The sequence below is a fragment of the Bacillus salipaludis genome (assembly GCF_030938565.1).
GTDB classification, from domain to species: Bacteria; Bacillota; Bacilli; order Bacillales; family Cytobacillaceae; genus Neobacillus; species Neobacillus salipaludis_A.
This window is the reverse complement of record NZ_JAVGVR010000001.1, coordinates 2071543-2129049: the sequence shown is the minus strand read 5'-3', so window position 1 is coordinate 2129049 and position 57507 is coordinate 2071543. Positions and strand designations below refer to the sequence as shown.

Sequence of the window (57507 nt, the reverse complement as noted above, 5' to 3'; positions counted from 1 at the left end):
CCGGTAAAATTTTCTATTATTTTAGCTTTATGCTGTGAAAGTTAAACCTATATTAAATATTATTGGAAATTTTGGCTGGGATTATTTCTTTTTTATTGATATCAATTGTCCTACCCCTTATTTTTCAATTAAAAAATGTGTATAATAAAGATGCTTTTGAACTACAGAAAGGAGTACTTATTTTGAACCCGGACCAGAAACGCCCTCTTACCAAACTTAATTTTACCATCGAAAACCTCTCTCAGGCTGTATTTATTGTAAATCGCCATGCAAAAACAGCTATTAATCCCAAATTTTTATACAAATTAAAACATGAAGCATTAAAAAAATTAATTGTTGAAGGTAAAGCTAAAAAAGTAGGACTTCATTTTTCAGAACATCCAAAAAACAGCCAGCAGCAATCTGATGTTTTAGTTGAGTGCGGAAGGTACACATTCCATATTCCTCCGACAAAATCAGATTTTGCCGAGCTCCCCCATTTAGGGAAGCTAGATGAAAGAGTAAGAAATCCAAAAGCAAATCTTTCACTTAATATTGCAAAAGCATTATTACAATCCTATACAGGAATAAAGGAAATCCAGCATTCTCCCTCCAATCCGGGTAACCGCCGCTCCTATCAAAAACCTGTCTTTAAGAAACTGGGAGAAAGATATACGAATTAAGGCCGGAGAAGTCCGGCTTTTCATATGCTTAAGCACCCCTAGATGGTAGAATATTGATACATATCCATCTATATTCAAACTGGACTAAAGACATATAGGTACAAATGGGAAGGATGAACGAGCTATGGAGCATTTAATCAATCAAAGAGTTAAAGATATTGAAATTTCCGGAATTAGAAAATTTTTTAATATGGTTTCTCATATTGAAGATTTAATTTCCCTTACGATTGGACAACCAGATTTCCCTACCCCGGAACATGTAAAACAAGCTGGAATACAGGCCATTGAAGAAAACTATACATCTTACACCCATAACGCGGGTATGCTTGAATTAAGAAAAGCAGCCTGCACCTTTATGGAAAAGAAATATGGCCTTCATTATCAGCCAGATACGGAAGTAATTGTCACAATGGGGGCCAGTGAAGCAATTGACATAGCGTTCCGAACGATATTAACAGAAGGAACGGAGGTAATTTTGCCAGGTCCCATTTATCCTGGATATGAACCGATTATTCGAATGATGGGGGCAACACCTATACATGTGGATGTGACAGAAAATAATTTCCGCTTTACGTTAGAGATGATTAAACCTCACATTACTGAAAAAACACGATGCATTGTTTTGCCTTATCCATCCAACCCTACAGGGGTGAGCCTCTCTGAAGACGAATTACGGGAAATTGCTGACTTCTGTAAGAATCAGGATTTCTTTATCCTTGCAGATGAGATATACAGCGAACTAACCTATGAACAGCCCCATAGGTCCATTGCCTCATACCTAAAAGAAAAAACAATTGTGATAAATGGTTTATCCAAATCACATTCGATGACAGGTTGGAGAATTGGCCTCTTATTTGCACCAGAGACACTGACCAAACATATTCTAAAGGTTCATCAATATAATGTGTCCTGTGCGAATTCTATTGCCCAAAAAGCAGCGATTGAGGCCCTTACAGCGGGTATGAATGATGCCCTTCCTATGAAAATGGAATATGAGAAAAGAAGAGAGTATGTATTTGATCGGTTAAATGCTATGGGACTTAGCGTTGTGAAACCGGATGGAGCCTTTTATTTTTTCGTACGAATACCGAAGACCGTAGGGTTAAACAGTTTTGATTTTGCCCTTAATCTTGTGAAGGAAGAAAAAGTAGCTGTCGTACCGGGGAGTGCTTTTTCAGAATATGGAGAAGGCTATTTCCGTTTGTCTTTCGCCTGTTCAATGGAAACATTAGAAAAAGGTTTAAATGGGGTAGAAAACTATTTAAAAAAGCTGAATTAAAAAGGACACCCTCACTGCAATAGAGTGAGGGTGTTCCTTTTATTGGCCTTTATATTTCCCGTTATTCTTTGGTGCTTTTTCTTTCTTTGCTTTATCTTTATGGATTTTATTTGTTGCAGCTGAACCCATTTCATGAGCAAATTCTTCATTCAGCTGTGATGAATCAAATCCTTTTTTATTTTTTTGCTGGGGATCATTTTTTTTTGTCCGTTTAGCCATTTTTGCAATTCCTCCTATAAATAATTCTCTTTTAGTTTCTATTTAGAGAAGGAATTTATTCGATACCTTTAGTTCTTCCAGTATTTATACAATGCTTGAGTTCCGCTGTTTTCTTCACCTTTTGCAGCTAATTTTTCATAAAGGGATTTAGCCAATGACAGACCCGGGGCGTCCATTCCCATTTGTTCTGCTTCATCAAGGGCAATTTTCATATCCTTAATGAAATGCTTTATGTAAAAACCTGGCTCAAAATTTCCATTCAGCATTCTTGGGGCAAGATTACTTAGAGACCAACTCCCAGCAGCCCCAGTTGAAATGCTTTTTAGTACAGTGTCAGGGTTCAATCCTGCTTTTTCTGCATAGATGATCGCTTCACATACCCCAATCATATTGGAAGCAATCGCAATTTGATTACATGCTTTTGTATGCTGCCCTGCCCCTGCCTCTCCTTGGTATACAATGTTCGTTCCAAGGTGTTCGAGTATAGGACGAACCGCATCAAAAGCTTCCCGCTCACCGCCAGCCATAATCGATAGCTTTGCTTCTTTCGCTCCGACATCCCCGCCTGAAACAGGAGCATCAATGGCCTGGATTCCCTTCTTCTTAGCAGCCTCATATATTTCTTTGGCAAGCGAAGGAGCAGAAGTCGTCATATCGATTAGATAACTTCCTGCTTTAGCGTGGGCAATTAGTCCATCCTCACCAAAATAAACTTCCTCCACGTCCTTCGGATAACCGACAATCGTAAAAATAACTTGGGCTTTCTCAGCCGCATCTTGGGGATTTCCAGCCCATGTCGCACCTTTTTCCAAAAGGTCTGTAGCTTTTTCCTTTGTTCTCGAATAAACAACTACAGGGAATCCCGCATTTAATAAATGGCTTGCCATACTTTTTCCCATCACGCCTATTCCAATAAATCCGATTACCGTATTTTCTGGAGTTAACAAATTTATCTTCCTCTCCTCATTTTACCTCTATTTTAGCACTAAATTTCTTTGAAAGTATTGAAAAAGACCAGGTCATTTTTCTTGACCCGGTCCCCGCGCTAAAATCTCCAAATTTATGCACATATTTATTGTATCCACCCTGACGAAAAGTTAATCTTCACTTTAGAGCTCCGAAGAAAAATTAGTTAGGTAAGCACGCCCAAAAACCTCTTGATTGTTGAATACTTCTATTGATACAGCATTCTTATTTTCAATCATATTTTCTAATTCATGGATATGTAAGTCTTTTTTTAAGGGAATAGGGTCCATAAAAATATATTTTTCACTTCGCCCCACATCTAAAAATTCTCCATTAATGACCTGTTCTTCACCATATACAATTTCTCTTTGACCAATAGCTGCTGCTAGTTTATCATCATGGATGGCCACTTTAACCTTATATAATTGGCGGTCATTTAATATTTGGTCATTTATGCGAAAACGAAACTGAAGCTCATTATTTTTTGTTAATAAGGCATCCGCAAATCGGTTGACAATTAGTTCATCAGAAAATTGCAGCCCGCATCCAGTTAAAAAAGATGTACTGAGGATTCCAATTGATAATAATAACAGCATCCGCAATTTTTTCAGCATCCTAACACTCCCTTTATTACTACCATAACCATCAATTATTGGAAGTAAACGTTAGAAATGGCTAATAAAAGGAGCGGGAAGTTAAATCGCTTTAATCATGCCCCCATCAACAAGGAACGAACTTCCTGTCATATAGGTATTTGCATCCGATAAAAGGAACGCAGCGACATTGGCAAATTCTTCAGGTTTCCCATATCTTTTTAGAGGAATTGCCGCTTTTGATTTCTCTTCAATAACTTCTCGGTCAACACCTTGCTTATCTGCATTGACTTGGTCTAAATGTTTTACTCGATCTGTTGCAATCCTTCCAGGGGCAATTGTATTAATTAAAATATTGTATGGTGCTAATTCAGAAGCGAGTGTTTTTGAAAGCCCGACAATTCCAGTTCGAAATGTGTTTGATAAAATTAATCCAGGAATCGGTTCTTTTATAGAAGAAGAAGCGATATTAAGGATTTTTCCTCCTTGTTTTTTTATGTAAGGCAAGCTTTCGCGGATTAGCCTTACATAGGATAATAGATTTAATTCAAATGCATTCTGCCATTCATTATCGGATAGATCTTCAAAAGCAGCTGCAGGCGGACCGCCGGCATTATTTACAAGCAGATGGATTTCACCAAAGATTTCAATTGTCACTTGAACAAGCTGCTTAATTTCCTGAGGATTTGTTACATCGGTTCTATGGTAGCTGACTTTTCCAAGATCAATTGCTTCAAGCAAAGCTGCTTTTTGTTTCAGTTTCTCCTCATCCCGGCCTGAAATCATGACATTTGCGCCTTCCCTTACGAGTCTTTCCGCAATCGCAAAACCGAGCCCCTGGCTGGAGGCAGCGATAATCGCTGTTTTACCCTTTAGATTTAATTCCATCCTTATTTCCTCCCTTTGTTTTTCTTCTTTAATCTTACAAGAAAAAAAGGAAACAGAGTTAATCTGTCTCCCAAAATTTATTACTGCTTTAAAACGTATGCGCAAGATCCTTCGCACGAGCAATGGCATTTTCTTTGATTTCCTGTGCTTTATCAGGCATTGCATTATGCCCCTCAACGAAGAGTCCTTCTAAGGCTGGAACACCGAAGAAACTCATCATAATACTAATATACCGGTGGCCCATTTCCATTTGGGCTGCAGGTCCTTCTGAATAGAACCCACCGCGTGCTTGGATATGCAGTGCTTTTTTATCAGTCAAAAGTCCAATCGGACCTTTTTCCGTGTATTTAAATGTTTTTCCTGCAACTGCGACAGAATCAAGGTATGCCTTCATTACTGGAGGAAATGAAAAGTTCCATAACGGTGTAACGAAAACATATTTATCTGCCGCAATAAATTGTTCGTTTAATTCATTCAGCCGGCTAACCTTGGCCTTTTCTTCTGCAGATAGCTGATCAAACTCTTGTCCAGAGCGAAGCTTTCCCCATCCGCTAAAAACGTCTGCATCTATATGGGGGATATTCTCTTTATATAAATCTAAATGAACCACTTCATCTCCCGGATTTACTTCTTTATACGTATCGATAAACGCTTTCCCTACGGCCATACTGTAGGATTGTGTTTCATTATGTGGGTGTGCAGTTATATATAATACTTTTGCCATTCTTCCATCACCTTTCTGTTCGTGTATGTTGACATTTTAGTTTAAATCAAAAATATAGAAATTAACCAAACTTTTTCACAAACTTTTAATTAATATATTTTCAATTCGAGGTAATTTTAAATAAAAAAAATGGTTCGGTCAACATTTCTGCTTTAAAGTAACCCATATAAAAAGGATTTGTCATTTAGACAAATCCTCAAAAACAGCCTCTTATTCATTTGTATCAACTGAGTATGGGTTACGACCAATACTTACTCTCATTTCATCGGTCATTTGGAATGGTTCATTAACCACTGACTCAGTTAGTGAAGAGTCTAGTTGTAAACTACCATCATAATGTAACGGTTTCTGTTCCATAATTCCTTTCACCCCCTGCATGCTCCTGCACATTGTACGATTGACCTATCAACTTTTAGGATTAATAAGTCTTTCTTACTATATTATAATTCCATACTAGTCTAAAAATCCCTTCTTTTTTCACAAAAAAAACCGACTGATTTCTCAGCCGGTTTTAAGGTATATTATTTTGTTGCTGCTGTTACAGCCTCGATTACTTGGTCAGTTGTTTGCATATTTAATACCTTTTGCGCAAGACTTTCCATATCGGATTTTTTGAGGTTCCGAATTAATGAACGGGCTTTTAAAATGGATGTTGCACTCATTGAAAATTCATCAAGACCAAGTCCTAGAAGAACTGGAATTGCTGTTTCATCTCCTGCCATTTCACCACACATGCCTGTCCATTTTCCTTCTGCATGTGAAGCATCAATAACCATTTTGACCAATCTTAAAATAGATGGGCTATATGGCTGATAAAGATAGGATACACGCTGATTCATACGGTCAGCTGCCATTGTATATTGAATGAGGTCATTTGTCCCAATACTGAAGAAATCAACTTCTTTGGCAAATTGGTCAGCTAAAACCGCAGTTGAAGGAATTTCAACCATGATTCCAAGCTCAATCTTTTCACTAACGGTTTGCCCTTCGCTTTGAAGCTTCGCTTTTTCTTCTTCCAGGATTGCCTTTGCTTGGCGAAACTCATCAAGGGTTGCAATCATTGGGAACATAATTTTTAAATTACCATAACTGCTTGCCCGCAGCAGTGCACGCAATTGGGTTCGGAAAATTTCCTGCTCTTCCAGGCATAAACGAATCGCACGGAAACCTAAGAATGGGTTCAATTCTTTTGGTAATTCCAAATATGGTAATTCTTTATCGCCACCAATGTCTAAAGTCCTAACGACCACTGGCTTGCCATTCATTCCTTCTAAGACGGCTTTATAGGATTCGAACTGTTCTTCCTCGGTGGGAAGCTGATCTCTGCCCATGTAAAGGAATTCGGTTCGATATAGACCAATTCCTTCACCACCATTATCCATAACTCCTTTTAAATCATTCGGAGTTCCGATATTGGCGGCTAATTCAACATGGTGACCATCTGCAGAAACAGTTTTTTCATTAACTAATTTTGCCCATTCAGCTTTTTGTGCCTCAAATTCGTTATGGATTTTACGGTATTGTTCCACTAGCTCAGGTGTCGGATTAATATGTACTTCACCTTTAAGTCCATCCACAATGACCATATCACCATTATTAATTTCAACTGTAGCTGCTTTGGTTCCAACTACTGCAGGAATTTCCAATGATCTTGCCATAATCGCTGAGTGGGAGGTACGGCCGCCAATATTTGTGGTAAAGCCCTTTACAAATTTACGATTTAATTGAGCGGTATCGGAGGGAGTTAAATCCTCGGCCACGATAATAACTTCTTCGGCAATCATGCTTGGGTTTACCAATTGAACACCAAGTAAATGGCAAAGAACACGTTTCGTCACATCACGAATATCTGCAGCCCGCTCCTTCATATACTCGTTATCCATTTGTTCGAACATTGTTATAAACATATCTGCCGTTTCTTTTAAGGCAAACTCAGCATTGATTTTTTCAGATTGAATTTTATCTTCAATCGGTCCTGTCAATTCAGGGTCACTTAGAACAAGAAGATGTGCTTCAAAAATGGCTGCCTTATCTTCCCCAAGTTCTACCTTTGCCCGGTCGCGAATGACTTCAAGCTCAGACGTAGATTTTTCCATTGCCATTCGAAATCTTTTTACCTCTGAATTCGTGTCATCAATGGTTTTCTTTTCAAAGGATAAATCAGGTTCTACAAGACGGTAAGCTTTTGCAATTGCGATACCGTTTGATGCAGCAATACCATGTAAAAAACTCATTATTCAGCCAAACCTTCTTTTTTCAGTGTTTCTTCAATGCTTGATAAAGCTTCTTCAGAATCGTTTCCTTCAGCAGAAATCACGATGTCTGCTCCTTGACCAATTCCTAAAGACATTACACCCATAATCGATTTTAAATTAACCTTTTTCCCTTTATATTCTAAATTGATTTCAGAATTGAATTTACTAGCTGCTTGTACTAACAAGGTTGCCGGTCTTGCGTGAATACCTGTTTCAGCTGTTACTTTAAATTGTTTTTCTGCCATGTAAATCAAACTCCTTTAATGTCAATTAATATAATAAATTTAAATTTATTACCTGCCTAATAAATCTAAACAATTTGTTCATTTTAGTCAACTAAACCGTTAATTGATTAATAAATAAAGCAATACAATCAATATTATTTTTTCCCTAAAATGACACAATTATGTTTTAAATAAAAGGCATAGATTGTGAAAAATAATACAAAGGATAGAATATCATTTTCTTACTCACTTGAACAGTAGTAAAGCTCACAAAAATAAAGAAAGGCCGCAAAAAATTTACGGCCTATCATCTATTAATTTCCGCCTACTGCCTTAGGAAATTCATTATTCTGTTCATCAATTGGTATTACTGCATGTATTAGGGCTTCTTCCAATTCATTGGTATATTTTTGCTTTTCTTGCTCGTTCCATCCAAATTGATCAGCCATATAAGCTAAAACCTGGTTCTTCCATTTTTGTACAAGTTGAATATTGAACAATATCGCACCTGTTCGGCGATTAAAGAAATCAATTGGAGTTGCTGCCATCTCATAGTGAATCGAATAAATTAACATAGCAAATAATGTGAGTGGCAATTCATATCGAGCTGCATCATTTTTATTCGTATTAAGAAGTTCAAAAACGTCTTCAATATTTGAGCCATAGATTTTTGCTAATTGTTCTGCCTCTTCATTCGTTAAACCCACTTCGAGACCAACTTTTACCTTTCTACTAACATAGTCTGAAAAATGGATAGAACCACCAACATCGCCGCCGGAAATTGGCATATCCTTCGTCATACAAGCCGGGTAGTTCGTCCCCTCTTCATCATTAAATTTCGCTGCAAGTAAATCCACAATCGTTTCCGCCATTTTCCGATATCCCGTTAATTTTCCTCCAGCAATTGTAATAAGACCTGTTTTGGATTCCCAAATTTCATCCTTACGAGAAATTTCCGATGCCTTTTTTCCTTCTTCATATATAAGTGGTCTAACTCCTGCCCAGTTGGACTCAATATCCTTCTCGGTTATTTTCACATCAGGAAACATATAATTAATCGCCTTAATGATATAGCTGCGGTCAGCTGATGTCATATAAGGATGAGCTTTATCCTGATCATAAAAGGTATCCGTTGTACCCACATAAGCCTTTCCATCTCGAGGGATTGCAAATACCATTCGACCATCTGGCGTATCGAAATAAATGGCTTGCTTTAAAGGGAAACGAGACTGATCAATTACGAGATGGACACCTTTTGTCAACTGAAGAACTTTTCCCTTCTTCGAATGGTCCATTTCCCGTATTTGATCTACCCATGGACCCGCTGCATTGACAATTTTTTTGGCACGGACCTGATATTTTTCACCTGTAAACGGGTCTTGGACCATTACACCGACAACGATTCCATTTTCATAGATAAGATTTGTAACTTTTGAATAATTGCAAGCAGTTGCACCCTTTTCAATCGCCGCTTTCATTACCTCAATCGTTAGTCTTGCATCATCAGTACGATATTCTACGTAATACCCCCCGCCTTTTAGACCCTCTTTTTTAACGAGCGGCTCTTTTGCAAGGGTTTGCTGTGCAGATAACATCATTCTTCGTTCTGATTTTTTTACTCCTGCTAAGAAATCATAAACACGTAAACCAATAGAAGTAGAGAATGGTCCAAATGTTCCGCCTTTATGCATTGGCAGGAGCATCCACTCTGGAGTAGTGACATGCGGGCCGTTTTCATAGACAATCGCACGTTCTTTCCCTACTTCTGCGACCATTTTCACTTCAAATTGTTTTAAATATCTTAATCCTCCATGCACTAATTTTGTAGACCGGCTTGATGTACCTGCCGCAAAATCTTGCATTTCGACCAGTGCGGTAATCATTCCTCTTGAAGACGCATCAAGGGCGATACCGGCTCCGGTAATTCCACCACCAATAACTAAAACATCAAACTTCTTTTCCTTTAATTTCGATACAATTTCTTTACGATTTAAATTCGAAAATTTCATTATTTTTTCCTCCCGATTAAGAAGCCTTATTAGTATATGCTTAGATATTTTTAAGGGGAAATAAAAAGAGACCACAAAAGTCATTACCAAATGGTAATGTTTTTGTGGTCTCTCCAAATTCTCCTGCCAATATATTAACTTGTGTATTATTATACCATATATTTACGAAACAGAATAGTTTATTTAAATGCCATTGCCGCATTTACGGCTTTTTTCCAGCCAGCGTACAGAAGTTTACGGTCCTCTTCGTTCATTTTCGGATCAAACTTCCGGCTGATTGCCCATTGCTTCGAGATTTCTTCCTGACTCTTCCAGAACCCAACTGCAAGTCCCGCTAAATAAGCGGCTCCAAGGGCTGTTGTTTCATTTACCACAGGTCTTTCAACAGGAACATTTAAAAGGTCACTTTGGAAATCCATTAGGAGATTATTTTTAACCGCACCACCGTCAACACGCAGTGTTTTCAATTGAATGCCTGAATCGGCTTCCATCGCCGATAACACATCCTTTGTTTGATAAGCAAGCGACTCAAGTGTGGCACGAATAAATTGTTCCTTTGTTGTTCCACGTGTTAATCCAAAGACAGCACCTCGGACATCACTATCCCAATAAGGTGTTCCAAGCCCGACAAATGCTGGTACAATATAAACCCCATCTGTAGATTCAACCTTTGCTGCATATGTTTCGCTATCTTTAGCATCCTTAATCATTCTTAAACCATCGCGAAGCCATTGAATTGCTGAACCCGCTACAAAAATACTTCCTTCTAGAGCGTACTCTACTTTTCCATTTAATCCCCATGCGATCGTTGTCAATAATCCATGTTCAGACTTTACTGCTTTTTCTCCAGTATTCATGAGCATAAAGCAGCCCGTACCATACGTATTTTTTGCCATACCCTTTTCAAAACATGCCTGGCCAAATAATGCCGCCTGCTGGTCGCCAGCAACTCCGGCAATTGGCACTTCCTTGCCAAAGAAATGATAATCTACTGTATTAGCATAGATTTCTGAGGATGGCCGAACATCAGGAAGCATCGATTTAGGAATACCTAAAATTCCAAGTAATTCCTCATCCCATTTTAAGTCATGGATATTAAACATTAGAGTACGGGATGCATTGGAGTAATCGGTTACATGCGCCTTTCCCCCTGAAAGCTTCCAAATCAACCATGTATCAATTGTACCAAATAGAAGCTTACCTTGGAGAGCCCTTACACGTGCCCCAGGAACATGATCAAGAATCCACTTTACTTTAGTCCCTGAGAAGTAGGCATCAATTAACAAACCTGTTTTTTCACGAAATAGCTGACCGTAACCTTTCTCTTTTAATTCCTCACAAATTTCACTCGTTTGTCTGGATTGCCAAACAATTGCATGATAAACGGGTTCTCCGGTTTCTTTATCCCAAACTACAGCCGTTTCGCGCTGATTGGTAATTCCAATTCCAGCAACTTGTTCTGGCTTAACTCCTGTTTCAGATAAAACTTCAGCAATGACAGACAAGATAGAACCCCATATTTCGTTGGCATTATGTTCAACCCAACCCGGCTTTGGAAAATATTGCGTAAATTCCCTTTGAGCACTATGAACAATTTCCCCGTTTTGATTAAACAAAATTGCTCGTGAACTGGTTGTTCCCTGATCTAATGATAGAATATACTTTTCCATGGTTACGCCCTCCAATTTTGATTTTATATCAAGCTGCTTTTCTTCTTAAATTCTTGTTCATATTCTGTTTTTTTCCTGCAAAAAATGCAAGGAATAGTACGATTAGATTAAGTCCTATAACTCCCCATAGGGCTCCGGTAGCTTTCCCTAAAAATATAGCTTTATAGATTACGGCTCCAAGGCTGCCGCCTAACAGCGGCCCTACAACCGGAATCCATGAATAGCCCCAGTTAGAGCTCCCTTTACCCGGAATCGGCAGTAGGAAGTGGGCAATCCGCGGCCCAAGGTCACGAGCAGGATTAATTGCATATCCAGTGGTTCCACCCAATGACATTCCAATCACGACAATCAATAGTCCAACCGCCAGTGGATTTAATCCTTCTGTAAACTTGTTAGCTCCAATAAATAATAAACCAAGTACAAGAACAAATGTACCAAAAATTTCACTAATTAGATTTGAAAATGTATGCGAGATTGCCGGGCTTGTCGCAAAAACGCCTAGCTTTGTTCCTGGGTCATCTGTTACTTTCCAGTGAGGCAGATAATGTAAATAAACTAGGGCTGCACCGAGAATAGCTCCAATCATTTGGGCAAGAATATACCCAGGCACATCGGACCACGGGAAGTCTCCATTTAGTGCAAGCGCAATGGTAACGGCCGGATTCAGATGTGCTCCACTCACCGATCCTACTGCAAAAACTCCCATTGTTACTGCCAGTCCCCACGCTATGGTAATTACAATCCATCCGGCATTATTAGAATAGGATTTTTTTAACGAAGATCCCGCTCCAATTCCAGCACCGAGGACAATCAAAATCATGGTTCCTACTAATTCTCCAATAAATGGTGTCAATTTTCATCTCTCCTTTTTCATTATATGTTGTTCATTCTGACAGAAAACAAAAAAGGAGATTCACACATAAAAAACCACAAACCATGGTCTTTCGCGTGAATCTCCTTATCTCCGTCACAATTCTATTAACTTGATTAAAGTATATAAACCAATGAAAGCGTTGTCAATCCTTTTTTTATTCCAAACTATTGAAACTTTATTTTTGGACTGCAAATGTATCCCAAAGCTCCCGTTTTGAAGTCGTAATGGCTGTAGCACCTGCATTCAGTGCATTTTGCACCTCTTCTGGTGTCCGAATAAGTCCGCCTGCAAAAATGAGGATCCCAATGCGTTCCTTTACTTCAGTAATCATCCAAGGCATAGCCCCAGGTAAAACCTCAATAAAGTCAGGACGTGTCTTTTCAATCAATGAATAGCTCTTTTCCAATGCATGAGTGTCAAGAAGGAAAATTCTCTGAACCGCAATAACTCCCTTCTGCTTAGCCTTCAGTATCACACTAGATTTCGTTGAAATTAAACCAAAAGGCTTATATTCCTGGCATATATATTCCGTCGCATATTCATCATTTTTTATCCCATGTATGAGGTCAACATGGTAAATCATTTTTTTTCCATGTTGTTTTGCAAGTGCACTTATATTTTTTAACTGAGCGATATGCATGTCTAAAAAAACCCCGATTTCAAAGGAGCTCTTTAAAAAACGCTCAAACTCTTTCATATTCGTTGATGCTGGTAATATGCTTTGGTTAATCATCATTGCCCTCCTTCCATTTTTAATCTTTTCCTAATAGTATATGAACCCAATTTAACTTCTTGGCTCTTGCAAATATTGATAAAGTACATCTCCACCCCTCTGAGCAATCCCTCGGAAATGTTTAAAATCCTCTCTTTTAACAAGAATTTGCCGGAATTCCAAAAAATCATCCTGCTTTACATAATACTCAGAAAGCGTTCCGGCCTTTAACTGTTCCAGTATTTCGTTTACAGCATCTCCATTCACAATATGCACCACCTTTCCAAAAGTAGTTTATCGTAAATCTTTATTAAAGAGTATTTTTTGTCGAAATTTCCGAGGAAATACCCTTCAATTCTAAGAATTTTTTTAAACAATAAATCTACTATTATAGTTAATTAATTTTTTTATCAAAATTAACGTAATTGTCAAATAAAATCCTTTACGAAATTGGAAAAGTAGTGCAAACTGTTAATTAAATGGGATAGATGAGATTGTATGGCAAAGGGGAGAGACTGAATGAAAATAGCAGAAATAGGAAATATCATTGAATTCCGTGGTGGGTTACAGGGAATAGTGGAAAAGGTAAATGAAAATTCTGTAATAGTCGATCTAACATACATGGACAATTACCGTGATTTAGAATTGGACCAGCGTACGGTTGTAAATCATAAAAACTATAAGATTGTAAAAGAAAGCGCTTATTAAATTGTTTTGAGCCATTAAAAAGGCAGCCATCGGCTGCCTTTTTCCTCTGTATAATTACTTAAACAAGACCCATTTAACTTAATTTTATGGCTGTTTTCCTATTTCGTTTGAAATCTGTTTAAGGGATTTCACTTTGCCATGCGGATTTTGATCTTGTTTTCGAACAGTCCATTCCCTTTCATGCTGCCTCTGTGATTTGCTCATACCATTCACTCCTTTCACCTACTATCTTTTTCAAAAACCCTTTTCCTTATCATAGGAAAAAGAATGAAAATTGAGCAAATCATTTCCATTCAAAGAATTGAGTCCTTATTTACTTGATTCTATTGGGTAACTGCTTCATCCATAACAAGATGAAGAATATCAGGCTTATGTATCCGAACAACGGATAGAGGTATGACAGTAATTTCCCATAATTTATAAGACTAATTACATAGGAAATGGCAAAAATCCCTGAAATAGAGGTGATGGTCGAGACCGATACATATTGCTTAAGCTGCCGATCTAAACCAAATACGTTTCCGATTACCGAAGTAAAAATTTCCCCATAAATGACCATCACAAAAATCCAATAAAAAAATGGAGCAATTTGTTTCATAATTATGGCCATAGGAATTTCATAATTCTCAAGATTTGGAAGCATGATTAAAGTAAAATGACTTGAGAGTAGTATAAGGGTCAAAGCAGCTCCTCCTAGTATTCCTCCCCACTTAATTGTCCAATCATCCTTTACTTCTGTGGCAATCGGTACTAAAACTGCCTGTGCCAAGGCTAAATTTAGCGCAGTATAGGAAAAGGGAGCCACCACGCTTTTCCAGCCATCATCAACATGTGGAATAAATAAAAATTGATCCATGAAATGAGGCAATTTTACAGAAAAGCCCATTAACAATAAACTAAAACAAATCATTAAGGGTACCACAAAAGAATTTACTGCAAAAAGCCCTTTTGTACCAGTCATCATGACAATAAAAGAAAGAAATATGGTTAATAGGACTCCGAAGTTTTTCGAAAGGCCCAATTGCTCTTCAAATACTGCCCCTGCCCCAGCGAGCATCACGGCACTTACACCAAGAAGCATCACAAGCATAATGATATTAATGGCTTTACCTGCCCACTTCCCAAATAAATATTCATTAAACTCCTGATAGGATTTTGCATTTATATGAGCCGCTATTCTCATTAATTTGGAACCTAAAACAACAAGGAGGTAGCCGCTCATTAAAATACTTATTAAGCCAAAGAAGCCAAAGCGTGAAAAAAATTCAACGATCTCTCTTCCTGTGGCAAAACCAGCTCCTACGACCGTCCCAACGTAGACTGCTGCAATTTGAAAAGCTGCTGACCAATTTTTCTTCACATCATCTCCCCCTCTATTTAACTATATGAAGAGATGGACAAACAAAGACGAGCTAACTTTAATATTTAAGAAATAATTACCATAAACAAACCCCTTGAAAGTCAAAAAAGGTCAGAGTATACTACGGATATAAGGTCAAAGTTAGTCAAAGTCAAACACCTTATAATGTATTTATAGGAGGTTTTTAATATGCTATGTCAAATGTGTAAAGAAAACCATGCAACTGTACAATTTAACATCGTCATAAATGGACAGCGAAAAGAAATGAAACTTTGTCATGAATGCTATTCAAAAGGAAAAAATACAATCGGGGCAGGAATCGGGCCAACGATGAATGCTTTTTCAGGATTTCCATTTGAAGATCTTTTTTTCTCAAAGAATTCAATTGAAAATAGACAAATGAATGGTCAGCAAAACATGCAAAATGAAAAACGTCCTTCTAATGGCGGCGGTTTTATCGACCAATTTGGACGTAATTTAACACAAATGGCAAAAGCAGGCCTTATTGACCCAGTCATCGGCCGTGATGAAGAAATTAAGCGTGTAATTGAAATTTTAAATAGACGTAATAAAAATAATCCTGTCTTAATTGGTGAACCTGGTGTCGGTAAAACAGCGATCGCTGAGGGCCTTGCTCTAAATATTGCCGAAGGACAAGTACCGGATAAATTAAAAAATAAAGAAGTTTATTTGCTTGACGTTGCTTCATTAGTTGCAAACACAGGAATTCGTGGCCAATTTGAAGAGAGAATTAAGCAATTGATTTCAGAGTTACAAGAACGTAAGAATATTATCTTATTTATTGACGAAATCCATTTACTTGTTGGAGCTGGTTCAGCTGAAGGTTCTATGGATGCGGGAAATATCTTAAAACCTTCACTTGCACGTGGTGAATTACAGGTTGTTGGCGCAACCACTTTAAAAGAATACCGTCAAATTGAAAAAGACTCTGCTCTTGAGCGCCGCTTCCAGCCAGTTCATGTTCAAGAACCATCACCAGAAGCAACCACCCAGATTTTAAAAGGTATTCAAAAGAAATATGAAGACTATCATGAAGTTACCTATTCAGATGAGGCAATTCATGCATGCGTGCAATTATCACACCGATATATCCAAGACCGTTTCTTACCTGACAAGGCAATTGACTTGCTTGATGAAGCGGGTTCTAAATTGAATCTTAATTCGGATTATAAGAGTGCAGAGCAACTTGAAAACCGCTTAAAGGAAATTCAAACTGAAAAAGAGGCTGCATTAAAAAAAGAAAATTATGAGGCAGCAGCAACGCTTCGAGACGAGGAAACCAAGCTGGAAAAAGCGTTAAGCCAAGCTTATAATAGCGAAAGACCAACTGTTGAAGCTGCACATATCCAAGAAATCATTGAGAAAAAAACAGGTATCCCTGTAGGCAAACTTCAAGAAGATGAGCAGCTTAAAATGAAGCATCTGGAAGAAAATCTAGAATCTAAAGTAATTGGACAGAAAAAAGCGGTGGAAAAGGTTGCGAAAGCAATTAGAAGAAGCCGTGCTGGCTTAAAATCAAAACAGCGCCCAATTGGTTCCTTCCTTTTTGTAGGACCTACCGGGGTCGGTAAAACTGAATTAACAAAAACACTTGCTGAAGAATTATTTGGTTCAAAGGATTCAATGATTCGTCTGGATATGAGTGAATATATGGAAAAACACAGTGTTTCAAAATTAATCGGTTCACCTCCAGGATATGTGGGTCATGATGAGGCAGGTCAATTAACTGAAAAAGTACGTCGAAACCCTTACAGCATTATTTTATTGGATGAGATTGAAAAAGCACATCCTGATGTACAGCATATGTTTCTGCAAATTCTTGAAGATGGTCGTCTCACTGACAGCCAGGGAAGAACGGTAAGTTTCAAAGATACCGTCATTATCATGACAAGTAACGCCGGTATTGGCTATAAGCCCATTCATGTTGGTTTTGGAACAAGTGAGGCGATTGAAGAAGCATCCATCTTGGATTCTTTAGGAAGCTTCTTTAAACCGGAATTTTTAAACCGTTTTGACAGTATTATTGAGTTTAACACACTTGAGAAGGAAGATATTCTCAAAATTGTTGATTTAATGCTTACTGAATTAAAAGAAACATTAACCGAACAAAATATTGAATTATCAATAACACCTGAAGTAAAAGAAAAACTTGCTGAACTAGGGTTTCACCCTGCCTTCGGTGCCCGCCCATTACGTCGGGTTATTCAAGAACAGCTTGAAGATAAAATGGCTGACTTTATTCTAGATCAACCCGATGCAAAAAAGGTTGAAGCCATCATTCATGAAGGTAAAATCAAAGTATCGGCGGAAACAGCAACAGTTCTATAATTTAGGCTCTTGTTAAACTTGGTTGTTGATTTCCGCTCCAGGAATAAGCGGTTCGGGGAGCCTCCTCGTCGCTTCGCTCCAATCAACGATGTTCAAAATCAACATTGTCCTTTAACACAGCCATAATTTAAAAAGAAAAGCGAAGCCTATAAATAAATCAGGCTTCGCTTTTCTTTTTACAAATTTTTATCATCAACAGAATTCAACCATTTTTCGATTTCACCAATCACCGATTCGACGCAGCCATCTTGAAATGGTGAGATTAAATTTGCGGCTTCCACAAGCTTGGTAAAGGACATGCTTCCGCCAAGCTTACAAAGGTTCACATAATCTCTCCAAGCCTCTTCTTGATTCTCTCTAGAGCCTTTCCAGAACTGGAAGGCACAAATTTGTGCAAGTGTATAATCAATATAATAAAAAGGTGAGTTATATATATGCCCTTGACGCTGCCAAAAGCCGCCATTTTCTAAATACTGATTTCCATCATAATCCTTATGCGGCAGGTATTTCTTTTCAATCTCTCGCCATTGGTGCTTCCGTTCTTTTGGAGATGCTTCTGGATTTTCATATACCCAATGCTGGAATTCATCAACAGATACACCATAAGGTAAGAATAAGAGAGCATCACTTAAATGGGCAAATTGATATTTCTCGGTATCTTCTTTAAAGAACAAGTCCATCCACGGCCATGTGAAAAATTCCATACTCATTGAATGAATTTCAGCTGCTTCATAGGTTGGCCAGTAATATTCAGGAATTTCAAAATGACGGCTCGAATAAACTTGGAAGGCATGACCGGCTTCATGTGTCAAAACATCAATATCACCGGAGGTGCCGTTAAAGTTTGAAAAAATAAACGGTGCTTTAAAATTTTCAATAAAAGTACAATAACCACCGCCTGCTTTCCCTTTTTTCGCTACAAGGTCCATCAAATTATTTTCCCGCATGAATTTGAAAAAGGCACCAGTTTCGACTGAAAGATCCTCATACATCTTTTGACCATTGTCTATAATCCATTCCGGGCTCCCTTTTGGTATGGCATTTCCTGTCCTAAAGACAAATCCCTCATCATAATATTTTAAATGGTCAAGGCCAATTCGCTCTGCCTGCCTTGTTTTTAGTTTTGTTGAAATCGGGACAATGAAATCCTTTACTTGGGCACGGAATTTTGCAACCATTTCGGCATTATAATCTGTTCTCATCATCCGATAATAACCAAGCTCAACGAAATTTTTATAACCTAGTTTTTGGGCAATTTCTGTTCTCACTTTAACAAGATCATCATAAATGCGGTCCAGTTCAGCCTCATTCTCGGCAAAGAAATTAAATTTTGCCACGCTAGCCCGTTTTCTCATCTCACGATCGGTTGCCTGTGTAAACGGCTCTAATTGAGTAAGTGTTCTCTCCTCACCTTCAAAGTCAATCTTGGCTGAAGCAAGAAGTTTTGTATATTCGGTGGAAAGGCGATTTTCTTTTTGCAATAAAGGAACAATTTCCGGTTTAAAGGTTTTCAGTTGTCCCTCAGCAAGTGCAAAAAGCTGTTTCCCCCATTTTCTCTCTAATTCAATGCGAAACTTAGAGTCGACAAGTGCTTGGTAATATTGATTCACCAATCCCTCAATTTCAGGCTGGATTTCATCCATGTAATCCTGTTCTTCCTTATAAAATTCATCGTTTGTATCAACCGAGTGACGAATATAACAAAGGTTGAACATCGTTCCAAGATCATTTCTTAGTTTATTGATATCATCCATGGCTGCTGATTGCTCATCAATTGATGATGCACTTTTAAAACGGTCAATCGCTAATTGAAAGTTTTTTTTCATTTCATCTAAGTTTGGCCGTTGATATGTATAGCTTTCAAAGCTCATTTTAACAACCCCTTTATCTTTATATTAACCTTCTTGTTGTTTTCGACACTACTCATTAATATTCCTGTTAAAAAAAAATACGACCAATTGGCCGCATTAAAATTTCCCTGCAGGTAAGCCGAGTTTTTTCAATAATTCAATGGCTTCCGACTTTTCATCCACAGTTAGACTTGACATTAATTTGTGAATACTTTCAGCGTGTTCAGGGAAAATCCCTTCAATAAAGTTTTTTCCATCATCGGTAATTTGGGCATAGGTAACCCTTCTATCTTTTGGACAAGCAATTCGTTTTAATAATCCTTTTTGTTCTAGTTTATCAACTACATAGGTGATACTTCCGCTGGCAAGAAGAATTTTACCGCCAATTTGCTGCATTGGCTGATCACCTTTGTGATATAAAAGCTCAAGGACTGCAAATTCCGTCGGATTAAGACCACTTGCTTGAATTCCTTTATTTACATGCTCATTAATTGCCTTATACGCTCTTGAAAGAACAATAAACAGCTTTAAAGATTGAGAAATAGCTTCATTTTCCATATAAATTTCATCCTCTTTATTTTTTAAAAACTGTAAATTCCAATTTTAAAATTATCTTGATTTCAAAATTATTATAAAAAACTTTTTAAAATATGTCAATTTAACCGGTGAAGCGAACCACATGATACGTGCCCATTCAAAAATAAGCTGCCTATTTTTTTTATTGCAGGAATATTTTCTCAAAAACTAAATCTGATGATATAATGATTTGGTCAACTTATCGATGTTTGAGGTACTAACATGAAAAATTTCAAGAGCAACTTTTATTTATATCTAATTATAGTAGTTCTTCCTGTTATTATTATAGGCTCATATTATTTTTCTAACATTCTAAAAGAACACAATCAAGAAAGAAAAGAACAGGCACGCTGGGTCGCATCCATTTACCAAAAAAGCTGGGATCAGTTTATTGGCGAGACAACCACAAGTTTAGAAATTCTATCTCTTTCTGTTAAAGGGAATTTGTCTTCTCCCGAAAAAGTGGAGCCCTTACTGAAAGAAATTCACGATAAGGATCTACGGTATGGAGGCTTGTATCTTCTTGATAAAAATGGGAAAGTGCTCACAGGTTCAGAATTACGAAACTACACAGTGGAGTTTTCCCGGCAAAAATATATTCAAGATGTGATTAAGACAAAGGATACGATTATCTCCGATCATCAAGAAATAACCCAAAATAATCAGCGAATATTAGGATTAGCCACACCTGTTTTAGACGAAAACCATCACGTAATGGCTATACTTGTTGCCCACTTACGGATTGATTATATGCAAAACCTCATGAAGGTTCTTACACCAAAATCCAAACTGGTTGTAGTAAACGGTAATAACAAACCAATCGTAAAACTAAATGTCAAGGATTCAACGATAAATGATGGAAATAATTGGATTCACTTGCCAATGGACCGTTTGCCTTGGAATATCAAGGTGAAAATTGCAAATCGAAATATAAAAGAGATTGCTGGAGAATTTAGTGAAGCACTTTTTATCATCCTAGTTATCACACATGTGCTATTTTTACTTATTGAATACATTCTATTAAAAAAGCACACGGTTAAAGAACGGAAACAAAATGAAGTACAAAAATTAGAACTAGTAGGGACTTTAGCTGCAAGTACTGCCCACGAAATCCGTAATCCGCTAACGGGTGTGAAGGGACTTATGCAGCTTTTGAGTGAAAAATATACTGCGCCAGAAGACCAATATTATTTTGAAGTGATTGATTCAGAGTTAAACCGTATTAATGAGATTGTCAGCGAGTTTCTAATTCTAGGGAAACCGACTGCACAGTTAACTAATAATGTTAATATTGTTGAAACATTGCAAGAGCTGAAACCGTTGATTATTTCGGAGGGAAATTTATGCAATGTAGATTGTAGTTGGGGCATTCCTTCGAACCCGATAATGGTTCAATGTGTTAAAGACCAAATTAAACAGGTTGTGTTAAATATTGCAAAAAATTCGTTTGAATCTATGGAAGGTTCGGGAAAATTAGAAATAATTCTCCAAAAAGATTCACAGTTTTGCAAACTGGAAATCATTGATAATGGTAAAGGAATGAGTAAGGAGGAATTGGATAAAATCTTTCGGCCCTTTTATACATCAAAAGAAACGGGAACTGGACTTGGTTTGGTTGTCTGTAAGAGGATTATTCAATCCTTTGGCGGAAAAATAAAGATTTTGAGTGCTGCAGGAAAAGGTACAAAAGTAGAATTAACCTTACCGCTTGCAAAAAACACATAATGAAAACAATAGAATACGTATTCTTGCACAAAATGTCCTTCATCGCCTAATGAAGGACATTTCTTTCGTTTATTAGATGCGTTTTAGGATTCATCCACCTTTTGAAGACCATTTCTACCGCTCCTTGGATGCGTTTTGGGCTTCATCCACCTTATCAAGACCATTTCCGCCGCTCCTTGGATGCGTTTTGGGCTTCATCCACCTTTTGAAGACCATTTCCACCGCTCCTTAGATGTGTTTTGGGCTTCATCCACCTTTTGAAGACCATTTCCGCCGCTCCTTAGATATGTTTTGGGCTTCATCCACCTTATCTAGACCATTTCCGCCGCTCCTTGGATGCGTTTTGGGCTTCACCCACCTTTTGAAGACCATTTCCACCGCTCCTTAGATGTGTTTTGGGCTTCATCCACCTTTTGAAGACCATTTCCACCGCTCCTTAGATGTGTTTTGGGCTTCATCCACCTTATCTAGACCTATTCCACCGCTCCTTGGATGCGTTTTGGGCTTCATCCACCTTATCTAGACCATTTCCACTGCTCCTTGGATGTGTTTTGGGCTTCATCCACCTTATCTAGACCTATTCCACCGCTCCTTGGATGCGTTTTGGGCTTCATCCACCTTATCTAGACCATTTCCACTGCTCCTTGGATGCGATTTGGGCTTCATCCACTTTATCTAGACCTTTTCCACCGCTCCTTGGATGCGTTTTGGGCTTCATCCACCTTATCTAGACCTTTTCCACCGCTCCTTGGATGCGTTTTGGGCTTCATCTACCTTTTGAAGACCATTTCCACCGCTTCTTGGATGCGTTTTGGGCTTCATCCACCTTTTGAAGACCATTTCCACCGCTCCTTAGATGTGTTTTGGGCTTCATCCACCTTTTGAAGACCATTTCCACCGCTCCTTGGATGCGTTTTGGGCTTCATCCATCTTCTGAAGCAATAATAAATTATTTCGAAACTAGAAATTTTTCATTCTACTTTTAATGAAAATTTTGTAAGATTAGAATAGAAAAAATTTGTTCAAATTGAAAAAGGAGACTACAATGAACCAACAAGCAATTCTTAACGCTAAAGCCCCAAAAGCGAATGAGTCAACGATGTTTAAAATTCTTTTTATTATCGGGCTTTGCCATTTATTAAATGACGCAATTCAATCCGTAGTGCCCGCGATGTTTCCAATTTTGGAAAAATCAATGGGATTATCTTTTACCCAACTAGGAATCATTGCCTTTTCTTTAAACATGGTTTCATCCGTCATGCAGCCTGTTGTCGGTATTTTTACGGATAAAAAACCAATGCCTTTCGCGTTACCCATTGGACTTACTCTAACATTATTCGGAGTACTTGGCTTGGGGATGGCTCCAAACTTCGGTCTTATTGTGTTATCCGTTATTTTTATCGGCCTCGGTTCGGCTGTATTTCATCCGGAAGGCTCAAGGGTTGCTCATATGGCAGCTGGTAGCCGCCGAGGGCTTGCTCAATCGATTTACCAGGTTGGTGGCAATACCGGTCAGGCATTAGCCCCGCTGATTACCGCTCTTATCTTAGTACCGCTCGGCCAAATAGGTGCTTCCTGGTTTACAATCGTTGCAGCACTTGCCGTCATTTTACTTATTTATATTGCAAGTTGGTATAATCAAAGATTAAAAGTTTCTACAGCGCGGTTGAAGAAACAAACAGCAATCGCTGGTGCAAAAACAGGAATATCCAAGGATATTAAAAAGGCACTCGTGCTAATTTTACTTTTAATCTTTGCAAGATCCTGGTACATTTCGGGTATGACCAACTTTTATGCTTTTTTTGCCATAAAGCAATATGCTATGACAATTAAAGAATCCCAGCTTTATTTATTTGCATTTTTAGTAGCAGGTGCATTTGGAACTTTTTTTGGAGGGCCGCTCGCCGACAAGTTTGGTAAGAAGACAGTCATTGCTTTATCCATGCTCACAACAGTGCCTTTCTCGATTCTGATTCCGTTTGTGCCATCAGGCGTGGCCTTTATCTTCCTTTTATGTACTGGTTTCGTCTTGATGACGAGCTTTTCAGTCACGGTTGTTTATGCACAGGAGCTTGTTCCAGGAAAAATTGGACTCATGTCGGGTTTAACGGTGGGACTTGCGTTTGGAATGGGTGCCATTGGCTCGGTAGGACTTGGGTACATTGCAGACCTAATAGGTATACAAATGATGGTAACTGGAATTGGTGTATTACCGTTACTTGGACTAACAGCACTACTTTTACCATCTGACAAAAAGCTGCGTGAGTGGCATCAAGGATAATTTTAAAAAGGATGGGGGAACCCATCCTTTATTTAATCTCTTGAATTTTTCTATACAGCTCTTCTTTTTCTTCATCTGTTAGTATTCTTTCTGCCATTGGGAACAACACATTTTCTTCTTTAGCGAAATGCTCGGTTAAGATGAAATAGGCATTTTTGATTAAATCGGCTAAGTTTTTCTTTTCAGTAGAGGAAAGCAGGTCATTTTCAGCTTTTTCAAGGAATGCAGCTATTTTCGATTTTGCCTGATCATGTTCATATTCCATCACAGCGATGGGGCCGGAAGTAGTTCCAATATATGCGCCCATCATCGGAAAAAGGACTCCTTCTTCCCGTTCAGAATGAGGATCAAGCTCGGCCTTGAATTCCTTCACCTTTGTAATTAATACGGTAAAATTTTGTTCAATATCTTTTTCATCTTCAATTTGCTTTGTTAATTTAAATAATTCATCTAATTGGTCTAATAATGGTGGATGCTCTCCCTTTAACTGTTTTAATCCTTTGCTTAATTCAGCTTGAGGCATACCGCCAAAACCACTCATACAGCCACTCATTAAAGTCACCTCTTCAAATTTAACTTCTTATAGTATAAAAGGAACATGGAAGAATTGTTGTGATATAGGTCACATTAATCCTTGTATTGAATAGGCATATCCTTTATTTTGACAATTGGGTGAAGGCGCATACAATTTTCAAAAAATTTTAACATTTTTACTCAAAAAAACATAAAAACCATCATATAATAAAGGTAGTCAAACAAAAGGGAGGCTGATTATCCTGCAAACTCCAAATTATCGTGATTTTTACCAAAAGGCATTAATCCCAATTGGATTAAATGACATGATGGTCTTAAAGGAGTCTGGAATTCAACAAATCGATTTGAAAGCGACGCATTGGTTAGTCGGGATCCAAGGTGAAACCATTCAGCAGCCAACAGGATATTATCACTGGAAGGTAAGTATTTATCCATCAAATTATGAGGGTTCCTTTAATTGGAATCATCCTTTTTATTCTTCCGATCTTATGCAGTCCATGGACTGTGCAATCGATTTGGCCAAAACATTTATTGTTTCTTGTGAAAACGACGAGCTTTCCCCATCCACCATTAAAGAGAAAATCAGCTAAACCTCATAAAGTTAATCCTTCTGCTTTCCCCTCTTTTTTGCACTCCATTGTGAAAAAATATACATATAGTGGTAAATTTGATTTCTTTTCTGCTTTCCAAAAGGATAATAAAAGATTTTTTTTGAAAAAATGCAACCAGATTCAATAAAAAAGGCTGTTTTCGCAAGGATTGTTGTTTTTCGAACAGATTTAATCTGTAAACTTTTCACCCTAAGGCATCCATTCGGACACATTGCCCTTTGCTTGGTTTCAAAAAAGTTGTCCAAATGACCCCCTGATTCAGACACGATTACCTTGAATCCATCATAGCCTGTCCGAAAAGGCCCCTATATGGATCAGATTTTATCAAGAGCAACAAAGTTTAAGAAAAGAGCCATAAAAAAAGGTGCTATTGCTCTCGCAAACAGCACCTTTTAATTTAAGCTAACCTAAACACAATCCCGTGTCCGCCTTTTGGATATTCCCATTTAATGTTTTCGTGTGGGCAGCCAATCCGGCTGCTTCCACATTCATGGCAGCCTTCAAAGCCTACCTGCATCCGTGTTCCTTCCAATTTATAAACCTCTGCCGGGCAAAATACTGTGCAAAGTTTTTCCGGACATTGGTCATGCAAACATCATGATCAAGCATGGTTAAGTGTGATTTCGTGTCGCACTTAAATCTTAGAAGATATTGTTTTTCCTCAAGAGTTGTCGTTGACATTATTTCACCGCCTTCCAAACACGAAGGGGGAATTTCTTTCAAAGGTCATGAAATATTAACGGTTTTGCGATAGAAGCAGCCTTTGGGAAGCTCAATATTTAATTTCAACAGATAATGAGCTATTTGAACAACTGATTCAAAATTATAAGAAACAAGGTAAAATTAGTTATAAATAATATATAGTATTGATTCAAAATACGACCTTACTGAAGAAGAAAAAAGAGCGACCTTTTATCCGCTCGATTTGGCAAATATGTTCTTTAAGAAAAAAATATTTTAGATAAATTGAACTAGCATTCCTTAGTGTATTTTCCTCTTTTTTACATAAATAAAATTGGTATAATAAATTTACCCCTAGAAATTATAGATGAATTAGGACTCCTTCGAAGGGAGTTCTTTTCATGTTGGCTCTTTTAAACAATTAGTGTTGGTATTTCTGTAAATAAAGAACCAATTTGAGATCTTTTCGGAGGTTCGTTATTCATTTAAAAAATGAAGAAGATCTGCTTGATGGATTCCTTGAAAATAAGAATAAATAGAAATTAGCAATTGAGCATATATTCATAAGGGGTGATAAATGTGAATTTTAAAACTCGATTAGGAATAAAAATTATTTTTTGAAAATCACCGAAATGGTCAATACTTCAGTTTTGCAAATCGGTAGTTCTGGTCCTATTAAACGGTCCTCTGCTTTGCCTGAATGGTATCAAATACATCCACCAGTAGCACCAGGTGCACAAATATTAGCACCAGCTGTCCCTTTACAGGCACCTGTACGAGAAAAAGGTAGTATGAATAAATAGTAAAAAGCACCGGAAAAGCTATCAACGGGACACATTAGGTAAAGTATGTTTTGTCTTAGAAATTGAATTAAGCGATTTACTAATACTTATAGATGAAGAGGATAAACAAAAAGACGATGCTCACTAAATAGCATCGTCCCTATTTTTTATATCCTATTAATCTTCAGCTTCAAAACGGAATCCTACAATTTGTCTACAATCTACAACAATGACTCCAGGTTCTGCCTCACTATCACAGAAGAATGCACAACAATTCTTTTTATCAAAGCTAACAAATCTGGTATCCTCGATTACTGTATGTTCACATTTGCTCACAAAATGCTCACGGTTTTAAGCTAACCTAAACACAATCCCGTGTCCGCCTTTTGGATATTCCCATTTAATGTTTTCCTGTGGGCAGCCAATCCGGCAGCTTCCACATTCATGGCATCCTTCAAAGCCTACCTGCATCCGTGTTCCTTCCCATTTATAAACCTCGGCCGGGCAAAATACTGTGCAAAGTTTATCCGGACATTTGGTCATGCAAACATCATGATCAAGCACGGTTAAGTGTGATTTCGTGTCGCACTTAAATCTTAGAAGATATTGTTTTTCCTCAAGAGTTGTCGTTGACATTATTTCACCGCCTTCCAAACACGATAAATATCAGTAAGCACTTTGAAAGTTCCTCTTCCGTCTGTAAAACTCTTCATAATTTGTTTTTGTTTATCACGTTTAGGTGTACCATCAACAGTAAAGAATTTACCCATTGCTTTGGTTAGCATTGGAGCGTATTCTTTAAAATATTGTGGATATGACTCAAATGTATGAGGTGCATCTTTATATTTATCCAAGTCCTTCATGATAAAACTATTGTTAAGAGCTTCGCGGTATTGGTTTAAGCTGGATTCGCTAAAATCTCCGCGTTTTTTCGCTTGAACAATTGTCTGTGCTGCTAGTTCCCCAGAGTACATAGCCAAGTTGGATCCTTCACCGTGCATAGCGTTAACAAGCGATGCTGCATCACCAACGACAACAACACCATTTCCAACTACCTTTTGTACTGACCTGTATCCCCCTTCAGGGATTAGGTGGGCAAGATACTCTGCAGATTCCCCACCTTCAATCAAAGGTTTAATCGTTGGATGATTTTTTAATTGATCTAATAAATCATATGGCTTTAATTTATCTTTGATCATAGCGGCAAGTGTTGTACCGACCCCAATATTTATGCTATCTTGATTCGTATAAAGGAATGCTGCACCAAAATTTCCTTTTGTCGATTCACCAAAAATTTCAATTGCTACACCTTGGTTTTCCGCAATGTTAAACCGTTCGTTAATTTTTTCTTTTGGCATATTAATAACTTCCATGGCACATAAAGCAACATGTTCCGGTGGGTGTTCTTTCCGGAAGCCTAGCTGTTTAGCTAAAAGGGAGTTTACTCCATCGGCTAATACCACTACGTCGGCACATAGTTCTCCGTCGGGACGGTCTGTACGAACCCCAACAACCTTACCGTTTTCTACAATACATTCTGTGACCACGGTTTCATTAACTAGCAACGCCCCTGCTTCCACTGCTTTATTCGCAAACCATTGGTCGAATTTGGCTCTTTGAACGGTAAAACTATTGTAGGGTTCTGCACCCCATTCCATACCTTTATACCCTACTTGAATGGCTGATTCTTCACCTAACACCCAATACCTATGATCAACAACTGGACGCTCAAGTGGGGCTTCCTTCCAAAATTCAGGAACAAGATCCCTTAATTGTTTGCTGAATAAGACGCCGCCCATAACATTCTTGCTGCCAGGATATTCTCCTCTTTCAAGAAGCAATACATTCAAACCGTTTCTTGCGCAAACCAGTGCACAAGCTGAGCCTGCTGGACCTGCTCCAACGATGATTACATCAAATTTCTCAGACATAGCTTATTGCACCGCCCTTCTGAACCTGTTTAAATTGCTCAATTAATTTTGGCAATATTTCCATAGCATCTCCCACTATTCCATAGGTTGCTACGTCGAAAATAGGTGCTTTCGGATCCTTATTGATGGCGATTATGGTATCTGAGTTTTTCATCCCAACCACGTGCTGGATGGCACCTGACACTGCCACTGCAAAGAAAATTTTCGGTGTAACCGTTTCACCCGTCTGACCAATTTGAAGATAATGCGGAAGCCAGCCAGCTTCAACAACATCCCTCGTTCCACCGACACTCGCACCAATTGTTTCAGCAAATTCATGAATGAGTTGAAAGTTTTTTTCGTCCCCCATCCCTTTTCCGCCGCATACAATGACGTGGGCATCCGCTAAATTCGCCTTCTTTGTGACATCATTCACAATTTGTAGTACTTTCGTACGCATATCTTCTTCTTTGAGAGTGATTTGTTCTTCAATAACCTTCCCTATTCTGCCTGCAACCGGCTCCACTGCTTTCATAACTTTAGGACGAACTGTTGCCATTTGCGGCCGATGTTTCTTACAAAGAATTGTAGCCATAATATTACCGCCGAAAGCAGGACGGCATGCTTCTAATAGCCGGTTATCTAAATCGATATCAAGCATTGTCGTATCTGCGGTTAAACCGGTATTTAAATCGGTCGCTACTGCACTAGCTAAATCTTTTCCATTCGGTGTCGCACCATAAAGAATGATTTCAGGCTTATACTTTTCGGCAAGCATGTCTACACCCTTCATATAAGACTCCGTGCGATAATCTTTTAATATAGGATGATCAATGATATATATTTCATCTGCTCCATATTCAATAACTTTGTTTGCCAATGATTTAATGCCTTGTCCAAGTAAAAATCCTCCCAGCGGAACTTGCAGCTTATCAGCTAATTTTCTGCCGGCACCTAACAACTCTAAAGAAACCCCTTCGATTTTCCCATCATTTTGTTCGATAAAGACCCAAACTCCACGATATTCCTCAAGATTCATTTAAATCCCTCCCTGCGTTAAAAAGATAAAGGTTTATTTTGATGACTGGATGGCGAACAGATCTTTTTTATCCATTAAGACTCCCATGAGCTGTTTCACTTGCTCATTCGCAGAGCCTTCAAGTTGTTTCACTCCACCTTCCGGCCTTGGGGGGGTAAACATTTTTCCTACAACCGTAGGGGAACCCTTTAGACCAAGCTGTGTGCGCTCCACATTTTCCAGATCACTAACTGTCCAAACAATTGATTCGTATCGTGCTGCTTTCAACATGTTTGGCATAGGTGCATATTCAATCTCGTTAATTTCCTTTTCAACTGTAAGCAGACATGGCAATTCTGCCTGAATTAATTCATATCCGCTGGATAGCTTTCTTCTTAATAAAACGGTCTTTTCGTTTAAATTCACTTCCGATACTTCGATTACATTTGTAACTGGAGGGATATCCATCCTTCTTGCTATCCCGGGACCAACCTGCCCGGTATCTCCATCAATAGCATGCTTTCCGCAAATAACCATATCAACAGGAAAATCCTTGCTGATTCTTTCCAGCGCTTTAGATAAAGCATAACTCGTTGCTAGCGTATCCGCCCCTGCAAATGCACGGTCTGAGATTAGATAGCCTCTATCTGCACCAATTTCAATACTTTTTTTAATGACCTCTGTTGCTTGAGGTGGCCCCATGGATAACACAGAAATCGTACCGCCTGTTTTCTCTTTAATCTTTACAGCTTCCTGTACAGCATGTGCATCGTAAGGGTTTAGGATGGCTGGTGCACTGCGGCGGTCGAGTGTGTTGGTTTTGGGATTAATTTTAATAATTTTTGTATCAGGTACTTGTTTGACACAGACGACAATGTGCATGTAGGACTTTCCCTCCTCCATAAAATCTGGTAATTGAAAGCTATTGCTTTCAGATAGAAAATGCTTTTATTGCGATATAGGAATCGCAACATAGGCATAGTACTAAACTAAGTTAATTTTCTGTTTTTTCCTTACTTGTTAATTTTAGTCTAAATTCAAAAGCGAGTGTATGAACCTTTCTTGAACTTTTGAATAGACTTCAATACATGTGAGCTTTTCTGGATGTTGGTTAATACGGAACTGAGTGGGAATGAAAGGGAATGTAAAAATCTAGAAGCATATGTAGAAAATCCTGATGTAAGTTTATTAATATCTTTAATATAACTATATGAAATATTAAGATATAAACAATGATAAAAATCACATTGTTATCTAAAATTATTAATATTCCATTTCTTATCATTAGGCTGCGTTAAAGGACAATGTTGATTTTTGAACAGCGTTGATTGGAGCGGAAGGCACGAAGGCTCCTCGAAAATGCTAACGCATTTTCTTCGTGCGTGGCGGATTCAAGGAAGCAATTCAGTGTCCTGTGGGAGTACGGGACAGGCGAGACCCCGCAGGAGCGAAGCGGCGAGGAGGCTCTCCGAACAGCCCACGAACCGTTGGTGCCTGGAGCGGAAATCAACAACTATGCTTAACAGAGCCTATCTTTAAGAAAGGGAAAGGATTGGAGTGTAAATGGCTGGTGTATTGATTGGAAGTATTCTTTCTGCGTTATCAACAGGAGCGGGTGCATTAATTATTCTTTTTATCCATCATTCCGTTACACACCGCTTTAAAGATATCCTATTAGCCTTTAGTGCAGGGATTATGATGACTGCCTCTACAATAGGACTTATTCCTGAAGCATTAAAAATCGGGGGGTTTCTTTCACTTTTTATTGGAGTGCTTCTCGGAGTTTTTACATTAACGATTTTAGAAAAGAAAATACCGCATATTGAACTTGACCATAATCAATACGGGATTCAGTTTGACGAAAAGGCTTTTTTGATCATTTCCGCAATCACCCTTCATAATATCCCGGAGGGGCTTTCAGTAGGTGTGAGTTATGCCTCTAATACGGGAGAGACGGGGAATCTAATTGCACTGGCAATTGGATTTCAAAATGCGCCGGAAGGCCTTCTAGTTGCGTTATTTCTAATCAATCAAAAGATGGGTAAATTTAAGGCCTTCATCCTTGCGACGTTAACGGGTGCGATTGAAATTGTTACTTCATTAATGGGATTTTATTTGACAGCATTTGTTCAAGGGCTTGTACCATATGGACTTTCATTTGCGGCAGGAGCTATGTTGTTTATTATCTATAAGGAGTTAATTCCGGAAAGTCATGGGGACGGTAATGAAAGAACATCAACCTATGCCTTTATTACAGGCTTGCTTGCAATGGTATTGATTATCGAAACTTTTTAAGAATCGCAGCAGCATCCACACTCCAATCTTTTCTTTTTAAAAACCCACAATCACCTTCGGCCATACTAATATTGATTGTTTAAAAGAAAGCTTTACCTCCTCTTGTTTTTTAGTAGATTGACCTGCAACTTTCTGATACTCGTAGATTAATTCATCAAGCTCTTGACTATATTTGATGGTCTCTTCACTTGTAAAGCCTTTTTTATTTGCACATTCCATCATAAGTTCTCTTTTTACTTTTATTTCTGCTAACATTTCTGAACAACTACTTCCATGCTTGTACAATTTCATCCTTCTCCTTACTCTTACACTCTAATCCACTAAATTAGGCTACTTGATGAATTATACAAGAATTTGTCAAAAAGTAAACCGTATCGCAAAAGTAGACAAAACATTATAATTATTCCGTTCTTTCGACACAGTTTTCTAGATTTGCAGATTTTAAGAATTATAAATAAAAGCGGCCGGCAGATCTGCCGGCCGTATCTTCGTTATTATCTCTTATTGATTTACCTCTTCTTTTTCATAAATTGGTACCCAGCCCTCTGTCGTTACGAAAATACGGACAGCAACGACTTTACGGTCTGCTTCAAGTGTAAAGTAGTGTCTTATATTCTCCGGAACAGAAATTAAATCTCCTGGATTTAAATGAACTTCAAAGAACTCGCCATCTTTTCCTTGGATAACGAATACACCATGTCCGCTTACGATAAAACGAACCTCGTCATCTGTATGATGATGCTCTTGTTTAAAGTTCTTCAAAAGAACATCCAGGTTTGGTGTTGTATCAGATAAAGAGATTACATCCTGTGCTTTATAGCCTCTTCTTGCCGAAATATCTGCAATTTCAGTTGCAAAAACAGCTAAGATTTCCTCTTTTTCCTCATCACTTAAGTTATATTTTTCAACTAAAGCTTGAGGTAATTTTGAAATATCCCATTGCTCATAAATAACTTCCTGACTTGATAGGAAGCCTGCAACCTCCTGCTGATCATGAATTTGTTCTTCTTTACTTTGGAATGTAATATAAGCCATTTTCATTCTCTCCTTATAAATAATTTAATTTATACCACTTTAAATAACTGATTTTGTTTATACTCTAATAGTCGTAACTGATAACGAAACAGAAATTCTGATGCCTCAAGTATCTTCTTGGCTTCAAAGGCGGTTTTTCCCCAAACTGTTATCCCATGATTTCGAATTAGAACAGCACCGGAATCTCCTGAAACATGCTCTGAAAATTCACGAGCAAGTGTAGGAATATCGGCATAGTTATGAATAATCGGAATTTTTAAGACAGCATCTTCTTCCCACATATCAAATGCCTTAATAAGCTCCTGGCCTTTAAACGTGACCTCACCTTGGTCGCCATACACTTCAGAAATGACATTATTATCAATCGTATGAACATGGAGACTGCATCCGGCACCTGTTTTTTGATAAATTTCCACATGAAGCAAAGTTTCCGCAGACGGCTTTAAATGAGTTTGATCGACAGCACGGCCGAATTCATTGACTAGAAGAAAATCCTCATCCGTACGTTTCCGCTTATCCTTGCCGCTTGCTGTAACCAAAAATTGCAGTGGATGATCACTAACTTTGATCGCAAGGTTCCCACTTGTCCCCATAAACCAATCTCTCTCTGCCAGTTCGTCTTTAACATCCGCCAATTCAGACCATCTTTTCTTTAGCATTTTATCTCATCCACCCCAATTCTTTTTTTATTTCTTCGATACAATCAAAGAACGTATTGAACCCCTGGTGATTAATTCCCCATTCAACACATTTTTCTTGAAGCAAATCCCTTGCGAGCACAAAGTCCGCCTGTTTTGCTGCTTCTAAATCGGTAACAGAGTCACCGATGACAATTTTGAAAGGATCTTCTTCTATGTTTAATTGTCGAATAATGCTCGGCTTACAACAGCCGCATTGATTGCTGCATAGTTTATCACATTCATGCGGCCATAAAATTTCGATTGTTTCACCGGAAAAATTTGACCCATTGCAATAAACTCCATCAAAGGGACCGAACTCCTCTAGAATCGGATGAAGAAAAAAGTCGATTCCACCACTAATTATGTAGAATGGAATTTTTTCACTGCGGGCAAATTCAACAAATTCTTTGAAACCCGGTCGAATTTTAGCATTTTCAATTGCAAATGCAGTAATTTCATCTTTCCAATCACTTGGCAATAACGAAAATAATTTTCCTACCCCTTCACTGATTGATATTTGCTGGGATAAAATTTGATCCTTGATAGCTTCCCATCCTGGAGGTGCAAATCTTTTCATAATGGCAATAATGTTGTCACTCTCGGTAACCGTCCCGTCAAAATCACAATAAATTACAGGTTTCGTCATTAAACCGTAACCTCCGCATTTCCCCATAATTCAAGAGCCTTTTTAAGCTCCGGATAAACTTTAGCACCTTCCACCAAGGAATCACCTTTTAATTTGGTATCAATTGCCTGCCTGAAAGCTGTGCCGCCCCCTTTTGCTCCATCCGGATGTCCATGAACGCCGCCGCCTGCATTGATAATGGAATTTACACCAAAATCACGAATTAACAGTGGAACCAATCCTGGATGGATTCCAGCAGAAGGGACAGGAAATGCTGTCTTAAAAGTATCTTCTTTTGTAAGCTCATCTGCTATCGATAAAGCTAGAGGTTTATCTAAAGCAACCGTTCCGTATGGTGACGGGAATAATGACAAATCTGCACCCGCATAGCGTAACAGCTTTCCAAGTAATAAAGAATGGGATAGTCCATATTGCGATGATGATGTTAACGCACCACTTACCGCAGGATGTGCCATCAATGGTAATCCAATGCCATCATCCTCCCTTAATTCCTGTAGGACATCAAGGCCATAAGAAAACACATTAAATAATAAAAGGTCAGCTCCAAGCTCTGCAGCCCTTCTAGCTTTATCCTTAAGCTGTGATGTTCTGCCCGTTAAATTTACTGCATACAAGGTTCTATGCCCTGTCTCTTCGTAAACCGCTTGTAGAACTTTTTTACCCTCTGTAATTCTTTTTTCAAATGGTGTAAGTTCATTTTCAAAAAGAATTTCATCATCCTTTACCAGGTCTACTCCGCCAAGTGCTTGCTGTTTCAATTGTTCCGCTAAAAAAGCCAGATCTTTTCCCAGTACCCCTTTGAAGATGCTCATTAACAAGGGACGCCCTTGGACACCTACCTTTTCACGAATGCCTTCAATTCCAAATCTAGGTCCCGGAAACTGCATTTTTATTTCTTGGCCAAACACTAAATCAAGGAGTTTAATTTTCCCATCGAGGGACAACTTTCCAAAAACAGTCGTTAGAATTGCCGGTAAATCATTTGAAAAATTAACGGTTGGGTAGGCAATCCGGATAACTGACGGTTTTTCTGAATGCCAGTCTTCAACGGACACCACCCTGCCCTTATGTTTGCGCAATTGATCTTTTTCAAGTTCAGGCAGATTTGTCCAGGAACCTACCGTTAATCCTAGTGCGATTTCTTCCGCTTTTTTTTTCGGGTTTTTTTCCTCATGAAGTAGGTATGTAGCAATGATTTCAGTCATAGATGTTCAACTACCTTTCGTTAAATAAAAAACCTCTTCGAAAAGAAGAGGTTAGCATTCAAAACTAACATCTTCTCATCTTTCAGCTTTTTGCTGCAAGATTTAGCACCGTGCTTACCATTTTGGGTAAGTCGGTTGCCGGGCTTCATAGGGCTGGTCCCTCCGCCTGCTCTTGATAAGAAAACATTCGTTATATTCACTTTTAAACGTTGCTTAACTTTATAAAGGATTATCCCAAGAAAAAAAAATCTGTCAACTATTTTTTGAAAATTTCCAAGGAACTTATTCTTCTGACAGCTTCTTTAAGCCTCTCCTCGTCTGTTAATAACCCAACACGAACATACCCTTCACCAAAGCTGCCAAAGCCAATCCCGGGTGCAACCATAATATGGGCTTGGTCAAGTAGAAGATTAGCAAATTCCTCAGAGGTAAATCCAGTGGGAACCTTTAACCAGGCAAAAAAGGATCCTTTCGGTGCAGTTACCTCCCAGCCAATTGTTCGAAGTCCATCAATTAAAATATTCCGTCTTCGCTCATACAGCTGGTTTTGCTCCCATACACAATCCTGTGGTCCCGTTAATGCTTCCGCAGCTGCTTCCTGTACGGCGCCAAACAGACTAACATATAAGTGATCCTGCAAAAGCTCAATTGAAGAAATGATTCTTTCATTTCCTACAGCAAACCCAACACGCCAGCCAGCCATATTATAAGTTTTAGACAATGTATAGATTTCGATTCCAACCTCTTTTGCTCCCTCTACCTGTAAAAAGCTTAGAGGTTTTTCCCCGTCAAAGCCAATTGCACCATAAGCAAAATCATGGACAACACAAAAATTATGTTCATTTGCTAGCTTAACGGTTTCAGTGAAAAACTCCTCTGTTGCGGTCGCTCCCGTAGGATTATTCGGATAGTTAAGAAACATTAATTTTGCATTTTTTAAAGCTTCTGGTGTTAATTCCTCATAATCAGGTAAAAAATGATTTTTTTCCCTTAAAGGCATTGTAACCATCTTTGCCTGTGCTAGGGCTACCCCGGACCAATAATCCGGATATCCGGGATCGGGGACTAGAATGGTATCGCCGGGATTTAACAGGCATAGCGGCAATTCAACCAGACCTGCTTTTCCGCCAAATAAAATCGCGATTTCTTTGTCGGGGTTAACTGAAACACCATATTCCCTTTGATAAAATTCTGCTGCCGCCTGCTTCAAATATGGATAACCTTGAAAAGGTGAATATTTATGATTTATCGGTTTCTCGGCGGCTTCTTTTAGCTTCTCAACAATATGTTTTGGGGTTGGTTGATCAGGGTTACCCTGGCCTAAGTTAATAACATCGTGACCTGCTTTAATGTACTGCCCCACTTTTTTTACTAATGACGCAAAAAATTGTTTCGGTAGATTTTCTAATAGATTTGATGGTGGAAAAGTGTTCAAATGTTCTCACCTGCTTAAAAAGTAAATTATTATTGAAATTCTAGTCAGTAATGATATTACTTTTATAACGGCTTGTAAAGTAAAAATTCGGCAGATTCCAATTTTCGAAGTTAGAAAACCTGAATATTATAAATAATTTTTAAAAACATTGACACTATTATTATTTGACTGTTATTATTTCAACATATTGAAAAAAATGAAAATTAGATTTTCTCTTATCACGAGCTGGCTGAGGGATTTGGCCCTTTGAAGCCCAGCAACCGACCGTAATTCCATTGTAAAATGGGGCGCAGCTGCGCCGGGAATTCTCCCACAAGGCACGGTGCTAATTCCAACAGAAAGATTACTTTCTGAGAGATAAGAGGTGCGAAGAACAAAAAACAATTGTCCTTTAGCCTCTTTCAGATGAGAAAGAGGCTTTTTTCTTTTGAAAAAGCCTCTAATAAACAGGAGGAATAAATCATGAGTATTTTAAATCTAGAAACATACCAGCCATTAACAGAAACCACCGCAGTCCAGCTAGCATTAGAACTAAATATATTTGATGCTGATTCTCAAATAACCTGTAAGGAGATTGGGGATGGGAACTTAAACTTAGTTTTTCATCTCGTAGAGCAAAAAAGCAGTAAAAGTATTATTATTAAGCAAGCGCTACCTTATGCGAAAGTTGTTGGAGAAAGCTGGCCGTTGACCGTTAAAAGAGCAAAAATAGAAGCCGATGCTTTAAAAATATTTGGTCATCTAGCACCAGCCTACGTTCCGGAAGTTTATTATACCAATGATTTATTAGCCGTAACTGTGATGGAGGACCTTTCCCATCTTTCCATTGCAAGAACAGGATTTATCAATGGGGAAACCTATCCTTTAATTTCACAGCATCTTGGTGAATATCTAGCGAAAACATTATTTTATACCTCCGATTATGGGTTAGGACCTGCGGTAAAAAAGGAGCAGGTACAAAAATTTATTAATCCGGAACTATGCAATATAACAGAAGACCTTATTTTTACGGATCCTTATTATGAGGCTGAAACGAATGAATTTGAAGAGGGTTTGCGAGCGGATGTTGAATCCCTTTGGAATGACGAAGATTTAATCTTTCATGTTTCCGTGTTGAAAAAAAGTTTTTTAACAGAAGCAGAAGTTCTTCTTCATGGTGACTTGCACACGGGAAGTATGTTCGCAAATAACTCCGTGACAAAAGTGATTGATCCGGAATTTGCTTATTATGGTCCTGCTGGTTTTGATATAGGGCAGGTATTTGCAAATCTACTGTTCCAAGTCATTGTTAACAATGATAACCGCAATATCTTTATTAACCATGTCGAAACGGTCTGGAATGTTTTTCATAAAGAATTCAGCCGCCTTTGGGAAGTAGAAAATAAAGAGAAATTAGTAAATACCCAATTATTTTTGAACCACGTTGTCTCAAAATACTTTGAGGATGCCCTTGGATTTGCAGGCTGTGAATTGATTAGAAGAACAATTGGCCTTGCCCATGTAGCTGATTTGGACCGTATTGAAGATGAAAACGTCAGATTAACCGCAAAAAGAAAATCATTGGAATTAGGGACATTACTCATAAAACAGCGGAAGGAAATAAATGGGTTGACTGAATTCATCACTGCTATAAAAGAAACGATAAAATAGAAAAAGCAATCCGCCTGGATTGCTTTTCATTTTGAATTTGCTAAAAGTGGAAGGATAATGGTAAAAGTGGTTCCCTTCCCTATTTCACTTTCAATTTGAACGGTTCCCTGATGTTCTTCAATAATCCGGTAACTTACCATTAAACCTAGGCCGGTTCCCCGTTCCTTAGTCGTATAAAAAGGTTCACCTAGTTTTTTTATTTTTTCTTCCGGAATCCCCATCCCTTCATCGCAGATCGAAATCCGAATTTGGTTATTTTCTGTTTGGTTGATTTTAATTAAGATATTACCGCCATCCGGCATTACTTCTATCGCATTTTTGATAATATTAATAAAAACCTTTTTTAATTGATTCGGTTCACAAAAAATAAGCGGAAGCTTGTTCTCAAAGCTTGTAATAAATTGTACATTATGCAAGACTGCTTGAGCGTTCAGAAGGTCAACCGTTTCCTTCATTATTTGTTTAATATCTTTTTCCTGAAACCGTTTTGCCTGCGGCTTTGCTAAAATTAAAAACTCATTAATAATTGAATCGATACGCTGTAATTCTGACGTTATAACTTGGTAATACATTTCATGTTCTAATTTAATACTGCCTTCAAGTAATTGAATAAACCCCTTTAAGGCCGTCATTGGATTACGAATTTCATGTGCAATCCCAGCAGCAAGCTCTCCAATTACGTTTAACGTATCGGATTTCCGAAGCTGCTCCTGTATTTCTATCTTTTCGGTAATATCTTTAATAACCGTAAGATTTAAGCCCTCAACAATCTCGTGTTTTGATGAATAGTCAAAATATCTTTTTTGGCCTTCTTCTGATTCAATGATAATCGTCGAAGAATGCTTCCCCTTATCCATTGCCTGTTCAACATGTTTGATGATTTCTGGTTTGATCTTAGTTTCACTGAATAATCCAAAAAGATTCTTACCAATTAAAAGGTCTTTAGAAAGACCAAATATGTCTTCTGCACTGCTATTAAGATCGACAATCTGAAATTGATCATTCCATAAAAGGAGCCCATCAATCGAATCCTCAAAAATCATTCTAAACTTCCGTTCACTTTTTTTTAGTTTCCTTAATTCTTCAAGAAATGGATACTTGGGGGTATTTCTAATCCCAACGTGGGTATTCCTATTTTCTTCTATATGTATGTTACCCGCTTCATCTAAAGGTAAAGCGTTATTTTTCTGAACCTGCTTTTCCACGTATCGCACCCCACGACTTCCAATAATGTAGCTCCACTCATCATATTATAAGTTTATATATTCTACATTATAGAACAAAAATCCTTTATAGTACTCCTTTTCTACTAAAAAAAGGCAGAACGCTAAGCGCTTTGCCTTTTTTCACTTATAACATAGGGTTTTCATGCTTGGCTCTTAACCGCTGCCATCTTTTTTCTACTTCAGCTTCAAATTCTTCTAAAATTGGTTTGTTTTCATCTTTTAAAAGGTGCTTTGTCTTGCCCATATATTTAAGCCAATCAGCAAGTGGAATCCGTCTGTTTTTCTCTTCCGGATTATAGGTGATATTGGTAACTCCCTGTTCCACCTCATAAAGTGGGAAGAAACAGGAGTTTACAGCTGCTTCTACAATGGTTGTACCGTACCGGTCATCCGATTTCCAATTTAATGGACAGGTAATCAAGATTTTCCCATAAACAGTCCCAACATTTTGTGCATACCACTGAGCCTTTGCTCCCTTTTTAATCAAATCTTGCGGGAATGCCTCAGAGCCTGTAAATACATATGGAATATTCGTAGCTGCCATGATTTGAGCAGTATCCTTATGATGGAAGGCTTTCCCGTGCTGTGCCTTTCCTACCCCCGATGTGCTTGTCATATGGCCAAGAGGAGTGGAATAAGACATTTGCGAACCCGTATTCATGTAGCCTTCATTATCATATTCAAGCATAATCAGTTTATGGCCGCGAAGGGCTGTACCAATTGCAGAGCCCATTCCAATATCCATTCCGCCGTCACCAGTTATCATAACAAATGTGGCATCATCCGATACTTGAATTTCCCCCCGGCGCTTCAATTCCATAAAGGCTTCAACTGTTCCTGAAAGTGTAGCTGCCCCGTTTTGGAATAAATTGTGCATCATTGTTTGCTTATGGGAACTATGCGGATAAGCAGTAGTCGTAACATAGGCACAGCCAGTTTGGAAAAGCGTGACAATATCGCCTTCAATTCCTTTAAAAAACAGTTCAAGACCTGCGAAAATTCCACAGCCTGGGCAGGCTCCATGGCCGGAGGCAATTCTTTTCGGTTTACCTGTTAAGGCTCGGAGCGGCGGGATTTTCACCTTTAATTTATTTGTTTCTTCATCCATTTTTACTTCAATTAATCCAGATTTATAAACATCCCCATGCTGCGGGGAAATAACTGGCTTAAGAATCTTTTCCGGGTTCCCAGGAAAATGCCCATAGTAATCAAATGGCTTCTCAGCATAACCCTTTTCCATTGCATCCATCGTTAAGTTGAAAAATTCCTGTGCATCACCAGCATAAAAGTCTTTCCCGCCAAGTCCGAACACGCGGCTTAAGACAATCGTTTGATTGGCTTTGTCGTCTTGAAGAGCAGACTTCACTTCATGTGTTAAATTTGGTCCATGCGCACCATATGAATCGGCACGTTCACCAACTAATAAGGCTTTCACATTTTTTAGTGCTTCCCGAATTTCCTTTGCAGGGAATGGGCGAATGATATTGGGGCTGATTACACCGGCTTTAATTCCTTTTGCCCGTAACCCGTCAACAACATCCTTTGCCGATTCGGCAGCAGAGTTTAATAGGAATAAGGCAACCTCAGCATCTTCCATTTTATATAAATCAAGAACTGGATATTCTCTTCCGGATAATTTTGCATATTCAGCTGCAACCTCTTTAAAAACTTCACCAGCATTGTATAACGCTTCTGATTGCTGGAAATGGTTATTCATCAAATCCTGCCCATTCATGTGGGCTCCAATAGTAACCGGTTTCTGCGGGTCCCTAATAAAATTATAATCAGTTGGACACTCCCCTACAAATTGTTGAACTTTACTTCGGTCTTTGAAATATTCAACTCTTCGTTTTTGATGGGAAGTAAAAAAGCCATCGTAGGCAACAATAACCGGCAAGCGTACTTTAGAATGTTCTGCAATTTTAAGTGCAATAATATTCATATCGTAAACTGCCTGGGGTGTTTTGGCTGTTAAAATGACCCAGCCAATATTCAAGCCATAGTATAGATCGGAATGATCTCCTCTAATATCAAGCGGCCCGCTGACGGCACGAGTCACAAGGTTCATAACCATTGGAAAACGTGTACCAGCTTGTACCGGCAGCTGTTCAATCATATAAAGGAATCCATTTGCACTTGTCGCATTGAATACCCTGGCACCTGTTGCTGCGGCACCATAACAAATTCCCGCGGAACCATGCTCTCCATCTGCAGGAATTAATTTGATATCATGCTCTCCGCGCGTTTTCATTTGATCTAAGAATTGGGCTACTTCTGTTGATGGTGTAATTGGGAAATACCCCATGATATGATAGTTGATTTGAGCAGCAGCCATCGCTGCCATTTCATTCCCAGATTCAAAGGTTGATAATTGTTCAGCAACCTGATTTGCCAATAATTTATCTTCTAAAATTGCCATTAGTATCTACCCCCTGCTACATAAGGAAAGTTTTGCTTAACGCGGTTAGCATCTGCATAGCCAATCATCTCACGAAGATCGCCCAGCGCAGCTGTAGGACATGCTTCTACACATTTTAGACAGCCTTTGCAATATTGATAGTCAATTCCTTTCAGGAACATTTGCTTTCGGCCCCGTTTATCTTCTCCTTCTTCCCATACAAAGCAATAATCTGGACAAACATTATCACAGGCTGCACAGTCTATGCATTTATCCCGGTTAAATTCCGGCAGAAATCCTTGTCTTGAGCCACTCAAATCTTTTAAAATACTATTACCTTGTGCTATAATGGAGCCGCCAATTTCTTGGGTCATAAATCCCAACAGTGACTGTGGACGAGTAAATGCTTTACCTTCCGCCCCATTCGGCACTTGATAAGTTTTAAATTGAACTTCTTCAAAACCGCGATTAAAGGTACGAATATTTGGTTCTACAAGATGTGGATATTTTTTTTCAAACGTTTTACGAATCACATCTCGCATCGACTCCGGGTCCAAGAAATCACAAATTCGATACAGCGCTCCAAGCATTGCTGTATTTACCTTTGTTTTTTCTTCCACAGCAATCGTTAAAGCATCAACGATGGCAAGTGTTCCATATTCAAGTTTTAAATCTCTTTTTACTTCATCAAAATCTCTTGCTGTGTTTACTAATACGATCCCATCAGCATTTAAGCCGCTGACAACATTAATCGTTTTGTATAGTGCTTCATGGAACACACCTACTATATGTGGCTGTTCGATTGGACTGTGATCCCTAATTTGAACTTCAGGCTCACAAAAGCGGATAAAGCTTTTCACTGGAGAACCTTTTTTCTCCGAACCATAGGACGAAAAATTAGAGCCATTTAAGCCAAGCCCTAATACACCTGCCTCAGCTAGCATTTTTCCAGCTAAGTTCGCACCTAATCCCCCAATAGATTCCAAACGGATTTCAAAAAATCCCAAATCATTTTTCTTCGGTAATACCGACATAGTATCCCCTCCCGATAGACAAAAAGCATCGATGTGCTTATTCTAAAAAAGTAAAATAGATTAACTTCCCCAAGAGTATTGTAAGGCAATTGTTTCTAATAAGTCTGTGACAAATGTTATACATACAGGAAGTTCCTTATAACACTTTGTAATTTTTATTAAAAAACCCTAATACAAATGACTTTGAAGCGTTTCCATAATTATATAACAGGGTTAAAACTGTGGTATAACAGAGAGCAGTTCAACCTGTTCCCTACAACTTCATTTGTTTAACATCTACTCTATTAGCCAAGAATGGGTTATAATTAAATGTTATTTATTATAAATAAGGAGAAATAGAATGAAAGTCATTTGTACTACTTTAAACGCTAAGTATATTCATACGAACCTGGCTATTCGTTATTTAAAGGCTTATGCTTTGCCTGAATTTAATATAAAAATTAAAGAATATACGATAAAAGACCCGGTCATGAATATTGTCACCGACCTCTATCAGCAAAAGCCGGACGTTATAGGATTCAGCTGTTATATTTGGAATATAGAAGAAACAATTAAAGTCGTAAACATGCTTAAAAAAATCGATCCTTCCATTATCATTGTTTTTGGGGGTCCTGAAGTTTCCTATGATACATCGGAATGGATGGAAAAAGTTCCTCAGGTCGATTTTATTGTGATGGGCGAAGGGGAACAAACCTTTAAACAGCTTCTTTCAGAAATTGAAACAAACAAAGACTATCGAAATGTCCCTGGCATTGCATACCGGAATGAGGGTCAAGCTGTGATTACGCCGCAACTGAATAAGCTTGATTTAAAAGAGCTCCCCTCACCCTACCGCTTTGAAGAAGATATCCCGCATCTGGGCAAACGTGTCTCCTATATTGAGACAAGCCGTGGTTGTCCGTTTAGCTGCCAATTTTGCTTATCCTCTATCGAAGTCGGGGTTCGCTATTTTGAAAGAGAAAAAATTAAAGAGGATATTCGTTATTTAATGGCAAACGGTGCCAAAACGATTAAGTTTGTCGATCGTACCTTCAATATCAGTAGAAGTTATGCAATGGACATGTTTCGCTTTTTGATCGATGAACACCTGCCATGGACGGTATTCCAGTTTGAAATCACTGCAGATATTATGCGCCCTGAAGTCATTGATTTTCTCAATCAAGAGGCACCCAAAGGGTTATTCCGCTTTGAAATTGGTGTTCAATCCACCAATGACTTTACAAACGAACTGGTAATGCGAAAACAAAATTTTACAAAGTTAACTCGAACGGTAACGATGGTTAAAGATGGCGGTAAAATTGATCAGCATCTTGATTTAATTGCCGGCCTGCCGGAAGAAGACTACAATTCCTTCAGAAAAACGTTTAATGATGTTTTTGAATTACGGCCGGAGGAATTACAACTTGGATTTTTAAAAATGCTCAGAGGAACCGGAGTACGGCTTCGTGCTAATGACCATGGGTATATCTATATGGACCATTCGCCATATGAAATTTTGGGGAATAACGTACTTTCCTTTGATGACATTGTCAAAATAAAACAAGTGGAAGATGTATTAGAAAAATATTGGAACGACCATCGAATGGACCTGACAGTAGAATATTTAGTTACAAACGTCTTTTCTTCACCATTTGATTTCTTCCAACAATTCGGAACCTTCTGGGATGAACAAGGATGGTCAAGAATCGGCCATCAATTGGAGGACTTATTCCGTAGACTGCATTCCTTCTTAGAACATATCTCTATAAAGGACTTGGAAATCGTAATCGGACTGATGAAATACGACTATCTGATCCATCATAAATATAAACCAAGGAAGCCTTGGTGGGAACAGAGTTTCACAAAAGAAGAGCGCGTAAAAATTTATAAACAAATCTCGGAGGTTCCTTCCTTATTAGGACAGTCTTTTATAGATTTAGGGCTTGATGAAAAAGATTTATTTAAGCATACCATGCTTGAGAATCTTTCCTTTGACCTTAAGGAATATCTTGAATCAGGAAGAATTATTGCCCATCCAACCCGTTTGGTTGCTTACTTTAACCCGACAAACGAAGAAACGGTGATTTTCTCATTCAAGGAAAAATAGTCAGGCGCTTTAACCCGCCTCGGATTGTCGAGGAAGATTATATTTCTCGGCAATTTTCCATTCTTTCTAAAACTTAAATACTTAAATACCGATTTTTATTTAAAGACTTTCCATGCTAAGGGGCCTGTTGATTGGAGCGGAAGGCACGGAGACTCCTCGAAAATGCTAACGCATTTTCTTCGTGCGTGGGCGGATTCAAGAAAGCAATTCATTGTCCTGCGGGAGTACGGGGCAGAGAGACCCGCAGGAGCAAAGCGACGAGGAGGCCCCCCGGAACGTCCGCGGAAAGCGAAGTGTCTGGAGCGGAAATCAACGGACCTGTAGAACTGCCAATATATTAATCAAATACCTTATAGAATTGTAAGTAAGTAAACGAATAAAGGCTATCGAATTTTTTCGACAGCCGGAGCCGGCTTAAAGCCGGCTTTTTATTGTTTTTTACACTCTGTTTTCTTCTTATTTTTATTTGGTATTTGAAGTGTTTCAAACAGCTTTGTCCCGTTTACATCTCCAAATTCAATGCTGAATTCTTCTTTCGGAATTTGTGCCTTGCTGCCTGGCTTCATTACCCTCTTCCCTTTCTTCCTAATTTGGAATTTCGATTGGCACCCTTTAAATGATCATCTTCTCCATGAGAAAATTCTGCTGAAAATTCACTTTCCTGAACATTTTTATGTGGGGTTTTAGAATACTTTTCAACTGCATTAACTTCTGCTTTCCTTTTTGCCATCGTATAATCCTCCCAAAAAAATAATCTTACACAAGTAGTTTTTATCAAACAATAATAATCATTCATTTCCTTTTTTTTCTTAATATAAATTTTCTTTGCTGTAGGAAAATATAAGAAAAAGGAGTGAATGATTCATGACGAAGCAAAATCGCGAAAAATCTCTAAAACCATTGGATATAGATGAAACCTTGCCACATCAAATCAGTGCTCCGAGTTTTGAGGGTACTGGTATAAAAATGGAAACACCATTTGTTAACAAGCATGGGGTAGTGATTGGTGACAGTATGTATGCATCTGAAAATTCTCCTTTAGAAAATTGGACCGATGAAACAGATCCTGAAATTATGGCTGGAGATGAGTGGGTTCATCCAACAAACGATATCGGCTGGAATACAACCGAAAATAAGGAATTACTTGAGAGTAAACGGAAACCAAAAGCTTACCCTTTTATGCACCCTTCGAAGGATGTTGGAAAGGGAACAGACTAAATTATTTTTTCTAAGATATCCATATCCGAAAAACATTACCACACATTAAAATAAAGCAATGAAAAATACTATGCATACAGAGATTTTTTCTCTGTAACGATTTTAAGGAGTTGACGATTATGGCTAATAGCAGTAACAAATTATTAGTTCCAGGCATTGAACAGTACCTGGATCAAGTTAAATATGAAATAGCGCAAGAGTTTGGCGTACACTTAGGATCAGATACAGTCTCACGGGCAAATGGTTCTGTTGGGGGCGAAATAACAAAGCGACTGGTCAAGCAGGCTCAGGCACAATTATCAGGAAATTCCTCACAAGAATAATTTCATAATTGGCTGAAAAAAAGTCCGGCAGGATAGCCGGACTTTTTACTAATTTTTATGCTTGTAACGATACGATTCTTGGCTATTTTTAGTCTTGCTTGATTGAGGGTGCTTCTCTTTTCCCTTTGCTTTTTGATTTGAATTTCCCTTGTGACTGGATTTATTCTTATTACTTAATTGTTTATTGTGGTTGGAAATGTTTTCTTTATTGTTTTGGTTCTTCTGATTGGAAATGTTTTCTTTATTGTTTTGGTTCTTGTGACTTGAATTTTTCTTTTGATTTGAATTATTTTTATGGCCAGGTTTTGAATCCTTTGAACTGTGGTCCTTTTTTTCTTGTTTTTTCGATTTCTTTTCCGATTTATTTTTCATCTTACCTTGTGGACGGTTCGATGGAGGTTGATTCATTTGTTTTCCTTTTTTAACAGTGACATTATTAGATTTATTTTTGTCCCCATCAAGTTTCTTCTGCTGTCCCGGCGGTAATGCGGGTTGTGCCGTAGGTGCAGGAACTGCGTTTTGGCTCTTAGACTTTCCATTAATCCATTTTGTTTCCGTTTGATCAGCACCTTGAAGCGATTGGATTTTATTTTCTTTGTATTTCCCGGTCGTAAGCCCTAATTGACGAGCTTCTTTCCGTTCTTTTTCAGAACCACTTAGGACAGTGGCCTCTAAATTCTGTTTATTTACTGATTCTTTAATTTCCTCAATGTTTTCTTTTAGCTCATCTTCAACCGGTTTTTCTGCCTGTTCCGTCCGAACGGTAGAAATAATGACCTGTTTACGATCAATCAAATAGCCTTCTTTTTTCATCTCGCTAAGAAGGTTTTGAGTGAGGTCAGATACGTCCTTTTTCTGCCAGTTAGGAATATGCGCAATGATTTCCTTTCCTGCTTCATTAAAGCCTGTTAATTCGACCACCTGCATCTTTTTATTTACACCAAGCTCAATACTTGGATTTACATCAATCGACATATAGGCATACGCTTTGTTATCCTGATAAGCAGGAATAAAGGAAGCAAGAATTAAAAGGAGAACCATTAACCCTACCCATACAGGTTTCAATTTGAAAAGATTTTTTACAGAACGTCTGGATTGGGATGCAGGTAAATCATTATTTTCAATGGGAAAAAAGTGAATTTCTTCACCGATTTCATAGGGCTGATTCCTTTTTCTTGCGCGTAAAAATTCACCCTCCGGGGTTAATAGCAATAGAAATGCATCATCAATTTCCATTACAATTCCTTTTTTCATGTCTCAAGCACCCCCTTTATATAATCCTTTAGAAAAACATAATCACCTGATAAAATAAGTGCGATTGCAATAATATACTTACGATTTCGTTCAATTGTTTTCCTGCTGACATCTACCATTTTTTCTAATTGTTTAATGGGAAGACGTTTTTTTTCAAGTAATATTTCTTTAAGCTCCGGATGATCAACAATCATTTTAGCGATAAGAATTGCATTTTTTCGTGCATCTGCATGCTTTGGAGAATTTTCCACTAAATCACTGAAGTTTAAATCAAAGGTTTTCAGCAGTTGTTGAAATTGAATAATCTCATCTTTTCTAAGCTGCTCATCCGCCTTTTTATGATAATTTTCAAGAGATAATTCGTTTACAATTACCGTACCGGGAGACTCCTCTTCGATGGATGAGGTTTGGAAATCAAGACTTATATGTTGATTTTTTGTTTGTTTACGAATATAGTCAATAACTCTTCTTTTGATTAAAACTTCAGAAAAACTTAATAGGGAACTTCCCCGCTCGGATGAATATTTTTCAATCGCTTCATTAAAGGCTAAAAGACCAATGCTGAATTCATCATCCGTTTCATATATATATCTTTTGCATACAGAAGAAACTGTTTTTGCAATAAATGGTTTGTATGATTCAATCAGTTCATTAAGTAGGATACGGTCCCCTTGCTGAATTAATTTTACCGATTCCTCTAGAGTTTTTTTCTTCTTTTTGGTCATGAACAACAAACTGAGCATTAGACTCACCTCTCTATTCACCCAATTATACCATACGGATGATGTTATAGATTTTAGGGGGGTCATTACCAATAGATAACAGTTTGTTACAACTGTTAATCATCAAGTTTATTGTCCAAAATGAGACCGTTTTCTTGTAAATTTTTTCCTTTCTTTTAGATTTTTTGATATCGCTTTTTCATTACAAAAGTACGGTTATGTTAAAGAGGTTTGTGGGGGTTTATAAATAATTTTTATACAGGAAAAAACCCCCATAAGATAAAATGGGGGTTGCGGTTTTTATTAAACAATTATTCATGTTGGTCCATTGGGTTATATAGTTTGACCGATGGGTTTTTCTCTTGGAACCATCTTAGCGCGAATTCGTTCTCGAATAAAAACACATTATGATCATAACGATCTTTTACAAGCAAACTTCGAGAGCTGGATAAATTTTCGTCCACTTCATCACCTTCGACCCATCTGGCAATCTTTGATCCCATACGCTCCATTAGGACCTCAGCATTGTATTCATTTTTCATACGATGTTCAAAGACTTCAAATTGCAGTTGTCCAACAGCACCTAACAAGTATTCTTCCATCCTAAACGTTTTGTAGAGCTGAATTGCCCCTTCTTGAACAAGCTGTTGAATCCCTTTATAAAAGGACTTTTGCTTCATGACGTTTTTTGCAGATACCTTCACATAGAGCTCAGGTGTAAATTGCGGCAGTCTTTCATATTGGAAATCATCTTTTCCAGTCGTCAATGTGTCTCCGATTTGATAGGTACCTGTGTCATATAAGCCAATAATATCACCGCTTACAGCCTCATCCACTGTATTTCTTTCTTCCGCCATAAACGAGGTCGATTGGGAAAGCTTTAATTGTTTCCCAAGGCGAGGGATATTTACAGTCATCCCGCGTTCGAATTTACCTGAACAAATTCGAACAAAGGCAATCCGGTCACGGTGGGCAGGATTCATGTTCGCTTGAATTTTAAATACAAAACCTGAAAAATTCTCACCAAGCGGATCAATTTCCCCAATAGATGAATTTCGTGCTTTGGGCGCCGGAGCAAATTGCAGGTAAGATTCCAAGAAAGTTTGTACACCAAAGTTCGTTAAAGCACTGCCAAAGAAAACAGGTGTTAACGTACCTTCAGCTACCTTTTCTGCGGAAAACTCATTTCCCGCTTCGTTAAGGAGCAGGATTTCCTCAAGTGTCTGATCATAAAGACCGGAATTCTTAATCGGGTGATCCCCGTCAATCTCGCCTTCTTTATTTAAAGGGAGAAATCGATCTTCGTCACTCACACGGAATTGCTCAACGCGATTGTGGTAACGGTCATAGATCCCTAGGAATTCTTTCCCCATTCCGATTGGCCAATTCATTGGATAGGATTCAATTCCTAGTACCTCTTCCAATTCTGCGAGAAGCTCAAGCGGCGGTTTTCCTTGGCGATCAAGCTTATTCATAAACGTGAAAATTGGAATTCCCCGCATCCGGCAAACTTTAAATAATTTAAGTGTTTGTTCCTCAATCCCTTTTGCGGAGTCTATAATCATAACGGCGCTATCAACGGCCATTAAAGTACGATACGTATCCTCACTAAAATCCTGGTGCCCAGGAGTGTCCAATATATTGACACGAAATCCATCATAATCAAATTGCATCACACTGGATGTAACAGAAATTCCCCGCTGCTTTTCAATTTCCATCCAGTCACTTGTCGCAAATTTCCCTGTCTTTTTTGCTTTTACCGTTCCCGCATCCCGAATGGCGCCACCGAATAACAACAATTTTTCAGTCAATGTTGTTTTACCGGCATCTGGGTGGGAAATAATAGCAAAGGTACGGCGCGATAATACTTCTTCTTTAAATTTGTTTCCCATCTTGACTTCCTCTCTTTTTTTGACAATTAGTTTTTGTCCATAACTTCAATCTTATATGTCTTGTGAATACTTTGCAATCTTCAATTAATCGACATCAATTATTTCTTTTTTATCCCAGGAAATAAGAATATAATGAAGAAAGCCATTTATTAATTATAATATAAAAATTTAGGAGGAAATAATGAATATTACATCGTTTGATCAACCTACCTTAAATTTAATACATAAAGCATTTGAGATTGTACTTAAGGAGAATCATATCCCTTATAAAAAAATCGGGATTGTCGAAGATGGCGATCAGTTATTATTTTTGTATGAAGGAAAGACAGAAAAAGTTCATGTTTTTAAATGGAGCAAAGCGCAAAGCCACGGAGTGAGTATCGGTGTCCTTGCTCAAAGTGTATTGTCACCCATTATTCCAACGCTTCGGACCCTTTAATTCTCATTCGATATAGCTGCCTTTCTGATTGCGGAAAGGCTCTTTTTTCCTGACATCTATGTTTTTTCCTCTGATTCCCACGTCCTTTTTTCTGAAATCCCTTTTATAATAGAGTAGTACTCTTGTTAAAGGAGCTGATCTTAATTGAATGAAAAAACGAAAAGAATAGTTTCAAAGTTTATTCCGCTCTTTGTAGCGTTTATAGTTGTGGTAACGGGTATTATTTGGGTGGTTCAAAATTCGAAAGCTGAGGTAGCAATTCCATTCTCATCTGTGGAGAAAACGATCCAAAATCAGCAGGGTAAGACAGTCACTTTAACTGAACGGCCTGATGGCAGTATTCACATTAAAGCAGGAAACGCTCAATATATTTCCCATGTTCCCCCTAACAGCCAAATGGTAGACAAGCTAGTTGAAAAATATAATGTTAATTATTCCTATTCGGATAGCAGCCCATACGGAAAATGGGTACTTGGCGGTGTCATTATTCTTCTTGCCGGAGCAGCATTCGCCCTGCAAAAGAGTAAGGGCGGTTTCGGGATAGGCAACTCCATGAAAAATAGTGTTGCGAAAGCACGTACTCTACCTTCCACTACACTAGATGATGTTGGAGGTATTGGAGAGGAAATGAAGGAAGAAATTTTACAAACCCTCTCAACCTTAAAGGAGCCGGAAAGAGCACTAAAATTAGGGATTAAACCGCCTAAAGGAGTTCTGTTATACGGACCTCCAGGTACTGGTAAAACATTATTAGCCCAAGCCATGGCACACGAGCTAAATGCGTCATTTTTTTCCGCTAGCGGATCAGCCTTTAATGAACTATTTGTCGGTGTCGGGGCCAGCAGGGTTCGTTCTTTATTCCAAGCAGCAAGAAAGCAAAGTCCAGCTGTAATCTTTATTGATGAGGTGGATGCTCTTGCTGGAAAAAGAAAAGCACATGGCGGGGAAGAGGCTGAAAAAACATTAACAGAGCTTCTTGTACAGCTTGATGGCGGTCATGACAATGACGGGATCCTATTTATCGCAGCAACCAATCGTAAAGATATGCTCGATGATGCATTCTTGCGTCCCGGAAGGATTGACTTCTCATTCCATGTTCCTCTTCCAGACACAAAGGGAAGAAAGGAAATTATCGCTATTCATACAAAGGGAAAGGCAATCGCTAAAGATGTTCTTGCCTCATTGGATGACTTAGCCGAGAGCACATCTGGTTTTTCTGGTGCCGAGCTTCAATATTTATTTGAAACAGCAAGCCGACGTGCTGTTCGAAACAGCAAAGATATGATTTATAAGGAAGACCTTGATTATGCACTAGACCGTACAATTTTAGGAAGCACATCACGTACCTTACAGGATTCTGAAACCAAGCGCCGTGTAGCCATTCATGAAGCAGGACATGCGCTAGTTGCTTCTGTTACAAAACCGGGTTCTGTTAGAAAAGCCACCATCATTCCTCGTGGTGATGCACTTGGCTATGTTGCTCCAATTCCAAAAGAACTTCATTTATCAACCACTAGTGATTTACTTGAGCGGATTGCAATGATTTTAGCCGGCGGTGTGGCTGAAAGATTGATGCTGGGTGAACATAGTATTGGTGTTAGCGGTGATGTCCAGCAGGCAAAACAAATTATTGAACAAATGGTTGATACAGGAATGCTCCAAAATGGATTTACTCTTACATTTAATAAACAAGATAAAGAAGCAAAGATGCAGGAACTTTTTGACAAAGGATTAGAAAAAGCCCAAACCCTAATTCAAAACCATCATCAACAGTATCAGCAATTAGTGCATGCTTTATTAAAAAAGGAGACACTTGAAGGCGACGAAGTGGATGAAATTGTGTTAGGAAATTTAGTTTCGGCTTAAATTAAAAACACGAGGTGTGTAAACGCACCTCGTGTTTTTTTATTACTCATTCGTGGTAAACTAACCATGTATTCCTTAAAAGGAAGTGATTATATTGTTCGGTAATAAAGAAAAAATCGAAAAAGAATTCACTAAATATAAAGACAAAGCATTGGAATTCATCAATCAGAAACAAGAAACAAATGAATTAATGAAACAAGCAACAACCAAAGTGAAAGAAAAGAAAAATTCATTAGGGGACGCTTTCGGTAAGATCGAACTCTTGATTGAACTAATTAAAGCCTATTCCAAAGGCGATTATAGAAATATTTCCAAGAGTACAATGGCGACTGTTATAGGCGCTATTCTCTATTTTGTTTCCCCAATCGATATGATTCCCGATTTTATTGTTGGATTAGGAATTGTCGATGATGCAGCAGTAATCGGATACGCTATCAAAAAAATATCAGGGGAATTAGATGAATTTGAAAAATGGAAAGAAGAGAAAAGCCGAAGCAACCTTGAGGGGCTAGACGTTGGCGCTGGACAAAGCAAAAGCCCTCTTGATTGATCAAGAGGGTTCTATATAGCAAACCGATGATGACCTATTTTTTTAATTGTCTTCTTAGATCGAAGCCATTTGCTGTCAGTTTTATCCGGATTATAAAAATATAAGGCATCGGTTATTTGTCCGTTTTTGGCCAGAGCCTCATTCACTGCTTTTTTTGCATCTTCAACAGCAGGCTTATTGATCATCCCATTGGCAACAGGTTGAAACTGCCTTTTTTGATAAATCACCTGGTGAATAGAATCAGGAAATTGGTCATTTTTCACTCGATTTAACACAACAGCAGCAACTGCCACTTTCCCTTTATAAGGCTCACCTTTTGCTTCTGCTGTCACTAATCTTGCAAGTAAATCCTTTTCTTTTTGAGAAATCTGCTTTGGAATAATAATTTTTTCACCTGGGGTAAGTCTATTATTTTTAATTCCATTAACTTTTATAATTTTTGATTTGGAAACACCATATTTAAGTGCGACTTGAACTGGTGTTTCATCATGAACTTTATAAATTTTTACAGTTTCAAGAGTTTGTGCATCAACACGCCCCAATAGTCCAGGTTGAACAAGCATGAAAAGAAAAAGGAATGCCGTCATAAAAACACTCACAATAAGTTTCATATTCAGTTCCCCCTTTATCTAGTGTTTTGCTCTGATATAACCTTAACATGGATTCCATGCTCACCCAACCTTTAATCATTTCCATGGTAAATATGGATAGTTTGTCCATTTATAAAATGAAAGAAAGCAGCGATTGTATAAATCGCTGCGCTTATTAAATACACGTTTCATATCAAATTTTAATAGAAGCAAGCCGCCCCTACAATAATTAATAGGATGAACAAGACAACGATTAACGCGAAACCGCCGCCCCAGCCACAACCTACTCCACCATATCCGAAACCACCGCAGCATCCGCCGCCAAAACCACCATATCCACCATATCCAAACATTTTCATTACCTCCTGATTTTTATATTACCCATGAAGCTCCGATAATGATTAACAAAATAAATAATACTACTAGAAGGGCAAAGCCGCCGCCTGCAAAGCCTGCACCAGTCATTTTCATTACCTCCTTATTTAAATTCTATATATCCTATTCAGGCACCTAGAAATGTGCACTAGACACTTATCCCTATTACCCAATTTTGAAAAAAAAGAATAAGCCCATCTTTTCAGGCAGATGGGCGTGTTATTTAGAGTTATTTAGAAGACTTTTGGTCCGAATACCCGACCTTCTTAATTGTACCTTTACATGGACATTAATAATGGCATCGGGAAACAGCTCATCCCAATGATCTTGAACCTTTTTGAAATTCCGATAATCCTGACGGTACATTTCTTCACCAAAACCAAAAATATCTGTTTTGTATTCCTCTTGAACCTTTTGAATAGTTTGCATCATGTTTTTTTCAATCATTTTCTCGGTGAACTTTTCATATTGCTCATAAGTTTTGATTTCTGTCATATCTTTTGCACATTGAGTACCGTCCAAATATGCTTCTGACCTGACATTTATATTAATAACAGGTAACCCTCTTATCATTCTTGCCTTCGCTCTAGTTTTTGAATTGTAAATCCTTACTGCAAAGTATTTATTTTTTTGACAAGGGACGGACAAAACGGTACGAATTATTTTATCCTCAACCCATAAATAATTCCGTGTATCGTTAAGTGGTAAAAAATCAAGAAGATTGCCGTTCTTAAAAATGGCGAGTGAATCAAGGACCACCATTGCTTTTGGAGCTACTTCTTTCATATTTTCTACACTGCTGCCCTCTTCTGAATTTCCCTGTATGGTTACCGCTGCCATTACCGGATGTCTACCAGGCGAAGTAAAGGCTTGGACGACATCATTTAACCTTATATCTGGGTCACCTCCCCAGTTCTGTACCATGGAATCGATCTGAACGTGCAGCTTTAAGGATGACGATTTTTGAATGGGATAAGTAACCTTTAATACATCAGCAGCACTCACATTATGAGCAATGATAATATTGAAATCATCCCGTACTTCACGATTTCTTTCCAAAAAATCAATAAATTCCATTAACCCCTCTTTTGCAACCTCTTCTCCGATAATCAAAGTCTGCATATGTGAATAGATCACATTTTTTGAAGCACCCACATTCATTTTTTGCGAGAGCTCAGAAATGGTATTACCGTGAAGAGTAAAAACAATCGAGGGGGTCAAACCTGTCCCGGTTTTTGGATTCAATTCTTCGGCAGAGATTCCTTCACTAGTTAAAGAATATTTCCCTTCATCACTTTTATCGATCGCCATACCAGTTACCACCGAAATTTCTGATAACTCCCGTTGATCCCAACAGCCTGTTAATAGAAAATTACAAATAATAATCCAGCAAAATAATTTATTCCTCAAGCATTATTCCCACCTTCCGATTGCGGAGGGCTTGGCGAGGCTTCTGAAAAAACCTTAGTTTCCAATTCCGTTCTTAAATATTTAGGCCTTTTTTTCATAGCCCAATAAGGAATTCTAAAAAAAACATCCTTCTGATCCTCAACAATTATTGGAGCAATAGGTGACAAATAGGGAACGCCAAAAGAACGAAGAGAACTTAAATGAGCAACCATTGCGACTAAGACGATCAGAACGCCATATAATCCTAAAATATAAGCAAAAAATACAAGCATAAACCTTAATAGTCTTGAAGCAGACGCAAAACTGTATACCGGAGAGACAAAATTGGCAATAGCCGTGATCGCGACAACAATAATCATTATATTGGAGATGATGCCTGCCTCAGCAGCCGCCTGACCGATGACGAGAGCCCCAACAATCGAAACCATCTGCCCAACCGTCCGTGGCATCCTCACTCCTGCTTCGCGTAAAATTTCAAACGTAACCTCCATAATTAAAACCTCAACCACAGCTGGGAAAGGTACACCCTGGCGCTGGGCAATGACACTTAGCAGCAAGGTGGTCGGCAGTAATTCATGATGAAAGGTTAGTATTCCAACATATAGGGAAGGGGTTAACAGCGCAATCATAAATGCCAGATAACGAATCCCCCTTAAAAATGTCCCTAATAAAAATGGCTGATAATAATCCTCTGAAATTTCAAAAAAGTCCACTAAAACAGCCGGTACAAGTAAACAAAAAGGGGTTCCATCAATTAAGATGACAATTTTTCCATCGATTAAATTAGCAGCAACCGTGTCAGGACGTTCCGTGTTTAGGGCTAGAGGAAATAAGGTAAAAGTTTTATCAGCAATTAATTCTTCTATATTCCCCGATTCAAAGATGGCACTGACTTTTATTTTTTTTAACCGGTTTCGCACTTCTTGCAGTATGGCTTCATTCGCAATGCCTTTTATATATCCTATATATACTGTGGTTTGCGTATCTTCCCCTATAATAAAAGACTCAAAATATAAATTTTTATTACGAATCCTTCTTCTAATTAAACTGACATTGGTTGAAAGTGACTCAATAAACCCATCCTTTGGTCCCCTTATCACCGTTTGTGTACTAGGTTCGGTAACCGACCTTTTTTCATCACTAGTCATACCAATAGAAATGGCTCTCTCGATTGTCTCAATAACGATTACAATGGATCCATTTAATACAGCCCGGCAAATTTCTTCCCTTGTCCCTAAAAGCTGATAATCTGTCCCTCCAAAAACCTTTTTACATAGTGAAGTAAGTTCCTCAATCGAATTTAAGGAGCCCCCCTCATTAAAATGGGATGAAAATAAATTTGGAGTCGTTTCCTTCAAGGTCTTCGTATCCACCATGCTTTCCAGATAAATTAGCAATGCTCCCTTATGGTCAATCTCTGCCATAACACTCCGAAAATCAGCAGACTTTCCAAAAGAAAATTCCAATTCACTTTTTAACTCTTGGAACGAAAAGTGTGTAATTGTACCATTATTCTCACTATTCTGTGGTTGAAGTTCCTTCCAATAATCATCCATTTTCATTTTTTTCTTGCGCAAACTACGAATCGGTTTTATCGGAGACATAAGGAAAACACCTCAATTTAACTAGACCTTTTTTTCTTTTGCTTCCAAAGTAAAATAATGAAAAGAATCACTGGAATACAAAATTGGAAAGGAAAATGTAAGTAATAAGGAACT

General features: G+C 38.2%; 59 protein-coding genes, 1 pseudogene and 2 riboswitches (1 of these 62 only partly in view). Of the genes and pseudogenes, 15 read left to right on the top strand and 45 right to left on the bottom strand.

Annotated features, from left to right (window positions below; translation table 11 throughout):
• Positions 1-182 precede the first annotated feature (182 nt).
• Together RCG21_RS10510 and RCG21_RS10505 are read left to right on the top strand one after the other, a co-directional pair.
• On the top strand, positions 183-662 hold the full coding sequence (locus RCG21_RS10510) for a YkyB family protein (RefSeq protein WP_133332595.1): 480 nt from the start codon (positions 183-185) through the stop codon (positions 660-662).
• Positions 663-786: 124 nt separating this feature from the next.
• Positions 787-1941, top strand: a complete 1155-nt coding sequence (locus RCG21_RS10505; protein WP_133332596.1) for an aminotransferase A — start codon at positions 787-789, stop codon at positions 1939-1941.
• A 39-nt stretch (positions 1942-1980) separates the two neighbouring features.
• Here RCG21_RS10505 and RCG21_RS10500 read toward each other — a convergent pair whose 3' ends face one another.
• The 13 genes from RCG21_RS10500 to ykzS form a co-directional block, all read right to left on the bottom strand.
• Positions 1981-2160: a hypothetical protein gene (locus tag RCG21_RS10500; RefSeq protein ID WP_308913143.1), complete on the bottom strand. Its 180-nt coding sequence runs from the start codon at positions 2158-2160 to the stop codon at positions 1981-1983.
• A 68-nt stretch (positions 2161-2228) separates the two neighbouring features.
• A complete protein-coding gene (locus RCG21_RS10495; RefSeq protein ID WP_308913142.1) occupies positions 2229-3107 on the bottom strand; it encodes an NAD(P)-dependent oxidoreductase in 879 nt (292 codons plus the stop codon).
• Positions 3108-3269: 162 nt separating this feature from the next.
• Entirely contained in the window at positions 3270-3740 is a 471-nt protein-coding gene (locus RCG21_RS10490) for a hypothetical protein (protein ID WP_133332599.1), read from the bottom strand.
• An 81-nt stretch (positions 3741-3821) separates the two neighbouring features.
• Positions 3822-4607 (bottom strand): SDR family oxidoreductase, encoded by a 786-nt coding sequence (locus tag RCG21_RS10485; protein WP_133332600.1) that lies wholly within the window; start codon positions 4605-4607, stop codon positions 3822-3824.
• 88 nt (positions 4608-4695) lie between these two features.
• Positions 4696-5331: an FMN-dependent NADH-azoreductase gene (locus tag RCG21_RS10480; RefSeq protein ID WP_133332601.1), complete on the bottom strand. Its 636-nt coding sequence runs from the start codon at positions 5329-5331 to the stop codon at positions 4696-4698.
• Between the two features lie 210 nt (positions 5332-5541).
• The gene (locus tag RCG21_RS10475; protein ID WP_165976142.1) at positions 5542-5688 is read right to left on the bottom strand and encodes a hypothetical protein; all 147 of its coding nucleotides are present in this window, start codon (positions 5686-5688) and stop codon (positions 5542-5544) included.
• A gap of 164 nt (positions 5689-5852) precedes the next feature.
• A complete protein-coding gene (gene ptsP, locus RCG21_RS10470) occupies positions 5853-7565 on the bottom strand; it encodes a phosphoenolpyruvate--protein phosphotransferase (protein ID WP_133332602.1) in 1713 nt (570 codons plus the stop codon).
• Entirely contained in the window at positions 7565-7831 is a 267-nt protein-coding gene (locus RCG21_RS10465) for a phosphocarrier protein HPr (RefSeq protein WP_026574699.1), read from the bottom strand. The genes ptsP and RCG21_RS10465 overlap by 1 nt, the downstream gene beginning before the upstream one ends.
• A gap of 293 nt (positions 7832-8124) precedes the next feature.
• Positions 8125-9819 (bottom strand): glycerol-3-phosphate dehydrogenase/oxidase, encoded by a 1695-nt coding sequence (locus RCG21_RS10460; RefSeq protein ID WP_308913141.1) that lies wholly within the window; start codon positions 9817-9819, stop codon positions 8125-8127.
• Between the two features lie 179 nt (positions 9820-9998).
• The gene (gene glpK / locus RCG21_RS10455) at positions 9999-11489 is read right to left on the bottom strand and encodes a glycerol kinase GlpK (RefSeq protein ID WP_308913140.1); all 1491 of its coding nucleotides are present in this window, start codon (positions 11487-11489) and stop codon (positions 9999-10001) included.
• A gap of 28 nt (positions 11490-11517) precedes the next feature.
• Positions 11518-12342, bottom strand: coding sequence for an MIP/aquaporin family protein (locus RCG21_RS10450; protein WP_308913139.1), 825 nt, complete (start codon positions 12340-12342; stop codon positions 11518-11520).
• A gap of 196 nt (positions 12343-12538) precedes the next feature.
• Entirely contained in the window at positions 12539-13099 is a 561-nt protein-coding gene (locus RCG21_RS10445; protein ID WP_308913138.1) for a glycerol-3-phosphate responsive antiterminator, read from the bottom strand.
• 48 nt (positions 13100-13147) lie between these two features.
• Positions 13148-13342 carry a protein YkzS gene (gene ykzS, locus RCG21_RS10440; RefSeq protein ID WP_133332607.1) on the bottom strand — a complete coding sequence of 65 codons (195 nt, stop codon included), beginning with the start codon at positions 13340-13342 and terminating at the stop codon, positions 13148-13150.
• Between the two features lie 252 nt (positions 13343-13594).
• On the opposite strand from ykzS, the gene RCG21_RS10435 reads away from it, so the two are divergent.
• Entirely contained in the window at positions 13595-13783 is a 189-nt protein-coding gene (locus RCG21_RS10435; protein WP_026574693.1) for a YkvS family protein, read from the top strand.
• Positions 13784-13867: 84 nt separating this feature from the next.
• Here RCG21_RS10435 and RCG21_RS10430 read toward each other — a convergent pair whose 3' ends face one another.
• Positions 13868-13987 carry a DUF6254 family protein gene (locus RCG21_RS10430; protein ID WP_231510828.1) on the bottom strand — a complete coding sequence of 40 codons (120 nt, stop codon included), beginning with the start codon at positions 13985-13987 and terminating at the stop codon, positions 13868-13870.
• Between the two features lie 109 nt (positions 13988-14096).
• Positions 14097-15143, bottom strand: a complete 1047-nt coding sequence (locus RCG21_RS10425; RefSeq protein WP_133332608.1) for a YkvI family membrane protein — start codon at positions 15141-15143, stop codon at positions 14097-14099.
• Between the two features lie 189 nt (positions 15144-15332).
• Here RCG21_RS10425 and RCG21_RS10420 point away from each other — a divergent pair, with 189 nt between their 5' ends.
• Positions 15333-17492 carry an ATP-dependent Clp protease ATP-binding subunit gene (locus RCG21_RS10420; RefSeq protein ID WP_308913137.1) on the top strand — a complete coding sequence of 720 codons (2160 nt, stop codon included), beginning with the start codon at positions 15333-15335 and terminating at the stop codon, positions 17490-17492.
• Between the two features lie 176 nt (positions 17493-17668).
• Here RCG21_RS10420 and RCG21_RS10415 read toward each other — a convergent pair whose 3' ends face one another.
• Together RCG21_RS10415 and RCG21_RS10410 are read right to left on the bottom strand one after the other, a co-directional pair.
• Positions 17669-19363, bottom strand: a complete 1695-nt coding sequence (locus RCG21_RS10415; protein WP_308913136.1) for a M3 family oligoendopeptidase — start codon at positions 19361-19363, stop codon at positions 17669-17671.
• 96 nt (positions 19364-19459) lie between these two features.
• Entirely contained in the window at positions 19460-19900 is a 441-nt protein-coding gene (locus RCG21_RS10410) for a MarR family winged helix-turn-helix transcriptional regulator (RefSeq protein WP_133332611.1), read from the bottom strand.
• Between the two features lie 240 nt (positions 19901-20140).
• Between RCG21_RS10410 and RCG21_RS10405 the strand changes: the two genes are divergently transcribed.
• Complete coding sequence (locus tag RCG21_RS10405; protein WP_133332612.1) at positions 20141-21643, top strand: ATP-binding protein; 1503 nt, start codon at positions 20141-20143, stop codon at positions 21641-21643.
• Between the two features lie 246 nt (positions 21644-21889).
• Here RCG21_RS10405 and RCG21_RS10400 read toward each other — a convergent pair whose 3' ends face one another.
• Positions 21890-22015, bottom strand: a complete 126-nt coding sequence (locus tag RCG21_RS10400) for a hypothetical protein (protein WP_268884010.1) — start codon at positions 22013-22015, stop codon at positions 21890-21892.
• A 673-nt stretch (positions 22016-22688) separates the two neighbouring features.
• Between RCG21_RS10400 and RCG21_RS10395 the strand changes: the two genes are divergently transcribed.
• Positions 22689-23924, top strand: a complete 1236-nt coding sequence (locus RCG21_RS10395; protein WP_133332613.1) for an MFS transporter — start codon at positions 22689-22691, stop codon at positions 23922-23924.
• Between the two features lie 28 nt (positions 23925-23952).
• Here RCG21_RS10395 and RCG21_RS10390 read toward each other — a convergent pair whose 3' ends face one another.
• Positions 23953-24477 (bottom strand): hemerythrin domain-containing protein, encoded by a 525-nt coding sequence (locus RCG21_RS10390; RefSeq protein WP_235824679.1) that lies wholly within the window; start codon positions 24475-24477, stop codon positions 23953-23955.
• Positions 24478-24763: 286 nt separating this feature from the next.
• On the opposite strand from RCG21_RS10390, the gene RCG21_RS10385 reads away from it, so the two are divergent.
• Positions 24764-25048: a hypothetical protein gene (locus RCG21_RS10385; RefSeq protein ID WP_133332614.1), complete on the top strand. Its 285-nt coding sequence runs from the start codon at positions 24764-24766 to the stop codon at positions 25046-25048.
• Positions 25049-25466: 418 nt separating this feature from the next.
• Here the strand turns inward: RCG21_RS10385 and RCG21_RS10380 are convergent.
• The 6 genes and pseudogenes from RCG21_RS10380 to RCG21_RS10355 form a co-directional block, all read right to left on the bottom strand.
• A pseudogene (locus tag RCG21_RS10380) lies at positions 25467-25750 on the bottom strand (ferredoxin family protein).
• Positions 25751-26709: 959 nt separating this feature from the next.
• Complete coding sequence (locus RCG21_RS10375; RefSeq protein WP_308913135.1) at positions 26710-26868, bottom strand: hypothetical protein; 159 nt, start codon at positions 26866-26868, stop codon at positions 26710-26712.
• A gap of 15 nt (positions 26869-26883) precedes the next feature.
• Positions 26884-27168 carry a ferredoxin family protein gene (locus RCG21_RS10370; RefSeq protein WP_133332615.1) on the bottom strand — a complete coding sequence of 95 codons (285 nt, stop codon included), beginning with the start codon at positions 27166-27168 and terminating at the stop codon, positions 26884-26886.
• A complete protein-coding gene (locus RCG21_RS10365) occupies positions 27168-28463 on the bottom strand; it encodes an FAD-dependent oxidoreductase (RefSeq protein WP_133332616.1) in 1296 nt (431 codons plus the stop codon). The genes RCG21_RS10370 and RCG21_RS10365 overlap by 1 nt, the downstream gene beginning before the upstream one ends.
• Positions 28456-29481, bottom strand: coding sequence for an electron transfer flavoprotein subunit alpha/FixB family protein (locus RCG21_RS10360; RefSeq protein ID WP_133332617.1), 1026 nt, complete (start codon positions 29479-29481; stop codon positions 28456-28458). The genes RCG21_RS10365 and RCG21_RS10360 overlap by 8 nt, the downstream gene beginning before the upstream one ends.
• Positions 29482-29514: 33 nt before the next feature.
• Complete coding sequence (locus RCG21_RS10355; RefSeq protein WP_133332618.1) at positions 29515-30342, bottom strand: electron transfer flavoprotein subunit beta/FixA family protein; 828 nt, start codon at positions 30340-30342, stop codon at positions 29515-29517.
• Positions 30343-31023: 681 nt separating this feature from the next.
• On the opposite strand from RCG21_RS10355, the gene RCG21_RS10350 reads away from it, so the two are divergent.
• The gene (locus RCG21_RS10350; protein ID WP_133332619.1) at positions 31024-31755 is read left to right on the top strand and encodes a ZIP family metal transporter; all 732 of its coding nucleotides are present in this window, start codon (positions 31024-31026) and stop codon (positions 31753-31755) included.
• A 36-nt stretch (positions 31756-31791) separates the two neighbouring features.
• Here RCG21_RS10350 and RCG21_RS10345 read toward each other — a convergent pair whose 3' ends face one another.
• From RCG21_RS10345 to RCG21_RS10320, 6 genes are all read right to left on the bottom strand, one after another.
• The gene (locus RCG21_RS10345; RefSeq protein WP_133332620.1) at positions 31792-32040 is read right to left on the bottom strand and encodes an aspartyl-phosphate phosphatase Spo0E family protein; all 249 of its coding nucleotides are present in this window, start codon (positions 32038-32040) and stop codon (positions 31792-31794) included.
• 216 nt (positions 32041-32256) lie between these two features.
• The gene (mtnD, locus tag RCG21_RS10340) at positions 32257-32790 is read right to left on the bottom strand and encodes an acireductone dioxygenase (protein ID WP_133332621.1); all 534 of its coding nucleotides are present in this window, start codon (positions 32788-32790) and stop codon (positions 32257-32259) included.
• 29 nt (positions 32791-32819) lie between these two features.
• Positions 32820-33449 carry a methylthioribulose 1-phosphate dehydratase gene (locus RCG21_RS10335; RefSeq protein ID WP_026574678.1) on the bottom strand — a complete coding sequence of 210 codons (630 nt, stop codon included), beginning with the start codon at positions 33447-33449 and terminating at the stop codon, positions 32820-32822.
• A 1-nt stretch (position 33450) separates the two neighbouring features.
• Positions 33451-34116, bottom strand: a complete 666-nt coding sequence (locus RCG21_RS10330) for a 2-hydroxy-3-keto-5-methylthiopentenyl-1-phosphate phosphatase (RefSeq protein WP_133332622.1) — start codon at positions 34114-34116, stop codon at positions 33451-33453.
• On the bottom strand, positions 34116-35321 hold the full coding sequence (mtnW, locus tag RCG21_RS10325) for a 2,3-diketo-5-methylthiopentyl-1-phosphate enolase (RefSeq protein WP_133332623.1): 1206 nt from the start codon (positions 35319-35321) through the stop codon (positions 34116-34118). The genes RCG21_RS10330 and mtnW overlap by 1 nt, the downstream gene beginning before the upstream one ends.
• 72 nt (positions 35322-35393) lie before the next feature.
• A riboswitch (SAM riboswitch) is annotated at positions 35394-35503 on the bottom strand.
• A gap of 74 nt (positions 35504-35577) precedes the next feature.
• Positions 35578-36756, bottom strand: coding sequence for a pyridoxal phosphate-dependent aminotransferase (locus RCG21_RS10320; RefSeq protein WP_133332624.1), 1179 nt, complete (start codon positions 36754-36756; stop codon positions 35578-35580).
• Positions 36757-36968: 212 nt separating this feature from the next.
• A riboswitch (SAM riboswitch) is annotated at positions 36969-37120 on the top strand.
• A gap of 98 nt (positions 37121-37218) precedes the next feature.
• Here RCG21_RS10320 and mtnK point away from each other — a divergent pair.
• Entirely contained in the window at positions 37219-38406 is a 1188-nt protein-coding gene (gene mtnK / locus RCG21_RS10315; protein WP_133332625.1) for an S-methyl-5-thioribose kinase, read from the top strand.
• Positions 38407-38432: 26 nt separating this feature from the next.
• Here mtnK and RCG21_RS10310 read toward each other — a convergent pair whose 3' ends face one another.
• The 3 genes from RCG21_RS10310 to RCG21_RS10300 form a co-directional block, all read right to left on the bottom strand.
• A complete protein-coding gene (locus RCG21_RS10310) occupies positions 38433-39611 on the bottom strand; it encodes a PAS domain-containing sensor histidine kinase (RefSeq protein WP_235824680.1) in 1179 nt (392 codons plus the stop codon).
• A 145-nt stretch (positions 39612-39756) separates the two neighbouring features.
• Entirely contained in the window at positions 39757-42051 is a 2295-nt protein-coding gene (locus RCG21_RS10305; protein ID WP_133332626.1) for a thiamine pyrophosphate-dependent enzyme, read from the bottom strand.
• Positions 42051-43064, bottom strand: coding sequence for a 2-oxoacid:acceptor oxidoreductase family protein (locus RCG21_RS10300; RefSeq protein WP_133332627.1), 1014 nt, complete (start codon positions 43062-43064; stop codon positions 42051-42053). Before RCG21_RS10300 ends, RCG21_RS10305 begins: the two co-directional genes overlap by 1 nt.
• Before the next feature lie 340 nt (positions 43065-43404).
• Between RCG21_RS10300 and RCG21_RS10295 the strand changes: the two genes are divergently transcribed.
• Positions 43405-45150, top strand: coding sequence for a B12-binding domain-containing radical SAM protein (locus RCG21_RS10295; protein ID WP_308913134.1), 1746 nt, complete (start codon positions 43405-43407; stop codon positions 45148-45150).
• Between the two features lie 428 nt (positions 45151-45578).
• Here the strand turns inward: RCG21_RS10295 and ykzE are convergent, their stop codons facing one another.
• Positions 45579-45716: a protein YkzE gene (ykzE, locus tag RCG21_RS10290; RefSeq protein ID WP_165976143.1), complete on the bottom strand. Its 138-nt coding sequence runs from the start codon at positions 45714-45716 to the stop codon at positions 45579-45581.
• Positions 45716-45880, bottom strand: coding sequence for a protein YkzP (gene ykzP / locus RCG21_RS10285; RefSeq protein ID WP_165976144.1), 165 nt, complete (start codon positions 45878-45880; stop codon positions 45716-45718). Before ykzP ends, ykzE begins: the two co-directional genes overlap by 1 nt.
• A 134-nt stretch (positions 45881-46014) precedes the next feature.
• Between ykzP and RCG21_RS10280 the strand changes: the two genes are divergently transcribed.
• Positions 46015-46368: a DUF3905 domain-containing protein gene (locus tag RCG21_RS10280; protein WP_133332629.1), complete on the top strand. Its 354-nt coding sequence runs from the start codon at positions 46015-46017 to the stop codon at positions 46366-46368.
• Between the two features lie 119 nt (positions 46369-46487).
• Positions 46488-46691: an alpha/beta-type small acid-soluble spore protein gene (locus tag RCG21_RS10275; protein ID WP_133332630.1), complete on the top strand. Its 204-nt coding sequence runs from the start codon at positions 46488-46490 to the stop codon at positions 46689-46691.
• Between the two features lie 48 nt (positions 46692-46739).
• On the opposite strand, the gene RCG21_RS10270 is transcribed toward RCG21_RS10275, so the two are convergent.
• The 3 genes from RCG21_RS10270 to RCG21_RS10260 form a co-directional block, all read right to left on the bottom strand.
• Positions 46740-47945 (bottom strand): anti-sigma factor domain-containing protein, encoded by a 1206-nt coding sequence (locus RCG21_RS10270; RefSeq protein ID WP_133332631.1) that lies wholly within the window; start codon positions 47943-47945, stop codon positions 46740-46742.
• A complete protein-coding gene (sigI, locus tag RCG21_RS10265; protein ID WP_235824681.1) occupies positions 47942-48697 on the bottom strand; it encodes an RNA polymerase sigma factor SigI in 756 nt (251 codons plus the stop codon). The genes RCG21_RS10270 and sigI overlap by 4 nt, the downstream gene beginning before the upstream one ends.
• A gap of 281 nt (positions 48698-48978) precedes the next feature.
• Positions 48979-50559 (bottom strand): peptide chain release factor 3, encoded by a 1581-nt coding sequence (locus RCG21_RS10260; RefSeq protein ID WP_133332633.1) that lies wholly within the window; start codon positions 50557-50559, stop codon positions 48979-48981.
• Positions 50560-50740: 181 nt separating this feature from the next.
• Between RCG21_RS10260 and RCG21_RS10255 the strand changes: the two genes are divergently transcribed.
• The 3 genes from RCG21_RS10255 to RCG21_RS10245 all read left to right on the top strand — a co-directional run bounded on the left by RCG21_RS10255 (position 50741) and on the right by RCG21_RS10245 (position 53414).
• On the top strand, positions 50741-50998 hold the full coding sequence (locus RCG21_RS10255) for a hypothetical protein (RefSeq protein ID WP_133332634.1): 258 nt from the start codon (positions 50741-50743) through the stop codon (positions 50996-50998).
• A gap of 144 nt (positions 50999-51142) precedes the next feature.
• Entirely contained in the window at positions 51143-52864 is a 1722-nt protein-coding gene (locus RCG21_RS10250) for an AAA family ATPase (protein WP_133332635.1), read from the top strand.
• Between the two features lie 94 nt (positions 52865-52958).
• A complete protein-coding gene (locus RCG21_RS10245; RefSeq protein ID WP_235824682.1) occupies positions 52959-53414 on the top strand; it encodes a YkvA family protein in 456 nt (151 codons plus the stop codon).
• Positions 53415-53425: 11 nt separating this feature from the next.
• Here the strand turns inward: RCG21_RS10245 and RCG21_RS10240 are convergent, their stop codons facing one another.
• From RCG21_RS10240 to RCG21_RS10215, 6 genes are all read right to left on the bottom strand, one after another.
• Positions 53426-54025, bottom strand: a complete 600-nt coding sequence (locus tag RCG21_RS10240; protein ID WP_235824683.1) for a cell wall hydrolase — start codon at positions 54023-54025, stop codon at positions 53426-53428.
• A gap of 179 nt (positions 54026-54204) precedes the next feature.
• Positions 54205-54357, bottom strand: a complete 153-nt coding sequence (locus RCG21_RS10235) for a YjcZ family sporulation protein (RefSeq protein ID WP_081810763.1) — start codon at positions 54355-54357, stop codon at positions 54205-54207.
• Positions 54358-54376: 19 nt separating this feature from the next.
• Positions 54377-54469 (bottom strand): YjcZ family sporulation protein, encoded by a 93-nt coding sequence (locus RCG21_RS10230; RefSeq protein WP_133332636.1) that lies wholly within the window; start codon positions 54467-54469, stop codon positions 54377-54379.
• A 129-nt stretch (positions 54470-54598) separates the two neighbouring features.
• Positions 54599-55789 (bottom strand): Ger(x)C family spore germination protein, encoded by a 1191-nt coding sequence (locus RCG21_RS10225; protein ID WP_133332637.1) that lies wholly within the window; start codon positions 55787-55789, stop codon positions 54599-54601.
• Entirely contained in the window at positions 55786-57393 is a 1608-nt protein-coding gene (locus tag RCG21_RS10220) for a spore germination protein (protein ID WP_133332638.1), read from the bottom strand. Before RCG21_RS10220 ends, RCG21_RS10225 begins: the two co-directional genes overlap by 4 nt.
• 17 nt (positions 57394-57410) lie before the next feature.
• A protein-coding gene (locus RCG21_RS10215; protein WP_133332639.1) for a GerAB/ArcD/ProY family transporter crosses the window boundary here: on the bottom strand, positions 57411-57507 show its 3' end. It continues 1001 nt past the right edge of the window; 97 of the gene's 1098 nt are visible here — the last part of the coding sequence; the start codon falls outside the window, past its right edge; it ends in the stop codon at positions 57411-57413.

What these genes read in the sequence shown, in the direction of transcription:
- RCG21_RS10505 (WP_133332596.1), top strand. Translation starts at nt 787, where the DNA reads ATGGAGCATTTAATCAATCAAAGAGTTAAAGATATTGAAATTTCCGGA.
- RCG21_RS10500 (WP_308913143.1), bottom strand. Translation starts at nt 2,160, where the DNA reads ATGGCTAAACGGACAAAAAAAAATGATCCCCAGCAAAAAAATAAAAAA.
- RCG21_RS10490 (WP_133332599.1), bottom strand. Translation starts at nt 3,740, where the DNA reads ATGCTGAAAAAATTGCGGATGCTGTTATTATTATCAATTGGAATCCTC.
- RCG21_RS10485 (WP_133332600.1), bottom strand. Translation starts at nt 4,607, where the DNA reads ATGGAATTAAATCTAAAGGGTAAAACAGCGATTATCGCTGCCTCCAGC.
- RCG21_RS10480 (WP_133332601.1), bottom strand. Translation starts at nt 5,331, where the DNA reads ATGGCAAAAGTATTATATATAACTGCACACCCACATAATGAAACACAA.
- RCG21_RS10475 (WP_165976142.1), bottom strand. Translation starts at nt 5,688, where the DNA reads ATGGAACAGAAACCGTTACATTATGATGGTAGTTTACAACTAGACTCT.
- ptsP (WP_133332602.1), bottom strand. Translation starts at nt 7,565, where the DNA reads ATGAGTTTTTTACATGGTATTGCTGCATCAAACGGTATCGCAATTGCA.
- RCG21_RS10465 (WP_026574699.1), bottom strand. Translation starts at nt 7,831, where the DNA reads ATGGCAGAAAAACAATTTAAAGTAACAGCTGAAACAGGTATTCACGCA.
- RCG21_RS10460 (WP_308913141.1), bottom strand. Translation starts at nt 9,819, where the DNA reads ATGAAATTTTCGAATTTAAATCGTAAAGAAATTGTATCGAAATTAAAG.
- glpK (WP_308913140.1), bottom strand. Translation starts at nt 11,489, where the DNA reads ATGGAAAAGTATATTCTATCATTAGATCAGGGAACAACCAGTTCACGA.
- RCG21_RS10445 (WP_308913138.1), bottom strand. Translation starts at nt 13,099, where the DNA reads ATGATGATTAACCAAAGCATATTACCAGCATCAACGAATATGAAAGAG.
- RCG21_RS10435 (WP_026574693.1), top strand. Translation starts at nt 13,595, where the DNA reads ATGAAAATAGCAGAAATAGGAAATATCATTGAATTCCGTGGTGGGTTA.
- RCG21_RS10430 (WP_231510828.1), bottom strand. Translation starts at nt 13,987, where the DNA reads ATGAGCAAATCACAGAGGCAGCATGAAAGGGAATGGACTGTTCGAAAA.
- RCG21_RS10420 (WP_308913137.1), top strand. Translation starts at nt 15,333, where the DNA reads ATGCTATGTCAAATGTGTAAAGAAAACCATGCAACTGTACAATTTAAC.
- RCG21_RS10415 (WP_308913136.1), bottom strand. Translation starts at nt 19,363, where the DNA reads ATGAGCTTTGAAAGCTATACATATCAACGGCCAAACTTAGATGAAATG.
- RCG21_RS10410 (WP_133332611.1), bottom strand. Translation starts at nt 19,900, where the DNA reads ATGGAAAATGAAGCTATTTCTCAATCTTTAAAGCTGTTTATTGTTCTT.
- RCG21_RS10405 (WP_133332612.1), top strand. Translation starts at nt 20,141, where the DNA reads ATGAAAAATTTCAAGAGCAACTTTTATTTATATCTAATTATAGTAGTT.
- RCG21_RS10400 (WP_268884010.1), bottom strand. Translation starts at nt 22,015, where the DNA reads ATGGTCTTCAAAAGGTGGGTGAAGCCCAAAACGCATCCAAGGAGCGGC.
- RCG21_RS10395 (WP_133332613.1), top strand. Translation starts at nt 22,689, where the DNA reads ATGAACCAACAAGCAATTCTTAACGCTAAAGCCCCAAAAGCGAATGAG.
- RCG21_RS10390 (WP_235824679.1), bottom strand. Translation starts at nt 24,477, where the DNA reads ATGAGTGGCTGTATGAGTGGTTTTGGCGGTATGCCTCAAGCTGAATTA.
- RCG21_RS10385 (WP_133332614.1), top strand. Translation starts at nt 24,764, where the DNA reads ATGATGGTCTTAAAGGAGTCTGGAATTCAACAAATCGATTTGAAAGCG.
- RCG21_RS10370 (WP_133332615.1), bottom strand. Translation starts at nt 27,168, where the DNA reads ATGTCAACGACAACTCTTGAGGAAAAACAATATCTTCTAAGATTTAAG.
- RCG21_RS10365 (WP_133332616.1), bottom strand. Translation starts at nt 28,463, where the DNA reads ATGTCTGAGAAATTTGATGTAATCATCGTTGGAGCAGGTCCAGCAGGC.
- RCG21_RS10360 (WP_133332617.1), bottom strand. Translation starts at nt 29,481, where the DNA reads ATGAATCTTGAGGAATATCGTGGAGTTTGGGTCTTTATCGAACAAAAT.
- RCG21_RS10355 (WP_133332618.1), bottom strand. Translation starts at nt 30,342, where the DNA reads ATGCACATTGTCGTCTGTGTCAAACAAGTACCTGATACAAAAATTATT.
- RCG21_RS10350 (WP_133332619.1), top strand. Translation starts at nt 31,024, where the DNA reads ATGGCTGGTGTATTGATTGGAAGTATTCTTTCTGCGTTATCAACAGGA.
- mtnD (WP_133332621.1), bottom strand. Translation starts at nt 32,790, where the DNA reads ATGGCTTATATTACATTCCAAAGTAAAGAAGAACAAATTCATGATCAG.
- RCG21_RS10335 (WP_026574678.1), bottom strand. Translation starts at nt 33,449, where the DNA reads ATGCTAAAGAAAAGATGGTCTGAATTGGCGGATGTTAAAGACGAACTG.
- RCG21_RS10330 (WP_133332622.1), bottom strand. Translation starts at nt 34,116, where the DNA reads ATGACGAAACCTGTAATTTATTGTGATTTTGACGGGACGGTTACCGAG.
- mtnW (WP_133332623.1), bottom strand. Translation starts at nt 35,321, where the DNA reads ATGACTGAAATCATTGCTACATACCTACTTCATGAGGAAAAAAACCCG.
- mtnK (WP_133332625.1), top strand. Translation starts at nt 37,219, where the DNA reads ATGAGTATTTTAAATCTAGAAACATACCAGCCATTAACAGAAACCACC.
- RCG21_RS10305 (WP_133332626.1), bottom strand. Translation starts at nt 42,051, where the DNA reads ATGGCAATTTTAGAAGATAAATTATTGGCAAATCAGGTTGCTGAACAA.
- RCG21_RS10300 (WP_133332627.1), bottom strand. Translation starts at nt 43,064, where the DNA reads ATGTCGGTATTACCGAAGAAAAATGATTTGGGATTTTTTGAAATCCGT.
- RCG21_RS10295 (WP_308913134.1), top strand. Translation starts at nt 43,405, where the DNA reads ATGAAAGTCATTTGTACTACTTTAAACGCTAAGTATATTCATACGAAC.
- ykzE (WP_165976143.1), bottom strand. Translation starts at nt 45,716, where the DNA reads ATGAAGCCAGGCAGCAAGGCACAAATTCCGAAAGAAGAATTCAGCATT.
- ykzP (WP_165976144.1), bottom strand. Translation starts at nt 45,880, where the DNA reads ATGGCAAAAAGGAAAGCAGAAGTTAATGCAGTTGAAAAGTATTCTAAA.
- RCG21_RS10280 (WP_133332629.1), top strand. Translation starts at nt 46,015, where the DNA reads ATGACGAAGCAAAATCGCGAAAAATCTCTAAAACCATTGGATATAGAT.
- RCG21_RS10275 (WP_133332630.1), top strand. Translation starts at nt 46,488, where the DNA reads ATGGCTAATAGCAGTAACAAATTATTAGTTCCAGGCATTGAACAGTAC.
- RCG21_RS10270 (WP_133332631.1), bottom strand. Translation starts at nt 47,945, where the DNA reads ATGAAAAAAGGAATTGTAATGGAAATTGATGATGCATTTCTATTGCTA.
- RCG21_RS10260 (WP_133332633.1), bottom strand. Translation starts at nt 50,559, where the DNA reads ATGGGAAACAAATTTAAAGAAGAAGTATTATCGCGCCGTACCTTTGCT.
- RCG21_RS10255 (WP_133332634.1), top strand. Translation starts at nt 50,741, where the DNA reads ATGAATATTACATCGTTTGATCAACCTACCTTAAATTTAATACATAAA.
- RCG21_RS10240 (WP_235824683.1), bottom strand. Translation starts at nt 54,025, where the DNA reads ATGAAACTTATTGTGAGTGTTTTTATGACGGCATTCCTTTTTCTTTTC.
- RCG21_RS10235 (WP_081810763.1), bottom strand. Translation starts at nt 54,357, where the DNA reads ATGTTTGGATATGGTGGATATGGTGGTTTTGGCGGCGGATGCTGCGGT.
- RCG21_RS10230 (WP_133332636.1), bottom strand. Translation starts at nt 54,469, where the DNA reads ATGACTGGTGCAGGCTTTGCAGGCGGCGGCTTTGCCCTTCTAGTAGTA.
- RCG21_RS10220 (WP_133332638.1), bottom strand. Translation starts at nt 57,393, where the DNA reads ATGTCTCCGATAAAACCGATTCGTAGTTTGCGCAAGAAAAAAATGAAA.